Source organism: Streptomyces sp. NPDC058751 (genome assembly GCF_042746485.1).
Classification (GTDB): Bacteria; Actinomycetota; Actinomycetes; order Streptomycetales; family Streptomycetaceae; genus Streptomyces.
The window spans coordinates 229,279-286,949 of the sequence record NZ_JBHYPZ010000001.1 but is presented as its reverse complement, the minus strand read 5'-3'; the positions used below and the strand labels follow the sequence as shown (position 1 = coordinate 286,949).

Below are 57,671 nucleotides of genomic sequence, written 5' to 3'. Positions count from 1 at the left end.
CGAAGCTGGTCGCCTCGATCGTGGTCAGCCCCGCGTCCGCGAGGCGCCGGATGAACTCCGCTTTCACCCCGGTCGGCACGGCCGCCTTCTCGTTCTGCAGACCGTCGCGCGCGCCGACCTCGTGGATCCGCACCCGGGCGGGCATGTTTTGGACCGGTACAGCCTGGACCGGTACGGCCATCGGCAGGCCGAGTTCGGAGGTGTTCACGGCGTCTCCTCCTCCGCGGGGGTGATGACCGCCAGGACCTGGTCCATGGCGACCGTCGTGCCGGGCGCGACGTCCAGCTCGCTGACCGTCCCGGCGTGCGGCGCGGAGATGACGTGCTCCATCTTCATCGCCTCGACCACGAGCAGGCTCTGACCAGCCGCCACCTCGTCCCCGACGGCGACCTTCACCACGGTCACCGTGCCGGGCATCGGCGCGGTCAGCGAGTCGGCACCGGCGTGCGCGGCGCCGGTGAGCGACGCGGCCACCGGGTCGTGGTCGCGCACGTGCCAGGCGTCGCCGTCGCGGCCGAGCCAGTCGGCGGCGCGGTGGAAGGTGTGCCGCACCCCGTCGAGCGTCACCGCGACCCGGTCGGCGGTGACCGTGTGGGTGCCGCGCGGGGTGTACTCCACCGGGTCCAGGACCCGCAGGGAGAAGCCCACCGGCTTCGGGGTGCCGCCGAGCCGCCAGCCGCTCGGCACCGAGAACGGGTCCTGCCAGCCCTCGCCCGCCGGGGCCAGCTCGGCGAGCCGGACGGCCGCCGCCGCCTCGTACACCTCCTCGGGCACCCCGTCCGGGACCAGGCCGTCCGCCTCCCGCTCGACCAGACCGGTGTCCAGGTCGCCCGCGACCACGTCCGGGTGGGCCAGCAGCCGGCGCAGGAAGCCCGCGTTCGTCTGGACCCCGAGCGTGACCGTCTCGGCGAGGGCGGCCCTGAGCCTGCGCAGCGCCGTCGGCCGGTCGGGGCCGTACGCGATGACCTTGGAGAGCATCGGGTCGTAGAGGCTGCCGACCTCGGTGCCCTCCGTCAGGCCCGAGTCGGTGCGCACCCCGTCGCCCTGGGGCTCGTGCAGCGCGAGCACGGTGCCCCCGGAGGGGAGGAAGCCGCGCGACGGGTCCTCGGCGCAGATCCGGGCCTCCACCGCGTGCCCGGTGAGGGCGATGTCCTCCTGCGCGTACGGCAGGCGCTCGCCGGCGGCGACGCGAAGCTGCCACTCGACGAGGTCGAGGCCGGTCACCAGCTCGGTGACCGGGTGCTCCACCTGGAGACGGGTGTTCATCTCCATGAAGTAGTAAGAGGACGGGTCGCCGCCCGGGACGATGAACTCCACCGTGCCCGCGCCCCGGTAGCCGCAGGAGCGGGCCGCCTGGACGGCCGCCTCTCCCATCGCGGCGCGCGTGGCCTCGTCGAGGAGCACGCTGGGCGCCTCCTCGATGATCTTCTGGTGGCGGCGCTGGAGCGAGCACTCGCGCTCGCCCAGGTGCACGACGTTGCCGTGCCCGTCCGCCAGGACCTGGATCTCGATGTGCCGGGGCCGGTCGATCCAGCGCTCGACGAGCAGCGTGTCGTCGCCGAAGGAGGCCCGCGCCTCGCGCCGGGCGGCGGCGATCTCGTCGGCCAGGACGCCGGTGTCGCGCACCAGGCGCATGCCCTTGCCCCCGCCGCCCGCGCTCGGCTTCAGCAGCACCGGGACGCCGATCTCGCGGGCGGCCGCGATCAGCTCCGTGTCCGTCAGACCGCTGCCCGAGGAGCCGGGGACGACCGGGACACCGGCCGCCTTCACCGTCTCCTTGGCGCGGATCTTGTCGCCCATCAGGGAGATCGCCTCGGCGGGCGGGCCGATGAAGACGAGTCCGGCCTCCGCGCAGGCCCGCGCGAAGGCGGCGTTCTCGGCGAGGAAGCCGTACCCCGGGTGCACCGCCCGGGCGCCGGTGCGGGCCGCCGCCTCCAGCAGCGCCTCCACCGACAGATAGCTCTCGGAGGCGGGCGCCGGTCCGATCCGTACCGCCGTGTCGGCCTCCCGGACGTGCCGGGCGTCGGCGTCGGCGTCCGAGAAGACGGCCACCGAGCGCACGCCGAGCGCGCGCAGGGTGCGGATGACGCGTACGGCGATCTCGCCCCGGTTGGCCACGAGCACTGTGTCGAACATGGGTCCCCTCACATCCGGAAGACGCCGAACTGGGGGTCACCCAGGGGCGCGTTGGCGCAGGCGGTCAAGGCGAGTCCGAGGACCTGCCGGGTCTCCAGCGGGTCGATCACGCCGTCGTCCCAGAGCCGGGCGCTCGCGTAGTAGGCGTTGCCCTGCTGCTCGTACTGCCGGCGGATCGGGTCCTTGAAGTCCTCTTCCTCCGCCGCCGGCCAGGACTCGCCGCGCGCCTCGATCTGGTCGCGCTTGACGGTCGCGAGGACGGACGCGGCCTGCTCGCCGCCCATCACGGAGATCTTGGCGCCCGGCCACATCCACAGGAAGCGCGGCGAATAGGCCCGGCCGCACATCGAGTAGTTGCCCGCGCCGTACGAACCGCCGATCACGACGGTCAGCTTCGGCACGCGGGTGCAGGCGACGGCCGTCACCATCTTCGCGCCGTGCTTGGCGATGCCGCCCGCCTCGTACTGGCGGCCCACCATGAACCCGGAGATGTTCTGCAGGAACACCAGCGGGATGCCGCGCTGGTCGCACAGCTCGATGAAGTGGGCGCCCTTCTGGGCCGACTCGGAGAACAGGATGCCGTTGTTGGCGACGATCCCGACCGGGTGTCCGTGGATCCGCGCGAAGCCGGTGACCAGGGTCTGCCCGAACTCCGCCTTGAACTCGGCGAAGCGCGAGCCGTCGACCACGCGCGCGATGACCTCGCGCACGTCGTAGGGGGTGCGGGAGTCGACCGGCACCGCGCCGTACAGCCCGTACGGGTCGACCTTGGGCTCGGCGGCCGCGGTGACCTCCCAGGGCAGCTTCCCGCGCGCGGGGAGGGTGGAGACGATGGTGCGCACGATCCGCAGCGCGTGCGCGTCGTCCTCCGCGAGGTGGTCGGTCACGCCGGAGACCCGGGAGTGGACCTCGCCGCCGCCCAGTTCCTCGGCGGTCACCACCTCACCGGTGGCGGCCTTCACCAGAGGGGGCCCGCCCAGGAAGATCGTCCCCTGGTTGCGGACGATCACGGCCTCGTCGCTCATCGCCGGCACGTACGCGCCGCCGGCCGTGCAGGAGCCGAGGACGGCCGCGATCTGCGGGATGCCGGCGCCCGACATCCGCGCCTGGTTGTAGAAGATCCGCCCGAAGTGCTCGCGGTCGGGGAACACCTCGTCCTGCATGGGCAGGAAGGCGCCTCCGGAGTCGACGAGGTACACGCAGGGCAGACGGTTCTCCAGCGCGACCTCCTGGGCGCGCAGGTGCTTCTTCACCGTCATCGGGTAGTACGTGCCGCCCTTGACGGTGGCGTCGTTGGCGACGATCACGCACTCGCGCCCGCTCACCCGGCCGATCCCGGCGATGACACCGGCGGCCGGGGCCGCTCCGCCGTACATCCCGTCGGCGGCGAGCGGCGCCAGCTCCAGGAACGGGGAGCCGGGGTCGAGCAGGGCGTCCACGCGGTCGCGGGGCAGCAGCTTGCCGCGCGCGGTGTGCCGCTCGCGTGCCTTCTCGCCTCCGCCGAGCCGTGCCTCGGCCAGCTTGCGGCGCAGCTCCTCGCCCAGCGCGCGGTGTGCCGCCTCGTTGGCCCTCCAGGCCTCCGACGCGGGATCCGCCGCGCTCGTCAGCTCCGGTGCCTCTTGCATCCTGCGGTCCCCTCACCAGGTGATCGACCAAGTTAATGAGCGTTAACGCATTTCCCTCAGGTTAACGAGCGCTAACCGCGATGTCTAGAATTGTTTTCATGGCCACCAGAACCGACGCCCCCACCCGGCGCGAGCAGATCCTCAGGGAGGCCGCGCGGCTCTTCGCCGAGCGCGGTTTCCACGGCGTGGGAGTGGACGAGATAGGAGCGGCGGTCGGCATCAGCGGCCCCGGTCTCTACCGGCACTTCGCCGGCAAGGACGCGATGCTCGCCGAGCTGCTGGTGGGGATCAGCGGGCAGCTGCTCACGGGCGGCCGGCGCCGGGTGGCGGAGGTCAGGGCGGGCTCCGGGGGAGGTGTCGAGGGGGGCGCCGAGGGGCTCCTCGACTCGCTCATCGAGGGGCACATCGACTTCGCCCTCGACGACCGCCCTCTGATCACCCTGCACGACCGCGAGCTGGACCGCCTGCGGGACAGTGACCGCAAGCTCGTGCGCCAGCTCCAGCGCCAGTACGTCGAGCTGTGGGTGGAGGTGGTCCGCGAGGTGTACCCGGACCTGGCCGAGCCCTCCGCCCGCTCCGCCGTGCACTCGGTCTTCGGCCTGCTGAACTCGACCCCGCACCTGGGGCGGCCGGGCGCGCTGCCCGGGCGCGCGGGGACGGCGGAGCTGCTGCACCGGATGGCGCGGGGTGCGTTCGGAGCGGCGGCCGTGACTCCCGGGGCGTGACGAGCGTCTCGGGGGGTGACCCCTGGACGGCACTCGTGACCGGCGGGTAACCTGATAAATGAGCAAGCGCTTAGACATGACTCAGGTATCCAGGCGGAGGTGGCGGCGGTGCGCCGTACTGTGTTCAACGAGGACCACGAGGCGTTCCGGGAGACCCTGCGCGCCTTCATCGAGACCGAGGTCGTCCCGGTCTACGACGAGTGGCTCGCCGCCGGCCAGGCGCCGCGCGACTTCTACCACAAGCTCGGCGAGCTGGGTGTCTTCGGCATCCGCGTCGACGAGGAGTACGACGGCGCCGGCATCGACTCGTACAAGTTCGAGGCCGTCGTGTACGAGGAGACCGCCCGCGCGGGCATCACCTTCGGCGGCTCCGGCGTGCACGTGCTGCTCGGCCTGCCCTACATCAAGATGCTCGCCAGCGACGAGCAGAAGAAGCGCTTCCTGCCGAAGTTCGTCTCCGGCGAGGAGATGTGGGCCCTCGCGATGACCGAGCCGGGCACCGGTTCCGACCTCGCGGGCATGAAGACCACCGCCAAGCTCTCCGAGGACGGCACGCACTACGTCCTCAACGGCGCCAAGACCTTCATCACCGGCGGCGTCCACGCCGACCGCGTGATCGTCTGCGCCCGCACCTCCGCGCCCACCGCCGAGGACCGCCGCCACGGCATCTCGCTGTTCGCCGTGGACACCAAGTCCGAGGGCTACTCCATCGGCCGCAAGCTCGACAAGCTCGGCCTGAAGACCTCCGACACCGCCGAGCTGGCGTTCGTCGACGTGAAGGTGCCCGTCGAGGACCTGCTCGGCGAGGAGAACAAGGGCTTCTACTACCTCGGCCACAACCTCGCCTCCGAGCGCTGGGGCATCGCCTTCGGCGCCTACGCGCAGGCCAAGGCCGCCGTCCGGTTCGCCAAGGAGTACGTCCAGGACCGCACCGTCTTCGGCAAGCCGGTCGCCCACTTCCAGAACACCAAGTTCGAGCTGGCCGCCTGCCAGGCCGAGGTGGACGCGGCCGAGGCCGTCGCCGACCGCGCCCTGGAGGCCCTCGACGCCGGTGAGCTGACCCCGGCCGAGGCCGCCAGCGCCAAGCTGTTCTGCACCGAGGTCGCGCACCGCGTCATCGACCGCTGCCTCCAGCTCCACGGCGGCTACGGCTTCATGAACGAGTACCCGATCGCCCGCCTGTACGCGGACAACCGGGTCAACCGCATCTACGGCGGCACCAGCGAGATCATGAAGACGATCATCGCCAAGGACATGGGCCTGTAAGGTCCGAGAAAAGACTGCGCGGTACAACTGCCTTATGAGCGAGGCACTCAGGTCTCTCCTCGATCTGCTCGATCTCGAGCGGATCGAGGAGAACATCTTCCGCGGCCGTTCCCGGTCCGCCGTCGTCCCCCGGGTCTTCGGCGGGCAGGTGGCCGCGCAGGCCCTCGTGGCCGCCGGGCGCACGGTCCCGGAGGACCGCCTCGCCCATTCCCTGCACGCCTACTTCCTGCGGATCGGCGACCCCGGAGCACCCATCGTGTACTCCGTGGACCGCATCCGCGACGGCCGCTCCTTCACCACCCGCAGGGTGGTCGCGGTCCAGCACGGACAGCCGATCTTCCACCTCTCCGCGTCCTTCCAGACGTACGAGGAGGGCATGGAGCACCAGGCCCCGATGCCGCCCGCGCCCGATCCGGAGTCGCTGCCCACGACCGCCGAGCAGCTGCCGCTGTACGCCGACGTCTTCACCGACGCCGAGGTCGTGGAACGCATCCTGGAGGCACGCGAGTCCGTCGACCTGCGCTACGTCGACGCGCCGCCGTACGCCACCGTCGGCGAGGCCCGCGAACCGCGCTCCCAGGTGTGGTTCCGCACCAACGGCAAGCTCGCGGACGACCCCCTGCTGCACGTCGTCCTCGCGACGTACGTCTCGGACATGACGCTCCTCGACTCCATCCTGCTCGCCCACGGGCGCGGCGGCTGGGTGACCGGCGACGTCGTCGGCGCCTCGCTGGACCACGCGATGTGGTTCCACCGCCCGTTCCGCGCCGACGAGTGGCTGCTGTACGACCAGGAGTCGCCGTCCGCGTCCGGCGGCCGGGGCCTTGGCCAGGCCCGCATCTACACCCAGGACGGCAGGCTGGCCATCTCGGTGATCCAGGAGGGCGTGGTCCGCGTCCCCCGGTGAGACCGGCGTACCGCCGGCGCCGGGGGCCGCTGTCCGAGAAGCCGGAACTCAGGCCAGGCCGGCTTCTCCCAGCAGGTACGCCGTCATCGGGTCGTAGTGGCGCGGGCTGAGGACGTGGTCGTCGAGCGGGACCACGACCTGGAGCGTGCCCTCCGACTCGGCGAGGAAGAGCGCCGGGTCGTTGCAGTCGGCGTAGCCCACGGAGTCCACGCCGTGCTGCCCCGCGTAGCCGGCCCAGCCGTGGTCGGCCACGACCAGGTCGGGCAGCGGGCGGCCCTCCCGCTCCAGCGCGGTGAGGATCGCGCGCATCGGCTCGCCCGAGTGCGTGTGCCACAGCGTGGCGCCGTGCTCCAGGACCGCCACGTCCGCGAACTGCATGACGTACCCCTCGTTCGTCTGCAGACCGTCCGGGATCACCACGATCTCGCAGCCCGCCGCGCGCAGGGCGGCGGCCGTGGCCCGGTGCACGTCCAGCAGCCCGCCGGGGTGACCGGTCGCGAACAGGACCCGCTGTCTGTCCTCGGCCGCCTTGCGCAGCCGGCCCGCGAGACGGTCCAGGGCGTCCACGGTCAGCTCGGGGTCGATGGTGTCCTGGCCGTAGCGGTGCTCCGGGTCGTCGTTGACGCCGACCCGCTCCGCCATCACCGCGAGCACGTCCTGCTCGTCGCTCCAGCGGTCGCCGAGTTCCAGGCCGAGCCACCAGTTGCGCTCGCCGTTCGCCAGTTTGCGGTAGTGGGACAGGTTGTTCTCGCGGGGGGTGGCGACATCGCCCGCGATACGGGTCTTCACGAGATGGTCGACGAGTTCGGCGCGGCTGGGCGTCCCGGGTATCGGCATAGCACCATTGTGCCGGTGCGCCGTCGCCCGGAGCGCGACCGCCCGGCCGCTGGGACGCGCGTCACTCGGCCGCCGGGGCCGCGGGGCCCTTCCCGGCGCCGCGCGCCCCCTCGTCCCTGAGCGCGAACCACAACTCCATCCGTACGTCCGGGTCGTCCAGGTCCGTGTCCAGCAACGCGGCGCAGCGGGCGATGCGTTGGCGGACGGTGTTGCGGTGGACCGAGAGCGCCACCGCGGTGCGGTCCCAACTGCCGTGCAGGGAGAGCCAGGTGCGCAGCGTCTCGGTCAGGGCGGGGGTCTTGGCGACGGGGGCGAGGAGCGACCTGGCGTGGGCCTCGGCGTGCGCCGGGGGGACGAGGTCGGCGAGCGCGGGACGCTCGCCGTGCCGGACCAGGACCGCCCGGGTGGCGCGGGCGCGGGCCAGCGCGCGGGCCGCCTGGGTGTCGGCGGCCGTCCACCCGTGCGGGCCCGTGGGCTCGCTGACCCCGCAGGTCCAGCCCGGCTGCGCGGCGGGCACGCGGTCGGCGGGGACGAGGACGCGGACGACGTCGTCGCCGGCGTCCACCAGCGCGGAGCCCAGCGCGGCCGCCAGCGCGGACGCGGAGACGGCGTCCGGCGCGGGGCCGTCCCCGGCGGGGCGCGCGTGCACGACCACCCACTCGTCACCGCCGAGAAGGGGTGCCACCGTCTCGGGCGCCGCGCCGAGCAGCAGCCGTACCAGGGCCGTCGACCGCGCGGCCCCGCTCGCGCTCTGGTGTTCCCCGGTGAGGAGGGAGAGCAGCACGGACGCGACCGAGGCGATCGTGTGGTCGCCGGGGTCGCGGCGCGGCGCGGCGACGCCCAGGACGAAACCCTGACCGCTGCCGAGGGCGTAGGCCGTGAGGTGGACACCGCCCACGGTGTCGGTGGCCGAGGCCGGGGCGGGGCCCCGGTCCTGACGGGGCCGCACGACACCGGCGAGCTCCCCGAGCACCGCCTCGGGAGCCGGCACCCCCACCGGGCGTCCGGAAGCCGCTGGGGCGCCGGGAGTTGCCGGGGCCTTCGGGGCCGGGTGGGGTGCGGGTGCCGGGTGGGGCCCGCCCGCGGGGGGCGTCGCCTCCGGTGGGACGGTCCCCGCGTGGGTCAGCGCCGTGCCCTCCGGGCCGTACAGCACCGCCCAGCCGTTCAGCCGCCGGGCGAGCTGCCGCAGCACGGCCGGCACCGGATCGGGACGGGCGGCGGCGACCGCCAGGCTCTGCTGGGCCTCCGTCACCCGGCGCAGCTCGGCCAGCCGGGCCCGGGCCATGAGCTGCCACACCGCGCGGGCGATCCCGGAGAACGTCGTCCGGGGCGGGACCTCCAGCAGGGGCAGCCCGTAGGTGTCGCAGGCGGCGACGAGGGCGGGCGGAACCGTGTCGTGGACCGGCGCCAGACCGAACCCCAGGGCCGCGCCGCCCGCCGCGACGATCCGGGAGACGTAGCCGTCGAAGTACTCCTCCGGCCCGGGCCCGCCGTCGCCGGAACCGGCCGTGGCGGGCACGTGGACCCCCGCCGTCAGCAGCAGCTCGCCGCCCAGCAGGTACGGATAGGGGTCGGCCATCTCCGAGGTGTGCGCCCAGTGGATCACCGTGCCGGGCTCCGCGGGCCCGGCGATCAGGCGCAGACCCAGGTCCTCGCGGGCCAGGAGTGCCGACAGCGGCACGGGAGGGGTCGGCGGCACGGCAGGGGCGGACGCGGCCGGGACGGACACCGGGGGGACGGACGCGGGCGGGACGGCCGGGACGGCCGACGGTGGTGAGTCCGGCGGTGGTGAGTCCGGCGCGGTGGACGGTTCCTCCATCCCGTTTCCTCCGTTCCTCCGTCCCGTCCGGACCGGGGTGGACGATTCATCCATTCCGGTCGGATCGAATGGATGAAACGTACACTTCGCAGCCGCCGTCCGGCCACTTAAGGTCGGTCCCGACCGGCAGTCGCGGGTACGTTCGTGTATGACCAGGCGCAGGAAAGTAGGCATTACCAGATGAGCAGCAACGAGACGCCCCGCGGCCCCGTCGACTCCTCCCGCGTCCCGCGGTACGCCGGTCCCGCGACCTTCGCCCGGCTGCCGCGCCTCGACGAGGTCGACACCACCGACGTCGCCGTCGTCGGCGTGCCGTTCGACTCCGGTGTCTCGTACCGGCCCGGCGCCCGCTTCGGCGGCAACGCGATCCGCGAGGCGTCCCGGCTGCTGCGCCCCTACAACCCGGCGCAGGACGCCTCCCCGTTCGCCCTCGCCCAGGTCGCGGACGCCGGCGACATCGCGGCGAACCCGTTCAACATCAACGAGGCCGTGGAGACGGTGGAGGCCGCCGCCGACGAGCTGCTCGGCACCGGCGCCCGTCTGATGACCCTCGGCGGCGACCACACCATCGCGCTGCCCCTGCTGCGCTCCGTCGCCAAGAAGCACGGCCCCGTCGCGCTGCTCCACTTCGACGCGCACCTCGACACCTGGGACACCTACTTCGGCGCCGAGTACACCCACGGCACCCCGTTCCGCCGCGCAGTCGAGGAGGGCATCCTCGACACCGAGGCGCTCTCCCACGTCGGCATCCGCGGCCCGCTCTACGGCAAGCAGGACCTCACCGACGACGAGAAGATGGGCTTCGGCATCGTCACCTCCGCCGACGTCTACCGCCGCGGCGCCGACGAGGTCGCCGACCAGCTCCGCCAGCGCATCGGGAACCGCCCGCTCTACATCTCCATCGACATCGACTGCCTCGACCCGGCGCACGCGCCCGGCACCGGCACCCCGGAGGCGGGCGGCATGACCTCCCGCGAGCTCCTTGAGATCCTGCGCGGACTGTCGTCCTGCAACCTGGTCTCCGCCGACGTGGTCGAGGTCGCCCCGGCGTACGATCACGCCGAGATCACCGCGGTGGCCGCGTCGCACACCGCGTACGAGCTGACCACCATCATGTCGCGCCAGATCGCGGAGGCCCGAGGCAAGTGACCCACGACCACGACCTGGTTCTCCGCCCCACGGCGGCGCAGACGGAGGCGGCACTCAACCCTCCCCCCGGCCGCACCGGCGGAGACCTGGTCGTGGAGACCCTCGCAGGGCTGGGTGCGACGACCGTCTTCGGGCTGCCTGGCCAGCACGCGCTCGGCGTGTTCGACGCGCTGCGCCGCTCCTCGCTGAGGTACGTCGGCCTGCGCGTCGAGAACAACGCGGGCTTCGCGGCGGACGCCTACGGCCGGATCACCGGCGAGGCCGCGCCGCTGCTGCTGTCCACCGGCCCGGGGGCGCTGACCTCGCTGGCCGCGCTCCAGGAGGCGCGCGCCGCCTCGGCTCCCGTCCTCGCCGTCAGCAGCCAGGTCCCGACCGCGGGACTCGGCGGCGGACGCCATGGCTACCTCCACGAACTCCCCGACCAGCAGGCGTCGTTCAGGGGCGTGGTCAAGTCCGTCCACACGGTCCGGGCGCAGTCGCAGATCCCCTCCGCGATCGCGGAGGCATGGGAGTCGGCGCTGACCGCCCCGCACGGCCCGGTCTGGGTGGAGATCCCGCAGGACGTCCTGCTCGCCGAGACCCTGCTGCCCCGGGTCACGGCGGTGGACGCGACCCCGCGGGACCTGGTGCCGCGCCCCGAACTGACCGCGCTGGCGGCCCACCTGCTGTCCTCGGCGGACCGCCCCGCGATCATCGCGGGCGGCGGTGTCGTCCGGGCGGACGCGTCCGGAAAGCTGAAGTCCCTGGCCCAGAGGCTGAACGCGCCGGTCGTCACCACCTACGGCGGCAAGGGCGCCTTCCCCTGGACCCATCCGCTCTCGCTCCAGTCCTGGCTGGAGGACCGGCACACCACGGACTTCCTGGAGGACGCGGACGTCCTGCTGGTCGTCGGCTCCGGTCTCGGTGAACTGTCCTCGAACTACCACACGTTCGAGCCCCGCGGCCGGGTGATCCAGATCGAGGCCGACCTCGGCAAACTGGAGTCCAACCACCCGGCGATCGGCATCCACGCGGACGCGCGCCTCGCGCTGTCGGCGCTCCTGGAGACGGTGGAGGAACGCCCCGACCCCGCCGCGGCGGACCGGGTGAGGGCGGTTCTCGCCCGGGTGGCCGAGCGCATCGCCGCACAGGAACTCACCCTGGAACAGGACGTGCTGGCGTCCGTGCGCCGTGCCCTGCCGGCCGGTTCGCCGTCCTTCTGGGACATGACGATCCTGGCGTACTGGGCGTGGGCGGCCTTCGACCCGCGCGGGACGAACACCATGCACTCCGCCCAGGGCTCGGGCGGTCTCGGCTACGGCTTCCCGGCGGCGCTGGGCGCGGCGGCGGCCGACCCCACCCACCCCGTCCTCGCGGTCTCCGGCGACGGCGGAGCGCTGTACTCGATCGCCGAACTCGCCACGGCCCGGCAGCACGACATGGACGTCACCTGGCTCATCGTCGACGACGGCGGCTACGGCATCCTGCGCGAGTACATGACCGAGGGCTTCGGCGAGACCACGGGCACGGAGCTGGCCCGCCCCGACTACGTGGCCCTGGCCGAGTCCTTCGGCGTCCCGGGAGTCCGTACGACCCCCGGGACGCTGGAGGCGGACCTGGCGAAGGCGCTGGCCGAGCCCGGACCCTCGGTGGTCGTCCTGCCGACGCGCCTGCGCATGTTCGCGCCGACCCACCTGGGCTGAGCCACGCCCTCGCCGGGCCGCCCGTCTACCAGATCGCCTCGACCCACTCCGGGTGGTCGATGAACGGGTTGCGGTTGTGCTGGTAGGTGTCGTAGATGACCTGGTTGCGCCGCTCCTCGAAGGCGCTCGGCGGGTCCGCCTCGTTCCACGCCTTGAGGACGGAGAGCTTGCCCATGTACGGGTTGCTCCCGTTGTTCACCTTCTCGTTGGGCTCCAGGTTGGCGAAGCCGTCGTCACCCTCGTAGCGCACGGCCATGTAGAGGATCATGCGGGCCACGTCGCCCCGGTCGGCGGCGCGCGGCGCGAAGGAGTCGGAGTCGACGGTGCTGCCGCCCCCGTTGGTGACCGCGCTGCCGCCGTTGTCGAAGTCCAGGTTGCCGCGGATGCTGTTGACCTGGACGTCGCAGGCGCGCAGGTGGTGCAGGTCGGTGCCGGGGCCGATCGCCTCGCCGAAGTCGCCGTGCGACTTGGCCCAGGTGTGCTCGCGGTTCCAGTCGCCGACGTCGCCGCCGTTGAGGGACTTGGCGCGCGAGACGCCGCTGTACAGCAGGATCACGTTGCTGGTGTTGTTCGGGTCCTGGTCGGCGGCCATCAGCGCGTTCCAGACCGCGGAGTACGAGATCTTGGTCTGGCTGCTGATGATCGTGTGGAGGGAGGACTTCAGGCTCGTGCCGGACTTGCCGACCGCGTTCTTGTAGTACGTGCTGTCGTACGCGGTGGTGGTGGCGCTCGCGGGGGTCGCGGTCATCGTCGGGAGGGTGATCCCGACGAGGACTGCGGAGGTGGCCACCGCCAGGGTCTTCCAGCGGCGTATTTGCGTGGCGGGCATCGTGGGGTGTCCGTTCTACGCGGGTTGAATGGAGCGGTTAACCGGGAGAGTGACATGCACATGCGGTTCTGTGGGTTAAGGGGACGTGTTGGTTCTGTGTCGGGATTCAACAATTCGCCCACCGCGTGCGAGACATGACGTAAAGGACGGGGCCCGGCCGGGACCGCGGGCCGGACGCCCGAACCCGGAACATCCGTACCTGGAACGCCAGTACAACTATCGGGTCCCCCTGGGAGTCATTGGAGGCGGCGCGCCCTCGGCGCGCTCGTATCGCTTCAAGGGGATGGGAAGCCTCCATGACTCACCGGATATCCCGGGGTGCCCGTGTGCTCGCAGCGAGCCTCGGTGCCGCGGTGATCGTGCCGATCGCGGTCGGCGCGACCCCGGCCTCCGCCGCGCCGGCGGTCACCTGTACGTCGAGCAAGGCCGGCCTGGCCGCCAAGCTCCAGACGGACATCACCGCGGCGCTCGCGAACCGCCGGGGCACCGTCGCGGTCGGCCTGTACGACCGTTCGACCAACACCACCTGCACGCTCCGCGCCACCACCTCGTTCGACTCGGCCAGCACGGTGAAGGTCACCGTCCTCGCCGCGCTGCTGTGGGACGCGAAGAAGCACAACCGCTACCTGACGAGCACCGAGACGTCGCTCGCCACCAAGATGATCACCCAGTCGGACAACGCCTCGACCACCAAGCTGTGGAACCAGCTCGGCATGACGAAGATCAAGGGCTTCCTGACCGCCGCCGGGATGACGAAGACCGTGCCGGGCACCGGAGGCTACTGGGGCCTGACCCAGATCAACGTCACCGACGAGCAGAAGCTGCTCAAGCTCGTCACCGCCAAGAACACGGTGCTGAGCGACAACGCCCGCGCCTACATCCTGAAGCTCATGGGCCAGGTCGTCTCCTCGCAGCGCTGGGGGACACCGGCCGGAGCGCCCTCGACCGTCGCCGTGCACGTCAAGAACGGCTGGCTCTCGCGCTCCACGGGCGCGTGGCGCGTGCACAGCCTCGGCACCTTCAACGGCGGCGGCCGCGACTACATGATGTCGGTGCTCACCGTCGGCAACAGCACCATGGACTACGGCGTCGCCACCATCCAGGCCGTCGCCAAGGTCATCCACAAGGACCTCGTGCCGACCACCGTCGCACCCCAGCGGTACACGCCGACCTCGCAGCCGACGGAGGCCTTCCCGGCCGTCCCGGCGAGCTGACCGGGGCGTATCCCCGCACCGTCACGCCCGGAGCCCCGCGTCCGCGCTCCGTCGCCCTAGGGCCTGTCGTCAAATTCCCGCCTGCCTCGCGACGCCTGGCACGCACTCTCGCCGCACCGGGCGAAAGCCCCAGTACGTCCAGTACGAGGACTTCCGCCCGGCACGCCGAGAGCACGCACCAGACGCCGCAAGGCCGCCCTTCGGGCGACGACGAGAATTTGACGACAGGCCCTAGGTCCTGTCGTCCGCCCGCCCGGTCCCGTACCGGGCGGGCGGACGCGCGTCCGGGGGCGGGCGGACGGATTGTTGCGGAGGGATGAAATCCGCTTCGTTCGGTGTTGGTGCCTTCCGGCGGAGTGAGATCTACGGAAGGTGCCGGAGTGGCGACGGAACGGGGATGGGCCCGGCGGCTCGCCGGGTACGCCTGGCGGTACCCGAAGGACGTGGTGCTCGCGCTCGGCTCCTCGCTGGGCGGCATGGCCCTGATGGCGGTGGTCCCGCTGATCACCAAGGTGATCATCGACGACGTCATCGGCGACCGCAGCCGGGGCATGGCCCCCTGGGCGGGCGCGCTGCTCGGCGCCGCCGTCCTCGTCTACGCCCTCACCTTCGTCCGCCGCTACTACGGCGGCCGGCTCGCCCTCGACGTCCAGCACGACCTGCGGACCGACATGTACGGGACGATCACCCGGCTGGACGGGCGGCGCCAGGACGAGCTGTCCACCGGGCAGGTCGTGGGCCGCGCGACCAGCGACCTCCAGCTCATCCAGGGCCTGCTGTTCATGCTCCCGATGACCATCGGGAACGTCCTGCTCTTCCTGATCTCCCTCGCGATCATGGCCGCGCTGTCCCTGCCGCTCACCCTGGTCGCGCTGGCCGTCGCCCCGGCCCTGTGGTTCGTCGCCAAACGCAGCCGCTCCCGGCTGCACCCCGCCACCTGGTACGCGCAGGCGCAGGCCGCCGCCGTGGCCGGTGTCGTCGACGGGGCCGTCAGCGGCGTCCGCGTGGTGAAGGGCTTCGGCCAGGAGGAGCAGGAGACCGGCAAACTGCGCGAGGTCGGGCGGCGGCTCTTCGCGGGCCGGCTGCGGACCATCCGCCTCAACGCCAGGTACACCCCGGCCCTCCAGGCCGTGCCCGCCCTCGGCCAGGTCGCGATGCTCGCCCTCGGCGGCTGGCTCGCCGTGCGCGGCCAGATCACGCTGGGCACCTTCGTGGCCTTCTCCACCTACCTCGCGCAGCTCGTCGGACCGGTGCGGATGCTGGCCGTCGTGCTCACCGTCGGACAGCAGGCCCGCGCGGGCGCCGAGCGCGTGCTGGAGCTCATCGACACCCGGCCGTCGATCAAGGACGGCACCAAGACCCTGCCGGCCGACGCGCCCGCCACCGTCGAGTTCGACGACGTGTCCTTCGGGTACGAGGAGGGCCGGCCCGTCCTGAACGGGCTGAGCTTCGAGATCCGGCCCGGCGAGACCCTCGCCGTCGTCGGCTCCTCCGGCTCCGGCAAGTCGACGGTCTCGCTGCTGCTGCCCCGCTTCTACGACGTGACGCACGGCGCCGTCCTCATCGGCGGGCACGACGTCCGCGAGCTGACCGCCGAGTCCCTGCGCGCCGCGATCGGCCTCGTCCCCGAGGACTCCTTCCTCTTCTCCGACACCGTCCGCGCCAACATCGCCTACGGACGTCCCGAGGCCACCCAGGAGGAGATAGAGACCGCCGCCCGCGCCGCCCAGGCGCACCGGTTCATCGCCGAACTGCCCGGCGGCTACGACACCAAGGTCGGCGAGCACGGCCTCACCCTCTCCGGAGGCCAGCGCCAGCGCGTCGCGCTCGCCCGCGCCATCCTCACCGACCCGCGCCTCCTCGTCCTCGACGACGCCACCTCCGCCGTGGACGCCCGGGTCGAGCACGAGATCCACGAGGCGCTCGGGCAGGTCATGGAGGGCCGCACGACCCTGCTGATCGCGCACCGCCGCTCCACCCTCAACCTCGCCGACCGCATCGCCGTCCTCGACGGCGGCAGGCTCGCCGACATCGGCACCCACGACGAGCTCCAGGCCCGCTCGGCGCTCTACCGGCGGCTGCTCACCGACCCCGACGAACTGGGCGGCGTCTCCCCGGGACACGCCCTTCCGGCCGCGCCGCACGAGGACACCTCCGTACGCGAGGAGCTGGACGCCGAGTTCGACGCCGAGCGCGGGGTGACACCGCACCTGTGGACCGGCGACCGCGAGCCCCGGGACACCGCGCTCGACGGGATGCCCGCCACCCCCGGACTGCTCGCCCAGGTCGAGGCACTGCCCCCGGCCACCGACGCGCCCGACGTCGACGAGGTCCGCGCCGTCACGCCCGAGGACTCCTACGGACTGCGCCGGCTGCTGGGCGGCTTCGGCGCCCCGCTGCTCGTCAGCCTCGCCCTGGTCGCCGTCGACGCGGTGATGACGCTGCTGCTGCCGGTCCTGATCCGGCACGGCATCGACCAGGGCGTCACCCGGCTCGCCCTCGGCGCGGTCTGGGCGGCGGCCGCCCTCGCGCTGATCACCGTGCTCGTGCAGTGGGCCGCGCAGATCGGCGAGACCCGGATGACAGGCCGCACCGGCGAGCGGGTCCTGTACGCGCTGCGTCTGAAGATCTTCGCGCAGCTCCAGCGCCTGGGACTCGACTACTACGAGCGCGAGCTCACCGGCCGGATCATGACCCGGATGACGACCGACGTCGACGCCCTGTCCACGTTCCTGCAGACCGGGCTCGTCACCGCGTTCGTCTCCGTCGTCACCTTCTTCGGCATCATGGCCGCCCTGCTCGTGATCGACGTACAGCTGGCGCTGGTCGTCTTCACGACGCTGCCGCCGCTGGTCGTCGGCACGTTCTTCTTCCGCCGGGCGAGCGTGAAGGCGTACGAGCTGGCCCGCGAGCGGGTGTCGGTGGTCAACGCCGACCTCCAGGAGTCGGTGTCCGGGCTGCGGATCCTCCAGGCGTTCCGGCGCGAGGAGGCGAGCGCGCGGAGGTTCGCGGAGGGCAGCGACAGCTACCGCAGGGCGCGCATACGCGGCCAGTGGCTGATCTCCGTCTACTTCCCGTTCGTCCAGCTCCTGGCCTCCGGGGCCGCGGCGGCCGTGCTGGTCGTGGGCTCCCACCGGATCGGCTCCGGCACGCTCACCACCGGCGCGCTGGTCGCCTACCTCCTCTACATCGACCTGTTCTTCGCGCCCGTGCAGCAGCTGTCGCAGGTGTTCGACGGCTACCAGCAGGCCACCGTCTCGCTGGGCCGCATCCAGGAACTGCTCCGGGAGCCGACCTCGACGAAGTCCGCCGACGCGCCGCGGGAGGTGCCCTCGCTGCGGGGCGAGATCGCCTTCGAGGACGTCGGCTTCGCCTACGGCCGCGCGGACGACGCCGAGGAGGCGCTCAGCGAGGTGTCGCTGAGCATCCCCGCCGGACAGACCGTCGCCTTCGTCGGCGAGACCGGCGCGGGCAAGTCGACGCTCGTGAAACTGGTCGCCCGGTTCTACGACCCGACCACCGGACGGGTGACGGTCGACGGCACGGACCTGCGCGACCTGGACATCACCTCCTACCGGCACCGGCTCGGCGTCGTCCCCCAGGAGGCCTACCTCTTCCAGGGGACCGTCCGCGACGCCATCGCCTACGGCCGCCCGGGCGCCGGCGACGCCGAGGTGGAGGCCGCCGCCCGCGCGGTCGGCGCGCACGACATGATCGCCACCCTGGACGGCGGCTACCTCCACGAGGTCGCCGAGCGCGGCCGCAACCTCTCCGCCGGCCAGCGCCAGCTCATCGCGCTGGCCCGCGCCGAACTGGTCGACCCGGACGTGCTGCTGCTCGACGAGGCGACGGCCGCGCTCGACCTGGCGACCGAGGCCCTGGTCAACCAGGCCACCGACCGGCTGGCGGGCCGCCGCACGACGCTGGTGGTCGCCCACCGGCTGACGACGGCCGCCCGCGCGGACCGGGTCGTGGTGATGGACCACGGCCGGGTCGCCGAGGACGGCACCCACGAGGAACTGCTCCGCCTGGACGGCCGTTACGCGGCGCTGTGGCGGACCTTCGTGGGTTCCCCGGAGCCCGAGGAGCCCGTCAGCTCCTCGGCCTGATGCCGGAGATCCTCTTCGTCGCCAGGTCCGACTGCACCGTCAGATAGGTGTACGTCGGGTGCTGCGGGGAGCCCCAGGTCAGCCGGACCGTCGACCAGGTGTGCCCGGCCCCGCTGTCGCCCGCCGTCACCTTCCAGGCGCTCGGCACGTTCTGGGCGCGCAGCACCCCGTCCGCGTGCTGCCGGTTCTCCCAGGCGGCGAGCTGGGCGCGCAGCGCCGGCGTCAGGTAGAAGGCGCGCAGCCGTGTGCTCAGACGGCCCGGATCCCCGTCGGTCACGGCGTCGATGTAGGCGCCGTAGAAGTCGGCCACCCGGTCGTAGGCGGGGCCGTTGCTCCCGCTGCGGGCGGGTGGCGCCGCGGTGGAGCTCGCGACGGCCGGCGCCGAGGCGCCGGCGGCGATCAGCAGGGCCGCGGCGACGACCGCGCGGCGGGTGGTGAGGGGGGAGTCGGTGCCGGACATGGTGAACCGCCTTCGTTTCCCGATGGGTTGGACCCATGGACTGGACCCGTGGGTTGGACCCGGGAGGAACGGGCGCGGTTGTCACCGAAGAAGGCAAAGACCTCGCAAGGGCGAGACGCGCCGACGCCGAGGCACAGCGGCACGCAACCATCCGCCGTACGTCCTGCGTCCGTACACCAGTACGCTGAATGCCGCGGGAGGGACGACAGTGGACAGTGGTGCGATACGCCGGCGGTTGGCGCTCGGCCTGGCCGTGCTGACCGCGGGCGGACTGCTCGCCTTCATGAGCCCGGCCAGCGCCCAGGCCGCCTCCTCTTCCTGCTCGGGCCGCAAGGTCCGCACCCTGCCCTTCACGACCGGTTCCGTGCAGGTGTACAAGCGCAGCGGCTACGTCTGCGCCGTGACCTTCCCCCAGTCGCGGGGATCACGCAAACGGATGTCCGTCAGCGTGCAGGCGCGCGGCGGCAGGCCGGTGGTGAACTCCGGGAACTTCGCGCATCACGCGGGTCCGGTGACCCTGTACGCGGGCCATCGCTGCGTCCGGGTCAAGGGCTCGGTCGGCTCGGGGTCGATCAGTTCCGGCTGGATCCTGTGCTGATCCACATATGACCCAAGACCCCCTGGCGTCACGGGAGTTGCTCCGCTAGGTTCCGGCGGACATCTGCGTATTCCCAGGGGAGGGTGCATGCGCAAGGCGCTCAGAGGGCTGCTCGTGCTCACGGTGCTCATCGGCACGCTGGGCACGGCCGGGACGGCCACCGCCGGCCCGCCGCAGGCCCACGGCACCAACGGCACCACAGGAGCAACCGGCACGGCCGACGAGGACAAGGACATCCTGGACCGGCTTCTCGCGGTCCCGGGCATGAGCCTCGTCCAGGAGAAGCCGTACACCGGCTACCGGTACTTCGTCCTGAACTACACCCAGCCGGTCGACCACCGGCACCCGTCCAAGGGCACGTTCCAGCAGCGGATCACCGTGCTGCACAAGGACACCGCGCGCCCGACGGTCTTCTACACGGGCGGCTACAACGTCTCGACCACGCCCAGCCGGCGCGAGCCGACCCAGATCGTGGACGGCAACCAGGTCTCCATGGAGTACCGCTACTTCACGCCGTCCCGGCCCGAACCGGCCGACTGGTCCAAGCTCGACATCTGGCAGGCCGCGAGCGACCAGCACCGCATCTTCGAAGCCCTCAAGCCGGTCTACGACAAGAAGTGGATCTCCACGGGCGGCTCGAAGGGCGGCATGACCGCCACGTACTACGAGCGCTTCTACCCCCGCGACATGGACGGCGTCGTCGCCTACGTCGCGCCCAACGACGTCGTGAACGACGAGGACTCGGCGTACGACCGCTTCTTCCGGCAGGTCGGCACCGAGGAGTGCCGCGACCGGCTGAACGCCGTGCAGCGCGAGGCGCTGGTGCGCCGCGAGCCGCTGGAGAAGAAGTACGCCCAGTACGCGGCCGACAACGGCTACACCTTCACCACGGTCGGCAGCCTGGACAAGGCGTACGAGGCGGTCGTGCTCGACTACGTGTGGGGCTTCTGGCAGTACAGCCTGCTGAAGGACTGCGAGTCGATCCCCGCGGACGCCGCGCACGCGAGCGACGACGACATCTGGAACTCCGTCGACGCGATCTCCGGCTTCTCGTTCTACACCGACCAGGGCCTGGAGCCGTACACCCCGTACTACTACCAGGCGGGCACCCAACTGGGCGCGCCCACCATCCACTTCCCGTACATCGAGAAGAAGTACGTCCGCTACGGCTACCAGGCCCCGCGCAATTTCGTGCCGCGCTCCATCCCGATGAGGTTCCAGCCCTCGGCGATGCGTGACGTGGACGGCTGGGTCCGCAGCCACGCGCACCACATGCTGTTCGTCTACGGCCAGAACGACCCCTGGGGAGCCGAGCGGTTCCGCCTCGGGTCCAAGACCCGCGACTCCTACGTCTTCACGGCTCCGGGCCTGAACCACGGCGCCAACGTCGCCGGGCTCGCCGCCGAGGAGAAGGCGCTCGCCACCGCCCGCATCCTCGACTGGGCGGGTGTCGCCCCCGCGACAGTGCAGGCGGACCCCTCGGCGGCCCGGCCGCTCGCGCGGTTCGACGCGAAGCTGGACGTCCGCGACACCGAACGGGACATGACCCTGCGCCCGTGAACGGAACAGGGCCGGCCCGCCCGCGTCACACGGGCGGGCCGGCCCTGCCGTCAGTAGCCCAGCCCGTACCCGATCGGGTAGAGCACCTGTGCCGGGTCGTCCGCCCGTTGCACGGGCACCGGCAGCCTGCCGCGCGGGTCCGCCCGGCCGGCGATCACCCGGGCGGCGGCGCGCACTTCGACGTCGGTCCAGGAGTACGAGGCCAGGAAGGCGCCGACGCCGGGGATCCGGGCGATGTCGTACGGGTTGCGGACGGCGACGGCGGTCACCGGGACCCCCGTGGCGACCAGACGTTCGACCAGGGTCTTCTGGGACCCGGTCGCCGTCAGGTTGTACGTCAGCGCGACCACCACGTCCGCGTCGGCCGCCGCCGTGACGGCCCCGGCGATCGTGGCCGCCGACGGCGCCGTGCCCGTGGACAGGGCCGTCGCCGTGAAGCCCAGTCCGGTCAGCGCGGCGGCCATGACGGCGGTGGGCGGCCCGTCGGACAGCGACGGCGAGGCGGGGTCGGCGCCCACCACCAGCACCCTCGGGGTGCGCAGCCGGGACAGCGGGAGCAGTTTCTCCTCGTTGACCAGCAGCGTGGTGGTGCGCTCGGCGATCCGGTCGGCGGCCCTGAGGTGCGCCGGGACGCCGACCACCCGGTCGACGTCCGCGTCACGGACGTACGGGTCGCCCAGCAGCCCGTGCTTCGCCTTGAGCCGCAGGACGCGCAGGACCGACTCGTCGAGCCGGGCCTCGGTCAGCTCGCCGCCGCGCACGGCGTTCAGCACCGCGTTCCACGCGACGCGCAGGTCGGGCGGGTTGAGGAGCTGGTCGACACCGGCCTTGAGCGCGAGGACGGGGACGCGGTCGTCGCCGTACTTCGTGCGCACGCCCTCCATGCCCAGGGAGTCCGTCACCACGACCCCGTCGTAGCCGAGTTCGCCGCGCAGGATGCCGGTGAGGATCGGGTGGGAGAGGGTGGCGGGGTCACCGGACGGGTCGAGCGCCGGGACCATGATGTGCGCGGTCATGATCGAGTCGATGCCGACGCGGATCGCCGCCCGGAAGGGCACCGCGTCGAGCTCCGACCACAGTTCGCGGCTGTGGGTGATGACGGGGAAGCCGAAGTGGCTGTCCACGGCGGTGTCGCCGTGGCCGGGGAAGTGCTTGGCCGTGGCCGCGACACCCGAGCCCTGGTACCCCTTCACCTCGGCCGCCACCAGGCCCGCCACCGCGTCCGGATCGGCCCCGAAGGAGCGCACGCCGATCACCGGGTTGGCCGGGTTGACGTTCACGTCGGCGACGGGGGAGTAGTCCTGCCGGATGCCGATCGCGCGCAGCTCGGCGCCGCCGATGCGGCCCACCGTCCGGGCGTCGGTCCGCGAACCGCCCGCGCCCAGCGCCATGGCGCCCGGGAACAGCGTCGCGGGCTTGCCCACCCGGGTCACTATCCCGTGCTCCTGGTCGGTGGAGATGAGCACCGGCAGCCCGCGCGGCAGCTCCAGCGAGGCCCGCTGGATGCCGTTCGACAGCGCGGCGATCTGGTGCGGATCGCGGGTGTTGTGCGCCCAGGCGAAGTAGATGATGCCGCCGACGCGGTACTCGGCGATCAGCTCGGCGGCCGTGCGGACGCCGATCTCCCTGAGGTTGGCGTCGACGTCGGCCTGGTCGGGCGCGGTGGCCGAATGGCCGTACACCCGCATGACGAAGAGCTGGCCGACCTTCTCCTCCAGGGCCATACGGGAGATCAGGGCGCGCAGGGCCTTGTCGGTGCCCGGGCGGGCGCCGGCCGCGTGGGCGCGGGGGCCGGCGGCGAGGGCGGCGGTGATGCCCGCCGAGGCGGCGAGGACCGTACGCCGGGAGGGCCTTGACGGTCTGTCCGGTTCGGCCGGGCCGGCCGGTCTTGCGGTGCTTCCCGTGCTGGAGTCGCGCACGAGCGCTCCTTCCCTCGTGAAGGAAACTTCCGAGGAGCCACGAATATCCGGGAAGTTTCTTCCAGTCAAGGGTGTGCACAGGGCGCGCCGGGCCGTGCCGGTCCGGTGGGTGGGTCGGGGCCGTGCCGGTACATCCGCCCGTCGCCGTCGGACGAGAGGTGGCCGTCGGTGGCGACGGGCATCTGATGTACCGGCACGGCCCCTTCCGCCGGATCCCGGCCGCGGGGGTGCGGTGGCTTGGGCCCAGTCCCTCACCGGCGTGGCTTTCAGCCCCTCCGGCGTTTGAGGAGCGGGGTCCGGGGCGGAGCCCTGGGTACGGGAAGGGTAGGGGCGGAGGGGGCGATGGAACCGTCCGGACCTGTGGAGCCGTGGGGTAGGCGGCGCGGACCCCTGCGGTGGGCTCCGGTTGTGGGTGTCAGGGGCGTTTCGACACGGTGGGCCAGTGGGATTGGAGGGTTCGGACCGTCTCGGCGATGGCCGGGCGCCGGGCCGCGCCCGCGCGCCACAGCGCGTACAGTCGGCGGGTCGGCAGCGGGTCGAGCGGTACCTCCACCACCCCGTCGGGAAGGGGGCCGCGGCCGAGGCGCGGGATGAGGGCGACGCCGAGACCGGCGGCCACGAGGGCGATGAGGGTCGGGTTCTCCTCGGCCTGGTGGACGATGTCCGGCTCGCTGCCCGCCGCACGCAGGGTGCGCACCAGCCAGTCGTGGCAGACCCGGCCGGGCGGCTGGCAGATCCACCGCTGGCCGCCCAGGTCCTCGCGCCGTACCGAGGCCCGCCCGGCGAAGGGGTGCCCGGCCGGGACGAGCAGATCGCACAGGTCGTCCCCGATCACCGCCTGCTCCACGCCCGGCGGGGCGGGCAGCGGGGAGATGTCCCAGTCGTGCGCGACGGCCAGGTCGACCGCGCCCCTGACCACCAGGTCGACGGACAGGTGCGGGTCGACCTCCGTCAGCCGGGTGTCCAGGGCGGGGTGCCGGACGGCCAGATCGGCCAGGACGGCGGGCAGCAGACCGCGGGCCGCCGAGGCGAACGCGGCCACCGTCAGCCGTCCCGCGGGCATCCCCCGGCGCTCCTCGAGTTCGGTCTCCGCCCGCTCCACGATCGCCAGCAACTCCTGTGCGGTGGAGGCGAGCTGTTCGGCCTGCTCGGTGAGCCGGACACCGCGTCCGCGCCGCTCCAGCAACACCGTCCTGGTCTCCCGCTCCAGTTTCGCGATCTGCTGGGACACGGCCGAGGGGGTGTAGCCGAGCGCGGCCGCGGCGGCGCCGACCGTGCCGTGCACCGAGACGGCGTGCAGGGCGCGCAGGCGCTGGAGATCGAGCATGGACGCCTCCCGGTCCGTGACGTGTCGGCCCGGGCCCGGCCGACGACGCGGCGGGCCCGGCCGCTCCCCAGCTTACGTAAGCATCGCTTCATCCATCCATGCAGACATTCGCGCTGGTGCTACATGGTGGTGGCATCCGATGCTCGGCGCATGCGACCCGCACACATCAGCCTCGCCGTCCTCGTCGCCGCCGTCTGGGGCGTGAACTTCATCGTCATCCAGGTCGGACTGGGCCACTTCCCGCCCCTGCTCTTCTCGGCCCTGCGCTTCCTCGTGGCGGCCCTGCCCGCCGTGTTCTTCGTCGGCCGTCCCAAGGTGGCGTGGAAGTGGATCGTGGCGGTGGGACTCGTCCTCGGAGTCGCGAAGTTCGGGCTGCTGTTCATCGGCATGGACGTGGGGATGCCCGCCGGACTGTCCTCCCTCGTGCTCCAGGTCCAGGCGGTCTTCACCGCGGTCGCCGCCTTCGTCTTCCTCGGTGAACGCCCCGGGCGCGTCAAGCTCTGCGGCATGGCGGTGGCCCTCGCCGGTGTGGGCCTGGCCGCCGTCGACGAGGGCACCTCAGGCCCCCTCGGCGCCTTCGCCCTGGTGATCGCGGCGGCGGCCTGCTGGGGACTGTCCAACGTCCTCACCCGCAAGGCGTCCCCGCCCGACCCGCTGAACTTCATGGTGTGGGTGAGCACCGTCCCCGTCCTGCCGCTGCTCGGCCTGTCCCTGCTCGTGGAAGGCCCCTCCCGCGACCTCGACGCGCTCGCCGGCCTGGACGCGCAGGGCGCCGGAGTCCTCGTCTACGTCGCCTGGATCACGACCGTCTTCGGCTTCGGCGCCTGGGGCTGGCTGCTGCACCGGTACCCCGCGTCCACCGTCGCGCCGTTCTCGCTGCTCGTCCCGGTCTTCGGGATGTCGTCGGCCGCGCTGTTCCTGCACGAGTCCGTCGGCCCGCTGCGGTGGGCGGCGGCGGCCCTGCTGGTGGGCGGGGTGACGCTCACCTCACGGACGCCGCGAAAGGTCCAGTCGGCGGACGTTCCAGCGCCGGAGCGGGCCGGCGCGCCAGCATGACCCCATGGCCGTCGTCGACATCCCCGGTTCCAAGTCCATCACCGCCCGCGCGCTCTTCCTGGCCGCGGCGGCCGACGGGGTCACCCGCCTCGTCCGTCCGCTCCGCTCGGACGACACCGAGGGGTTCGCGGAGGGCCTGACCCGGCTCGGATACCGCGTCGGCCGGACCCCGGAGAGCTGGCACGTCGACGGCCGCCCCCAGGGCCCGGCGGTGGAGCGGGCCGACGTGTACTGCCGGGACGGCGCGACCACGGCCCGCTTCCTGCCGGCCCTCGCCGCCGCCGGACACGGCACCTACCGCTTCGACGCCTCCGCCCAGATGCGCCGGCGGCCGCTCGGACCCCTGTCGCGGGCGCTGCGCGACCTGGGCGTGGACCTCAGGCACGAGGAGGCGGAGGGCCACCACCCGCTGAGCATCGAGGCGGCCGGGGTGGAGGGCGGCACGGTCGTCCTCGACGCCGGCCAGTCCTCCCAGTACCTCACCGCCCTGCTCCTGCTCGGCCCGCTGACCCGCACGGGCCTGCGCATCGAGGTCACCGGCCTGGTCTCCGCCCCGTACGTCGGCATCACCCTCGCGATGATGCGCGCGTTCGGGGCGGAGGTGACGGTGGACGGCGACGTCTTCGAGGTGGCGCCCGGCGGCTACCGGGCCACCACCTACCCCGTCGAGCCCGACGCCTCCACCGCGAGCTACTTCTTCGCCGCCGCGGCCCTGACCGGCCGCGAGGTCACCGTGCACGGCCTCGGCACGGGCGCGCTCCAGGGCGACCTCGCCTTCGTGGACGTCCTTCGCAGGATGGGCGCGCACGTGGAGACCGGGCCCGACCGCACGACCGTGCGCGGCACCGGCGAACTGCGCGGCCTCACCGTCAACATGCGGGACATCTCCGACACCATGCCGACCCTCGCCGCGATCGCGCCCTTCGCCACCGGCCCGGTCCGCATCGAGGACGTCGCCAACACCAGGGTCAAGGAGTGCGACCGCCTGGAAGCCTGCGCGGAGAACCTCCGGGGGCTCGGCGTCCGGGTGGAGACCGGCCCCGACTGGATCGAGATCCACCCGGGCGTCCCCACCGCCACCGAGATCAGGACGTACGGCGACCACCGCATGGTCATGTCCTTCGCCGTGACGTCGCTGCGCGTGCCGGGCATCGGCTTCGACGACCCCGGATGCGTCCGCAAGACGTTCCCGGACTTCCACGAGGTGTTCGGGGCGTGGGCCGCGGCCGGAGAGGACCGCTGAGCGGGCGCGGAGAGCCCCGCGGCCGTCTTGCCGCGGGGGTCCGGGACGGATAGCTTCCCGACGGACGGCGCCGACCGCGCCTGCGATCCGACCGGAAAGCGGTGAGCAGATGTCCTCCGTCCCCTCCGTCGTCACACTCGCCGTCGTCGGTGCCGGGGACCGCGGGACCGGTCACGCGCGCTGGGCCCTCGCCCACCCGCAACGGGCCCGGGTGGTGGCCGTCGCCGAACCCCGGCGGATCCGGCGGGAGCGGTTCGCGGCCGCCCACGCCCTGGAGCCGGACGCGGCGGTGGACGACTGGCGGGTGCTGGCCGCCCGCGGCCGCGTCGCGGACGCCGTGCTGATCTGCACTCTCGACCGCGAACACCTGGAACCCGTGCTGGAGTTCGCGGCCCTCGGCCACCACGTCATGCTGGAGAAGCCGATGGCCCTGACCGAGGACGAGTGCCGGCGGATCGTCGAGGCGGTGGAGAAGGCCGGCGTGATCCTCTCGGTCGGTCACGTCCTGCGGTACACCCGGTACACCCGCGCCGTGAAGGAGGTCGTGGACTCCGGCCGGATCGGCGACGTCGTCAGCGTCCAGCACCTGGAACCCGTCGGCTTCTGGCACCAGGCGCACTCCTTCGTCCGTGGCAACTGGGGCCGTACGGACCGGGCCACGTCCATGCTGATGGCCAAGTCCTGCCACGACATCGACTGGTTGCAGTACGTCCTCGGCCAACCCCCCGTCCGCGTCTCCAGTTTCGGACGCCTCTCGCACTTCCGGCCCGAGAACAGGCCCGCGGGCGCCGCCGACCGCTGCCTCGACTGCGCCGTGGAGCACACCTGCCCCTACTCCGCCCGGAGCGAGTACGGCGGACGGCTCGTCCGCGGCGAACACCGATGGCCGCTGAGCGTGGTCGTCGACGACTTCACCCCCGAGGCGCTGGAGACCGCCCTGCGCGAGGGCCCGTACGGGCGGTGCGTGTACGCCTGCGACAACGACGTGGTCGACCACCAGGTGGTGTCGATGGAGTTCGCCTCCGGGGCCACCGCCACCTTCACCATGACCGCCTTCACCGAACAGGCCGACCGCCGGACCCGGATCTTCGGGACCCGCGGCGAACTGCGCGGCGACGGCGGGAGTCTGAGCGTCTACGACTTCCTGACCCGCACCGAGGAGGCCGTCGACCTCGCCGCTCCGGGCGCCATGGACGCGGCGGGCGGCCACGGCGGGGGCGACGCCGCCCTGATGGACGCGTTCGTCACCGCCGTCGCCACCGGGAACCCCGGCCTCGTGAAGTCCGGCCCCCGGGAGTCCCTCACCAGCCACCTCACCGTGCTGGCCGCCGAACGCGCCCGGCTGGCGGGCACCGTCGAGACCGTATAACCGCTGGACACCGGCCGCCCCGGCCGCGTAGGAATCGCAGCGGACACGACCGGACCGGCGAAGGGACGCGGGGCGTTGGGTTTCCAGTTGGAGGGGCCGGTCCTCGAAGGCACGCTGGTACGGCTGGAGCCGCTCGGCCACCGGCACGCGGCCGACCTCGCCGAGGCCGCGGAGGAACACCGGGACTCGTACGCGTTCACCTGGGTGCCCCGGGCCGACGAGGTCGGGGACTACGTCGACGCGCAGCTCGCCCGCGCCGCGACGGGCAGGCTCGCGCCCTACGCGCAGATCTCCCTCGCCTCCGGACGGGCGGTCGGCGCCACCTCGTACTGGGAGCCGCGGTGCTGGCGGTCGGACGACCGGCTCGACGCCGTCGAGGTCGGCTTCACCTGGCTCGCCGCCTCGGCCCAGGGCACCGGCCTGAACGCCGAGTCCAAGCTCCTCCTCTTCCGGCACGCCTTCGAGGAGTGGGGCGTGGCCCGGGTGGACCTGAAGACCGACGCCCGCAACGCCCGCTCCCGCGCGGCGATCGCGGCCACCGGCGCCCGCCTGGAAGGCGTCCTGCGCAACTGGTCCCGTTCCTGGGCACCCGGCGAGGAAGGCATGCTGCGCGACTCCGCGGTCTTCTCGGTCACGGCGCCGGAGTGGCCCGGGTGCCGGGACCGGCTGACGGCACGGGTGGCCAGGGCGTCGTCCCGGGCGATCGGAGCGACGGCCCGCTGAGGGCAGGCCCGGCGCGGGCCGCGCGGGTGGCTCGACGGCTTCCGTCCTCACGGACGCCGGGTACGGGCCCTGGCCCGCGGTGCCGGAACGGTGCCTGGACGGGACGGCGCCGCTCACCGTCCGCGCGGGCCGGTGCCGGGGCGGACGCCGCCCGTCGTGGCACCGGTGCCGTGGTCCGCCGTGGTCCTGGCGTGCCGGCCCGGCTGCTGCTCCCGGGGGCCGAAGAGGGAGGCGGCGGGCGGGGCGTGGGCCGGACGCTCGGGCGCGACGGCCGTGCCCCGGTGCCGACGGGGGGAGGACCGGCTCCACTCCCCGTCGCCGAGGACGAGCTGCGGGTCGAACATCACCACCACTCCGGCCAGGATCAGGAAGACGACCGGCCCGATGAGCATCGGGAGCAGGATCGAGGCCGGTGAGCCGTCGCCGTACAGCCCGGTCGTGTACGACGCGTCCGTCGCGCCGCGCAGTTGCACCCCGACGGCGGCCATGCCCGTGTAATGCGCTCCGGTCATGGCGACCCCCATGAGGAGGCACGCGCCGAGGGTGGCCGGGAACCCCCGGCGGGAGGCGGCCGTCCGCAGGGCGGCGGTCGCGGCGGCGACGGCGAGCAGTACGGAGGCCGACACCGTCAGCGAGTCGTGCTCCAGGGACCCGTTCAGTTCGATCGCCGCCATGCCGGTGTAGTGCGTGCCCACCACGGCGAGTCCGGTGAGGATCCCGGCCGCGGTCAGGGTGGCGGGTGTGGCCCCGCGGTACCCCACGGTGAAGACGCCGAGGCCGACGGCCACGATCGCCACGACGAGGCTGAGCGAGACCAGGCCGGGGTCGTAGTCGATCGGGATGCCCTGGATCCTGAAGCCGACCATCGCGGTGAAGTGCATGGTCCAGATGCCGCAGCCGATGGTCGCCGCCCCGAGGGCCAGCCAGCCGGGCTTCCACGACTGCCGGTTGTTCAGGGAACGGACGATGCAGCGCAGCCCCAGGGCACTGCCCACACAGGCGACGAGAAAGGAGGCCGCCGGAGTCACCGCCCCGAACTCGAAGTCCTCCACGGTGCCTTGCATATATGCCAACTCCCCCAGAGATCGGGTTACTTGGGGGAGTACGGTCCCGCACCCAGGTTGCGTGAGTGGGTTCCTGCGGTAGGTGTTTGAGTTAACTCTGCGATGCGGGTTCGTTCAACCGGCGGACGGCGGTGTCCGCACTCCGGACGGTGCGGGTCACTCCGGGCCGGCGCGCAGGTCCAGCCGCCAGTCCTGGCCCGTCAGGTCCGCGCCGAAGGACCGGTGCGGTTTCTCGGCGACCAGGACGAAGCCGTGGCGCCGGTAGATCCGCCGGGCGGCGGTCAGGACGTCGTTGGTCCACAGGACGAGCTCGTGGTAGCCGACCTCGCGCGCGAAGCCGACGACGGCGCCGACGAGACGGTCGCCGATGCCGAGTCCCCGCGTCTCCGGCTCGACCAGCAGCAGCCGGAGCCGGGCGGTGCCGGGCGCGTCGTCCCGTACGCACATCACGCACCCGACGGGCCGGCCGTCGAGCTCGGCGATCCACACCCGCTCCAGGTGGGGGTCGTGGTCCTCGGCGAAGTCGGCCACGATCCTCGCGACCAGGCCCTCGTAGTCGGCGTTCCAGCCGTACTCGGCCGCGTACAGCGCCGCGTTGCGCTGCACGATCCAGCCGAGGTCGCCGGGGCCCGGTTCGCGCAGGAGGACGTCCTCGGGGCGCGGGGCGGCGCGCTCGTCCCCCAGGAGGGTCCGCACCGTGCGCATCGCCTCCGTGAGCCGCGGCCGGTCGGCGGCCGGTACGGTCGCCAGCAGCGTGCCGACGGTCCGGCGCGCCCGCTCGTCGAGGAGCGCGGCGGCTTCCCGGCCGCGTGCGGTGAGCGTGATCCGGCGGCGTCGTGTGTCCTTCTCGGAGGCTGCGCGCTCGACCAGGCCGTCCTGTTCGAACTTGTTCAGGATGCGGCTGAGGTAACCCGAGTCCAGCGCGAGTTCCGTCCGCAGGTCGGCGGCGTCCGCCTGGGGCGTGTGCGCCAGTTCGTAGAGGACGCGGGACTCGGTGAGCGTGTACGGCGCGTACAGGTGGCGGCCGTAGTCGAGTGCGCCGATGACGTTCGTGTAGAAGCGGTTGAAGGAGCGGATGTCCTGGACGGTCATGATCGGCCCCTGAGGTCGGCTGTGCGCGGTGGCCTGCGGCCCGCTCCGCCTGGATGTCTGACTCAGTCAGATATGTCGCCACGTCGAGAATAGCCCCGCGACGCCTTCGCGCCTACCTCCTCGCGCTCCGCGGGTCCGGTCCGGTGGGTGGGGCGGGGCCGTGCCGGTGCATCAGCCCGTCGCCGTCGGGTGAGGTGTGGCCGTCGGTGGCGACGGGCATCGATGTACCGGCACGGCCCCTCCCGAGCGTCGCCGGCTGCGGATGCGTCGTGGTTCCGCTCGTCCGCCGCGGGTGCGGATGCGTCGTGGGTCCGCTCGTTCGCCGCGGGTGCGGATGCGTCGTGGGGCCGCTCGTCCGCCGTGGGTGCGTGACGGCTTGGGCGCAGCCCCTTGCGGGCGCGATTTTTCGGCCACGGCTGGGGAAGGCCTCCGCCCCGGCCGGAGGAAGTTTCAGTCCCGGCCGGGAAAATCCAGCCCCGGTCGGGGAAATCCAGCCCCTCCGGCGTTTGAGGAGCGGGGTCTGGGGCGGAGCCCCAGGGGTGGGAAGGGCAGGGGCGGAGGGGGCGAAAGAAGCCTGGTCCCGGGGACTTCGAGAGCCCTGGCCGCCGGGAACCCCGGGAACCCCGGGAACCCCGGGAACCCCGGGAACCCCGGGAACCCCGGGAACCCCGGGAACCCCGGGAACCCCGGGAACCCCGGGAACCCCGGCCCCGGGAACCCCGGCCCCGGGAACCCCGGCCCCGGGAACCCCGGCCCCGGGAACCCCGGGAACCCTGGCCCCGGGGACCCCTCTGGGGAGCCCCGAGGTCAGCCGCGGGGACCCCCGGTCGACCCCCGCACCATCAGCTCGCCGCGCACCGTGGCGATCCCACCCGGCGGCGGCTCCTCACGCCCCATGGCGATCCGCCCGGCCCGGGCCCCCGCCTCGGAGAGAGGCAACCGCACGGTCGTCAGAGCGGGCACCGCGTCGATACTGAACGGCAGATCGTCGAAGCCCGCGACGGACACGTCGTCCGGGATGCGCAGCCCGGAGTCGCGCAGCGCCGCGCACGCGCCCAGCGCCACGGTGTCGTTCGCGGCGACGACGGCCGTCAGCGACGGGTCGCGGCGCAGGAGTTCGAGCGTCGCCTCGTACCCGGACCGGCGGTCGTAGCGGCCGTGCACGGTGCGCCGCGGGTCGTCCTCGACGCCGTGGGCGTCGAGCGCCGCCCGGTGGCCCTCCAGGCGGTGGCGGGTCGTCGTGCGCTCCTCGGGGCCCGCGATGTAGCCGAGCCGCCGGTGCCCGAGGCCGATCAGGTGCTCGGTCAGCTGCCTGCCGCCACCGCGGTTGTCGAAGGTGAGCGCGATCGCCTCGGGCGCCTCCGGCGCGGGCGGCCGGCCGCACAGCACGACCCGGGTTCCCGCCTCCGTCAGCTTGCGCAGCTTGGCCGCGACGGCGCCCGCGTGCGCGGTGTCCTCTATCGCGCCGCCGGTGAGCACGACGGCGGCGGCGCGCTGGCGCTGGAGGAGCGTGAGGTAGGTGAGCTCGCGCTCCGGGGAGCCGCCGGTGTTGCAGACGACCCCGAGCCGCTCCCCGCCCGCACGCCCCCCGGGCCCGCCGATCTCCGACTGGATGGCCGCCGCCATGATCCCGAAGAAGGGGTCGGCGATGTCGTTGACGAGGATGCCGACGAGGTCGGAGGTCGCGGCGGCCAGTGAACTCGCGGGCCCGTTCAGCACGTAGTCCAGCTCGTCCACGGCCCGCAGCACCCGCTCGCGCGTGGAGGAGGCCACCGGGTAGTTCCCGTTCAGCACGCGCGACACCGTCGCGGGAGAGACCTGCGCGCGGGCCGCCACGTCCGCCAGGGTCACCGTCATCTCGTCGTCCTCCGGTCGCGCGTCATGTCGTACCACTTCGTACGTCTCGTACGTCGTCGTGCCCGGCCGTGTCTCGTCGTACGGCGTCGAACACGGAGTCGAAGGCCGGGCGCGCCGTTTCCCGTGGGCAGGGTCCGTGCAGACCATACGGCCATCGGCCCCCGTTGTTCGCCCCCTCGAACAACTCGGCTTCGCGGTGGTCTTGTCCATACCGCTGCGCAGAGGCTAGCTTCTCAGGGATAGAAAGCGCTTGCTGTCACGCTCGCCTGCCAGCGTGCGCGGCGCCCGAGGCGTACGGAGGGAACGACGTGACACGCAAGACGGTGCGGATCGCCATGAACGGCGTGACGGGACGCATGGGCCACCGCCAGCACCTCGTCCGCTCGATACTCGCCCTGCGCGAGCAGGGCGGCCTCGACCTCGGCGACGGCACCGTGCTGTGGCCCGAGCCCGTCCTCGTCGGCCGCCGCGAGGACGCGCTGAGGGCGCTCGCCGAGCGGCACGGCCTCGCCCACTGGTCGACGGACCTGGACGCGGTGCTCGCCGATCCGTCCGTCGACCTCTACTTCGACGCCCAGGTGACGTCCGCCCGGGAGGAGGCCCTCAGGAAGGCGATTGCGGCGGGCAAGCACGTCTACACGGAGAAGCCGACCGCCACCGGGTTCGGCGCGGCCCTCGAACTGGCCCGCCTCGCGCATGCCGCCGGAGTCAGGAACGGCGTCGTCCAGGACAAGCTGTTCCTGCCCGGCCTGCTCAAGCTGAAGCGGCTGGTCGACGGCGGCTTCTTCGGCCGGATCCTGTCCGTCCGCGGCGAGTTCGGCTACTGGGTCTTCGAGGGCGACTGGCAGGGCGCCCAGCGGCCCTCCTGGAACTACCGCGCCGAGGACGGCGGCGGCATCGTCGTCGACATGTTCCCGCACTGGGAGTACGTCCTGCACGAGCTGTTCGGCCGCGTCACCTCGGTGCAGGCGCTGACCGCCACCCACCTCCCGCAGCGCTGGGACGAGCGCGGCAAGCCCTACGACGCCACGGCCGACGACGCCGCCTACGGCATCTTCCAGCTGGAGGGCGGCGCGGTCGCCCAGATCAACTCCTCCTGGACCGTGCGGGTCAACCGCGACGAGCTCGTGGAGTTCCAGGTCGACGGCACGGAGGGATCGGCCGTCGCCGGACTGCGCGACTGCCGCGTCCAGCACCGCGGTTCGACCCCCAGGCCGGTCTGGGACCCGGACGTCCCGGCCGCCCACTCCTTCCGCGACCAGTGGCAGGAGGTCCCCGACAACGCCGAGTTCGACAACGGCTTCAAGGCCCAGTGGGAGCTGTTCCTGCGGCACGTCCACACCGGCGCCCCCTACCGCTGGGACCTCCTCGCCGGCGCCCGCGGCGTCCAGCTCGCCGAACTGGGGCTGAAGTCCTCGGCCGAGGGCCGCCGCCTCGACGTCCCGGAGATCACGCTGTGAGCATCCGACTCCCGGACGCCGAGGGCCGGCTGCGGACCCACGAGCCGCGCACCGACCCCCTCCCCGTCCTCCCCGCGGGCGGCCCCCTCGCCTCCCGTACGGTCTTCGCCGCCGCGCACGTCGTCGCCGACCCCCGCGCGGACGTCTCGCCCGGCGAGCCCGCCGCCGTCGACTGGGACGCCACCCTCGCCTTCCGGCGTCATCTGTGGTCGTACGGCCTCGGTGTCGCCGAGGCGATGGACACCTCCCAGCGGGGCATGGGCCTCGACTGGGCCGGGGCGGCCGAACTGATCCGGAGGTCCGCCGCCGAGGCCGGGGCCGTCGGCGGCAGGATCGCCTGCGGCGTCGGCACGGACCAGCTCACCGGCCCGGCCACGCTCCCCGAGGTCCGGGCCGCCTACGAGGAACAGCTCGCCCTCGTCGAGGAGTCGGGCGCGCAGCCGGTCCTGATGGCCTCCCGCGCGCTCGCCCGGGCCGCCACCGGACCCGAGGAATACCTCGACGTCTACGGCCATCTCCTGCGCCAGGCGGCCGGCCCGGTGATCCTGCACTGGCTGGGCCCGATGTTCGACCCGGCCCTCGTCGGCTACTGGGGCTCGGACGACCTGGACGCGGCGACGGAGGTCTTCCTGGAGGTGATCGCCGCCCACCCGGACAAGGTGGACGGCGTCAAGGTCTCCCTGCTGGACGCCCGCCGCGAGACCGGACTGCGCCGCCGCCTCCCGGACGGCGTCCGCTGCTACACCGGCGACGACTTCAACTACCCCGAGCTGATCGAGGGCGACGAACGCGGCTTCAGCCACGCCCTGCTCGGCGTCTTCGACCCGCTCGCCCCCCTCGCCGCCCGGGCCGTGCGCGTCCTGGACACCGGGGACACCAAGGGTTTCCGTGAACTCCTCGACCCGACCGTCGAGTTGGCCCGGCACCTCTTCGAGCCGCCGACCCGCTACTACAAGACGGGTGTCGTCCTGCTGGCCTGGCTCGCGGGCCACCAGGAGCACTTCGCGATGGTCGGCGGCCTCCAGTCGGCGCGCTCCCTGCCCCACCTCGCCCGCGCCTACGAACTGGCCGACGGACTCGGCCTGTTCCCGGACCCGCAGCGGGCCGAGGCCCGGATGAAGACCCTGCTCGCCCTGTACGGAGTGACCTCATGACCGGCCTCGCCCGCTTCTCCGTCAACCAGATGACGGTCAGACAGCTCTCGATGCCCGAACTGGTCGCGGCCTGCCTGGAGACGGGCGTCCCCGGTGTCGGCCTGTGGCGCGAACCCGTGCGGTCCCACGGTCTCGACGCCACCGCGAAACTCGTCCGCGACGCGGGTCTGGCCGTCACCACCCTGTGCCGGGGCGGCTTCCTCACGGCGATCGACCCGGGGGAGCGGCGGCGCGCGCTGGACGACAACCGGGCCGCCGTCGACGAGGCCGCGGTCCTCGGCACCGACACCCTCGTCCTGGTCTCCGGCGGCCTGCCGCCCGGCTCGAAGGACCTCGGCGGCGCGCGCGAGCGCATCGCCGACGCGCTCGGCGAACTGGGCCCGTACGCCGCCTCGCGCGGGGTGCGGCTGGCCGTCGAACCGCTCCACCCCATGTACGCGGCCGACCGCTGCGTGGTGTCCACCCTCGCCCAGGCCCTGGACCTCGCGGAACGCTTCCCCGCCGAGCAGGTGGGCGTCACCGTCGACACGTACCACCTCTGGTGGGACGACACGGCGCCCGCCCAGATCGCCCGCGCGGGGGCCGGGGGCCGCATCCACGGTTTCCAGCTCGCCGACTGGACCACCCCGCTGCCCGCGGGCGTCCTCGACGGCCGCGGGCAGCTCGGCGACGGCTCGGTCGACTTCCGCGTGTGGCGCGCCCTGGTCGAGGCGGCGGGCTACACCGGACCCATCGAGGTCGAGCTCTTCAACGAGGCGCTGTGGGCCAGGGACGGGCGCGAGGTGCTGGCGGAGACGGCGGCCCGGTTCACGGAGCACGCCGGCTGACCGGTCTCCCGAAAAAATCTTCAGAAGTCCGTGCAACCCTTCCGCCACCTCGCGGGTCGTACGTGGCATCAGGACCTTTGGAGGGGGATCCGGGGGGATCGCGGGGGTTCTGATACGGAGGGGAAAGCCGAGGGGCCCGGTCGACGGACCGGGCCCCTCGAAATTTTCCGCCCCGGACCTCCGGGGGTCCGAGCGGGCACCCCGGGCCTTCGGGACCGAGCGTCTTCCGCGTCCTCGACCGGGTGAGTCCTCCACGGCACCGGAGCACTGTCGGTGGCGGGCGGTACCGTCGGATCATGAGCGATCAGGCGGGGGCCGCCCAGAAGGGCGAGCGGCGACTGGCCACGCTGGAAGGCGTGCTCGAACGCATCACGTACGCCAACGAGGAGAACGGGTACACGGTCGCCCGGGTCGACACCGGCCGGGGCGCGGGCGATCTGCTCACCGTCGTCGGCTCCCTCCTCGGTGCCCAGGTCGGCGAGTCCCTGCGCATGGAGGGCCGCTGGGGCTCCCACCCGCAGTACGGCAAGCAGTTCACCGTGGAGAACTACACGACGGTGCTCCCGGCGACCGTCCAGGGCATCCGCCGTTATCTCGGATCCGGCCTGGTCAAGGGCATCGGACCGGTCTTCGCCGACCGCATCACCGAGCACTTCGGACTGGACACCCTGCGGATCATCGAGGAGGAGCCGAAACGGCTCATCGAGGTCCCGGGACTCGGCCCCAAGCGCACGGGGAGGATCGCCGAGGCATGGGAGGAGCAGAAGGCGATCAAGGAGGTCATGCTCTTCCTCCAGACCGTGGAGGTGTCCACCTCCATCGCGGTCCGCATCTACAAGAAGTACGCCGACGCGTCGATCTCGGTCGTGAAGAACCAGCCCTACCGCCTGGCGTCCGACGTCTGGGGCATCGGCTTCCTCACCGCCGACAAGATCGCCCGGTCCGTCGGCATCCCGCACGACAGTCCCGAGCGCGTCAAGGCGGGCCTCCAGTACGCCCTGTCGCAGTCCACCGACCAGGGCCACTGCTACCTCCCCGAGGAGCGGCTGATCGCGGACGCGGTGAAGCTGCTCCAGGTCGACACCGGCCTGGTCATCGAGTGCCTGGCCGAACTGGCGGCCCCTCCGGACGAGGGCGAGGACCCCGGCGTCGTACGGGAGAAGGTCCCGGGCCCGGACGGCGGCGACCCGGTGACGGCCGTCTACCTCGTCCCCTTCCACCGCGCCGAACTCTCGCTCTCCGCACAGGTGCTGCGCCTGCTGCGCACGGACCGGGACCGGATGCCCGGCTTCCACGACGTGGACTGGGGCAAGGCGCTGGCCTGGCTGAAGCGGCGTACGGGCGCGGAGCTGGCCCCCGAGCAGGAGGCGGCGGTCCGGCTCGCCCTCACCGAGAAGGCCGCCGTGCTGACCGGGGGCCCGGGCTGCGGCAAGTCGTTCACGGTCCGCTCGATCGTGGAGCTGGCCCGCGCCAAGGGGGCCAAGGTCGTCCTCGCGGCGCCCACCGGCCGCGCCGCCAAGCGTCTGGCGGAGCTGACCGGGGCCGAGGCGTCCACCGTGCACCGGCTCCTGGAGCTCAAGCCGGGCGGCGACGCGGCCTACGACAAGGACCGCCCGCTGGACGCGGACCTGGTCGTCGTGGACGAGGCGTCCATGCTCGACCTCCTGCTCGCCAACAAGCTGGTCAAGGCGGTGGCCCCGGGCGCCCACCTGCTCTTCGTCGGTGACGTGGACCAGCTTCCCAGCGTCGGCGCCGGCGAGGTGCTGCGCGACCTGCTCGCCGACCGGAGCCCGGTCCCCGCGGTGCGCCTGACCAAGGTCTTCCGCCAGGCGCAGCAGTCCGGGGTGGTGACCAACGCGCACCGGATCAACTCCGGGCACCACCCGGTCACCGACGGCATGAAGGACTTCTTCCTCTTCGTGGAGGACGACACCGAGGAGGCCGGGCGGCTCACCGTGGACGTGGCGGCCCGGCGGATTCCGGCCAAGTTCGGGCTCGACCCCCGCCGGGACATCCAGGTCCTCGCCCCCATGCACCGGGGCCCGGCCGGCGCGGGGCACCTGAACGGACTGCTCCAGCAGGCCATCACGCCCGGCCGCCCGGACCTCGCGGAGAAGCGGATAGGAGGCCGTGTCTTCCGCGTCGGCGACAAGGTCACCCAGGTCCGCAACAATTACGACAAAGGGGAGAATGGGGTCTTCAACGGCACCGTCGGTGTCGTCGTCTCCCTCGATCCGGTCGAGCAGAGGCTGACGGTGCGCACGGACGAGGACGAGGAGGTGCCGTACGAATTCGACGAACTCGACGAACTGGCCCACGCCTACGCGGTGACCATCCATCGTTCCCAGGGCAGCGAGTACCCGGCGGTGGTGATCCCCGTGACCACGGGTGCCTGGATGATGCTCCAGCGCAATCTGCTCTACACGGCGGTCACCCGGGCCAAGAAACTGGTCGTCCTCGTCGGCTCGCGCAAGGCGATAGGCCAGGCGGTGCGCACGGTGTCCGCGGGGCGCCGGTGCACGGCCCTGGACTTCCGGCTCTCCGGTTCGTGAACCACCGTCCCGCAGAAGGCGGAACGGGCCGGTCCGGGTGTCGAACGGGGCCTTTCGGGCATCGGCCGGGGTTCATCGAAAAAAATGATCGATCAAATGAGTCATGAAGGTCACAGAGCCCTTCCGGTTGAGGGGCGGACGCGGCAGGATGAGCAGATTGGCGGCACTCAGTGCCGTCGACGGGCCCAATGGCCGACCCCGAGTGCACTCTCCAGGGCCAAGTGGGGGATGGTAGAGGCAGTCAGGGCACCTCGAAGAAGAGGCACAACGTCGGTGAGGGATGACGTGAGCGACAACTCTGTAGTACTGCGGTTCGGCGATGGCGAGTACACCTACCCGGTGATCGACAGCACCGTCGGCGACAAGGGCTTCGACATCGGCAAGCTCCGCGCCCAGACCGGTCTGGTGACGCTGGACAGCGGGTACGGCAACACCGCCGCGTATAAATCCGCGGTCACCTATCTCGACGGTGAGCAGGGCATCCTCCGCTACCGCGGCTACCCGATCGAGCAGCTCGCCGAGCGTTCCACCTTCCTCGAGGTGGCCTACCTGCTGATCAACGGTGAGCTCCCGAACGTCGACGAGCTCTCCACCTTCAAGAACGAGATCACGCAGCACACCCTGCTGCACGAGGACGTCAAGAACTTCTACCGCGGCTTCCCGCGCGACGCCCACCCGATGGCGATGCTGTCGTCGGTCGTCTCGGCGCTGTCGACCTTCTACCAGGACAGCCACAACCCGTTCGACGAGAAGCAGCGCAACCTCTCCACGATCCGGCTGCTCGCCAAGCTTCCGACGATCGCGGCCTACGCGTACAAGAAGTCGGTCGGTCACCCCTTCGTGTACCCGCGCAACGACCTCGGCTACGTCGAGAACTTCCTGCGCATGACCTTCTCGGTCCCCGCGCAGGACTACGAGCTCGACCCGGTCGTCGTCTCCGCGCTGGACAAGCTGCTGATCCTGCACGCCGACCACGAGCAGAACTGTTCGACCTCCACCGTGCGTCTGGTCGGCTCCTCGCAGGCGAACATGTTCGCCTCGATCTCCGCCGGCATCTCCGCGCTGTGGGGCCCGCTGCACGGCGGCGCCAACCAGTCCGTCCTGGAGATGCTGGAGGGCATCCAGGCCAACGGCGGCGACGTCGACTCCTTCATCCGCAAGGTGAAGAACAAGGAGGACGGCGTCCGCCTGATGGGCTTCGGCCACCGGGTGTACAAGTCCTTCGACCCGCGCGCGAAGATCATCAAGGCCGCGGCCCACGACGTCCTGTCCGCTCTCGGCAAGTCCGACGAGCTGCTGGACATCGCCCTGAAGCTGGAGGAGCACGCGCTCTCCGACGAGTACTTCGTCGCGCGCAACCTCTACCCGAACGTCGACTTCTACACCGGCCTCATCTACCGCGCCATGGGCTTCCCGACCGAGATGTTCACGGTCCTGTTCGCCCTCGGCCGGCTGCCGGGCTGGATCGCCCAGTGGCACGAGATGATCAAGGAGCCCGGCTCCCGCATCGGCCGCCCGCGCCAGATCTACACGGGCGTCGTCGAGCGCGACTTCGTGCCGGTCGAGGCCCGCTGAGGTCCACCCGTGACGCCGGGCTCCGCACGCGGGGCCCGGTGAACCCGTAGAACGAGAAAAACGGAAAGCGCCCTGCCGCCGGTCCCCCCACGGGCCGACGGTCAGGGCGCTTTCCTTGTCCCGGTGCGGATTCCCCCCACGGGATCCGGCCGGGCGCTTACGGGCAGCGCCTGAATCGCTGCGTGCCGGCACGGGGCCGGCGGTGAGCCGGGCGAGCTGGGCCCGCCCTGCTGCGGTGGTGCGGTGCGATCTGCCGGGACGCGTACGGATCGGGAGGGCCGCTCAAAGCTCCCCGCTGTACGTGCCCCGGCGACGCAATTTCCGGGAACGTCCCCCAAGACATCCCCAGATGCCAGTCGCGCCCCCCAAGACGCTTCTGACATCGCCAACTTAGACTGACGAACCCCTTCGGTGGTTACGTTCACATCACTGTGATCTGGATCTCTTGCATATGTCCTGAAGAAACGCAAGAGGTCCGAAATGGGAATCGCGGACCAATCGTAAGGAAGATGCGCGAGCCTTGTGAAGAGCTTATGTGAGCCTCTCGCTGGACTCTAGGGGGACTCGGCCCCTGTCGTCACGCGAATGCTCTCAGTCGAAGGCTGTTCGTGACCACGAAAACGGACGAGAAGGCCATCGCGGCTCCGGCGATCATGGGATTCAGGAGGCCGGCGGCGGCCAGTGGAAGGGCCGCCACGTTGTAGCCGAAGGCCCAGACCAGGTTTCCCTTGATCGTCGAGAGCGTGGCGCGCGCCAGCCGGATCGCGTCCGCGGCCACCCGGAGGTCCCCGCGCACGAGCGTCAGGTCGCTCGCCTCGATCGCCGCGTCCGTCCCGGTGCCCATCGCGAGGCCCAGATCGGCGCCGGCGAGCGCCGCCGCGTCGTTCACCCCGTCGCCGACCATCGCGACGGTCCGCCCCTCGTCCCGCAGCCGCCGGACCACGGCGACCTTGTCCTCGGGCAGCACCTCGGCGATCACGTCGGCCGGGGCGATGCCGACCTCCCGCGCCACGGCCTCCGCGACCGCCCGGTTGTCCCCGGTCAGCAGCATCGGCGTGAGCCCGAGGTCCCGCAGTTCGCGTACGGCCTCGGCGCTGGTCTCCTTGACCGTGTCGGCGACGGCCAGCACGCCCGCCGCCGTGCCGTCCAGCGAGACCACGACGGCCGTACGGCCCGCCGCCTCGGCCGTGCTCTTCGCGTCCGCAAGCGTTGCCGGCAGCGTGTCCGTGAACCGGCCCACGGTGACCTCGTGGCCGTCCACCCGCCCGCGCACGCCCCGCCCCGGCACGTTCTCGAAGTGCTCCGGCGCCGGAAGGGCGCCGACGCGCTTCTGAGCGCCTTCCGCGATCGCTCGGGCAACCGGGTGCTCGGAGGCGTGCTCCAGGGCTCCCGCGAGCCGCAGGACGTCTTCCTCGGCCCGTCCCGCGGCGACGTACACCTCGTGCAGGCTCATGCGGCCCGTCGTCACCGTGCCGGTCTTGTCCAGGAGGACGGTGTCGACGCGGCGGGTGGACTCCAGGACCTCGGGTCCCTTGATCAGGATGCCGAGCTGGGCGCCGCGGCCGGTGCCGACCATCAGGGCGGTCGGGGTGGCCAGGCCGAGCGCGCACGGGCAGGCGATGATCAGCACCGCGACGGCGGCGGTGAAGGCCGCGACCGTGTCCCCGGTGGCCGCGATCCAGACGCCGAAGGTGCCGAGCGCGATCAGCAGGACGACGGGCACGAAGACCCCGGAGATCCGGTCGGCCAGGCGCTGCACCTCGGCCTTGCCGTTCTGCGCGTCCTCGACGAGCCGGGCCATCCGCGCGAGCTGGGTGTCCGCGCCGATCCGGGTGGCCTCGACGACGAGCCGGCCCCCGGCGTTCACGGTCGCACCGGTCACGGCGTCCCCGACACCCACGTCCACCGGCACCGACTCGCCGGTCAGCATGGACGCGTCCACGGCCGACGTGCCCTCGACGACGGTCCCGTCGGTGGCGATCTTCTCGCCGGGCCGTACGACGAAGCGGTCGCCGACCGCCAGCCGCGCCACCGGGACGCGGACCTCACGGCCGTCCCGCAGGACGCTGACGTCCTTGGCGCCGAGCTCCAGCAGCGCCCGCAGCGCCGCTCCCGCACGCCGCTTGGAGCGGGCCTCCAGGAAGCGGCCGAGCAGGATGAACGTGACGACGCCCGCGGCGACCTCCAGGTAGAGCGTGGAGGCGCCGTCCGTGCGGGAGACGGTGAACTCGAAGCCGTGCCGCATGCCCGGCATCCCGGCGTCGCCGAAGAACAGCGCCCACAGGGACCAGCCGAAGGCGGCGAGCGTGCCGACCGAGACCAGGGTGTCCATGGTGGCCGCGCCGTGCCGCGCGTTCGTCGCGGCGGCCCGGTGGAAGGGCAGCCCGCCCCAGACCACGACGGGCGCGGCGAGCGTCAGGGAGAGCCACTGCCAGTTGTCGAACTGGAGGGCCGGGACCATCGACATGAGGACGACGGGCACGGCGAGCAGCGCGGAGACGGTCAGCCGCTCGCGCAGGGAGGCCGTCTCGGGATCGTCGGTGCCGGTGCCGGTGCCGGTGCCGGTGCCGGTGCCCGTGTCGGGCGCCTCCTGCTCGGGGGGCGCGGGCGGCGGGGGCTCCTCGGCGGTGTAGCCCGTCTTCACCACGGTGGCGATCAGATCGGCGACCCGTACCCCCTCGGGGTAGGAGACCTTGGCCTTCTCCGTCGCGAAATTGACCGTGGCGGTGACGCCGTCCATGCGGTTGAGCTTCTTCTCGACGCGGGCCGCGCAGGAGGCGCAGGTCATCCCGCCGATGGAGAGTTCGATCTCCGAGGTCGCGCCTATCGGCGTCTCGGGTGCTGCGGTGGTCATGGTGCGGCTCCAGGGAGGTGCCGGGCCGCGCGGAGCCGGTATCAGCCGGTCGGCGCGGCCCGGTGCGGAGAACGAGAGCTGCGGGCTCGCTCAGGCCAGGCCGACGAGCTCGAAGCCCGCCTCGTCGACGGCGGCGCGGACGGCGCCCTCGTCGAGCGCGGCCGCGGAGACGACGGTGACCTCGCCGGTCGAGGCGACGGCCTTCACCGAGCTCACGCCGGGGATCGCGGAGATCTCGCCGCTGACGGAGCCTTCGCAGTGTCCGCAGCTCATACCGCTCACCCGGTAGACGGTGGTGACGGAACCAGGGGTGCCTGTCTGGGCGGTCATGGCGTTACTCCTCGTCGAGACGTTCTGAGGTGTGCGTGTGAGGGAGGGATCCCCGGGAACCCAGGGTTCCCTCGACGCTCACCACGTTATACCCCTAGGGGGTATTTCTCCAAGCGGTGTCGCGGTGTGCCGGAGGGGGTCGTCGTGACCTGGGGTGCGGGCGTGGGGCCGGGGCGCGGGGCGGGGCGATGTCGTGGATCGCCGATCGATTTGCCCGAACCTTATGGCAGATGTCCCCGATGTCGCGGGCCGGAGCGCTGGCGCAGCCCCGTCCGGCGCGGCTCGGTGTCGGGCGGGGCGGGGTGGTGCCGGACGGGCGGGACGGTGTCAGGCGGGCGACGCGCTGTCGAGCAGTGGCTCCAGGTAGCGGTGCATGACCGTCTTCAGCTCCGCGATGTAGGCGTCCCGTTCGGCGCCCTCGTGGGACATGACCAGGGTGAGACCGGCCTTGAACAGGTGGACCGCCATGTTCGCCGTACGGGTGCGCCCGTCGGCCGGCAGGCCCGGCAGCCGGGTCGCGATCATCTCCTCGACGCGGGTGAGGAGGGCGCCGTGCAGGGTGCCGATCTCCTCGACGATCACCCCGGGGGTGTCGGCGCCGTGCATCAGGACGGCGAAGGCCGGGTTCTCGACGTTGAACGCGATCAGCGGGTCGAGGACCGCGTCGAGCATCCGGTCCAGCGGGAGGCCGGCGTTCTCCCGGGCGAGCGCCTGGCCGTGCGAGCGGGCCCAGTGGTCGAGGAGCTGGTCGCTGAGGCCGACCGCGATGGCCTCCTTGTTGGGGAAGAACTGGTAGAGCGTGCCGGGCGAGACGCCGGCCTCGCGGGCGATGGCGTTGGTGCTCGCCGCGGTGTAGCCGGCCCGGCAGAACACCGAGGCCGCCGCCTCCAGGAGCTGGGCGACGCGGCGCTCGCCGCGGGCCTGGCGGCGGCGCGGCTTCTCCTCGGCCCGCTGCCGGCGCTCCGACGGCTCCTCGGTCTGCTGCTTCTCGGGCACGGTCATCCCCAGCTTCTCGGGACACGATTGACAAATGCGAGCGGTCACTCGCATTCTTGAAAAACGCGAGCGACGACTCGTGTTTGCCAGTCTATTGGCAATGGGCGATCCATGATGCCTGCGCGGACGCAGGTCATCGGGTCACGGTGAAGGGGACACCGCAACATGTCCGAAGTCGACGGCGCGGACGACGGCCCCGCGGCGGGGCGCGGCGAGCGCCCGGGCGGGGGCGGGGACACGGGCGCGGGCCCGGCCTCGGACGGGGGTACGGACCGGGGTGCGGGCACGGCCTCGGACGGCGGTACGGAAGGGGGCGCGCGCCTCGGCGGCTGGACCCGGTTCGTGACCGCGCGTCCACGGCTCTCCCTGCTCGTCGCCCTCCTGCTGACCGCGCTCGCCGTGGTCGCCGGCAGCGGGGTCGCGGACCGGCTGGGCAGCGGCGGCTGGGAGGACCCGGCCGCGCAGTCCACGTACGCGACCGAGGCGCTGGAGCGGGAGTTCCCCGCCTCGCAGCCCAATCTGCTGCTCCTCCTCGACGCGGGCGAGGCGTCGGTCGACGACCCCGCGGTCGCCGCGGAGGCCGGACGGATCGCGGCACGACTGGCCGCCGAGGACGGCGTCACCGGCGTCGGCTCGTACTGGCGGTCCGGTTCCCCCGCGCTCAAGGCGCACGACGGCCACGAAGCCCTGATCGCCGCCCGGCTCACCGGCGACGAGACGGCCGCGGCCGACACCCTGGACCGCCTGGCACCTTCCTTCCGGGGCAGGAGCGGGCCCGTCGAGGTCGCGGTCGGCGGACCGGTCGCCGTACGGCACGAGATGCAGACGACCATCAAGGAGGACCTCACCCGGGCCGAGATGATCGCCCTCCCGGTGACCCTCCTGCTGCTGGTCATGGTCTTCGGCAGCGCCGTCGCGGCCCTGCTGCCGCTCGGGGTCGGGATCATCGCGATCCTCGGCACCAACGCCGTGCTGCGCGGACTCACCGAGGTCACGGACGTCTCGGTCTTCGCGATGAACCTGACGACGGCCCTCGGCCTCGGCCTCGCCATCGACTACGCCCTCTTCATCGTCCGCAGGTTCCGCGAGGAGCTGGCCGGCGGCGCCGTGCCGCGCGCCGCGATCGGTGTCACCCTGCGCACCGCGGGCCGGACCGTGCTCTTCTCCTCCCTCACGGTCGCCGTGTCGCTGGCCGCGATGCTGGTCTTCCCGCAGTACTTCCTGCGCTCCTTCGCCTACGCGGGCATCGCCGTCGTGCTGCTCGCCGCGGCCGCCGCCCTGATCCTGCTCCCCGCCGCGCTCATGCTCCTCGGCGACCGGGTGAACTCCCTCGACCTGCGGCGTCTGTTCCGGCGCGGGAAGCCGGACCCGGCCGAGGGCGGGGCCGTCTGGGGCCGCACGGCCCTGCTCGTCATGCGCAGGGCACCGCTCTTCGCGGTGGCCACCACCGCCGGCCTCGTCGTCCTCGGACTGCCCTTCCTGGGCGTGAAGTTCGGCACGGCCGACGACCGGCAGCTCCCCTCGGGCGCGGAGTCGCACATCGTCCAGCAGCACATCCGGGACGGCTTCCCCGGCAGCCCCGGCGGCACTCTGGAAGTCCTGGCGGAAGGGGGCGCCACGGCCACGGAGTACGCCCGGTACCGCGAGCGGATCGCCGCGCTGCCCGAGGTGCTGCGCGTGGACGGTCCGCTGGTCAAGGGGGACGCCGCCTACTTCTCGGTGCTGCCGAAGGGTGAGGCCGTGGACGAGGGGGCGCAGCGGCTGGTGGGCGAACTCCGGGCGGCGAAGGCTCCGTTCGACACCTCCGTGACCGGCACGGCGGCCGTCCTGGTCGACTCCAAGCACGCGATAGCCGACCGGCTCCCGTGGGCGGTCGCCTTCATCGCGGTCGTCACGCTGTTCCTGGTGTTCCTGCTGACGGGCAGTGTGCTGATCCCGGTCCAGGCGGTCCTGCTCAACGCGCTCAGTCTGACCGCGATGTTCGGCGCGGTGGTCTGGGTCTTCCAGGACGGCCACCTCTCCGGCCTCCTCGACTTCACCAGCTCCGGTTCGATCGAGACGACCCTCCCGGTCCTGATGTTCTGCGTCGCCTTCGGCCTCTCCATGGACTACGGCGTCTTCCTCCTCTCCCGGATCAAGGAGGAGTACGACAGCACCGGCGACCACCGGGAGGCGGTCCGCTTCGGACTCCAGCGCACCGGAGGACTGATCACCGCGGCCGCGGTCATCCTCGCGGTGGTGATGGTCGCCATAGGCACCTCGCGGGTGGCCAACACCAAGATGCTCGGCCTGGGCGTCGCGCTGGCCGTCCTGATGGACGCGATGGTCGTCCGCAGCCTGCTGGTCCCGGCGGTCATGCGCCTGACGGGCACGGCCACGTGGTGGGCGCCCGGACCCCTGCGGCGCTTCCACGACCGGTTCGGCCTCAGCGAGGCGGAACCACCGGCCCCGGCCCCGGCTCCGGACACGCTGTCCGAGGCGGAGCGGGTCCCGGCCGCGGAGCCGGAACCCGACACGGAGCCAGCCCGGGACACCGCTGAAGCGCGCCGCTAGCGTTCTCGCGGAAGCTGATCTCCGAGCGGAGGGCGGGAGCCGATGCGGGCGGTGGTGTTCGAGCGGTACGGGGAGCCGGCCGAGGTCCGGGAAGTGGCGGACCCGGTGCCCGCCGAGCACGGGGTGGTGGTGCGGGTCGAGGCCACGGGGCTGTGCCGCAGCGACTGGCACGGCTGGATGGGCCACGACCCGGACGTCACCCTGCCGCACGTGCCGGGCCATGAACTGGCCGGGGTGATCGAGGTGGTGGGCTCCGGGGTGCGCGGCCACCGCCCCGGCGACCGGGTCACCGTCCCGTTCGTCTGCGCCTGCGGAAGCTGTCCCGCCTGTGCGGCCGGCGACCAGCAGGTGTGCGAGCGGCAGACCCAGCCGGGGTTCACGCACTGGGGCTCCTTCGCCCAGTACGTGGCGCTCGACCACGCCGAGGTGAACCTGGTCCCGCTGCCGCCCGAGCTGTCCTTCGCGACGGCGGCCTCGCTGGGCTGCCGGTTCGCCACGGCGTTCCGCGCGGTGGTCGCGCAGGGGAGGACTGCGCCGGGGGAGTGGGTCGCGGTGCACGGCTGCGGCGGAGTGGGCCTCTCGGCGGTGATGATCGCGGCGGCCTGCGGCGCACGGGTCGTGGCCGTCGACGTGTCCGCCGCGGCGCTCGATCTGGCGCGGAGGTTCGGGGCGGCGGAGTGCGTGGACGCCTCCGTCGTGGCGGACCCGGCGCAGGCGGTCCGTGAACTGACCGGCGGGGGCGCGCACGTGTCGCTGGACGCCCTCGGGTCGCCCGGCACCTGCGCGGCCTCGGTCGACGGACTGCGCCGCCGCGGCCGGCACGTCCAGGTCGGCCTGCTGCCCTCCCCGGCCGGTGTCACCCCGGTCCCGATGGCCCGGGTGATCGCCCTCGAACTCGAACTCCTCGGCAGCCACGGGATGGCCGCCCACGCCTACCCGCCGCTGCTGGAACTGGTCCGCGCCGGGGTGCTGCGCCCCGACCTCCTCGTGACCTCCGCCGTCACGCTGGACGCCGCGCCGTCCGCGCTGGCCGCCATGGGGTCCGACCGGGGTCCGGGCGTGACGGTCATCGAGCCGTGGTCGTGAGTGCGCCGGGCCGGTCCCGGGTGACGGGGCCGGTCCGGCGCGAGGGCGACCGGGCCGGGCGGTTGCGTCGCTCCGGGTGACGTACCGCCCGGCCCGACGCGTCAGACGTCCTTGCGGCCCCGGTTTCCCGGACGGGCGGCGGCCCAGGCGCGGACGGTGTCGGCGTACCAGTAGGGCTTCTTGGCCTCGACGTGGTCGGGCGGCGGCAGCAGCCCGTGCTTGCGGTAGGACCGGACGGTGTCCGTCTGCACCCTGATGTGCGCGGCGATCTCCTTGTACGACCAGAGCCGACGGTCGGTCATGAACGGCACCTTCCCGCGCGCGCCGCGGCGGCGGCCCGGAACGGCCGTCGGGGGAGCCCGGCACTGCGCTGGTGATCACCAAGCGTGTGCCCGGTGGACGACGCAGTGTGATCTCCGGGCCGCGACCGTCGACCGGCTGTGACGGAAAACCCGCGTATACGCGACATGCGTGACACGGGAGTGTTTTTTGTGACACGGGTGATGCATGGGAGGTAGCGGGGCGCACGGAAGCCCGTCGGGCCCGGGCGCCCGGCGGGCCGGGGACCCGGGTGCCCCGGGCGGCGGGAGTCAGGCTCCGCAGGACCTCAGGTACGCCCGGGTGCGCCGGGCGATCGGCAGCGGCTTGTCCGGCGGGCACGGGTACATGTCCTGCTCGACGATCGCGAACAGCTCGACGCCGAGGTCCTGCGCGGCGGCGAGGACGGGTTCCAGCGCCGGCACCCCGGAGGGCGGTTCGCACATCACGCCGCGCGCGACCGCGGGCCCGAACGGCAGCTCCTCGTCGCGCACCCCGGCCAGCACCTCGGGATCCACCTGCTTGAGGTGGAGGTAGCCGATGCGTTCGCCGTACGTCTCGATGAGCTTGACGCTGTCGCCGCCGCAGTAGGCGTAGTGGCCCGTGTCCAGGCAGAGCGACACCAGTGAGGAGTCGGTCGCGTCGAGGAAGCGGGTGACGTTCTCCTCGCTGTCGATGTGCGTGTCGGCGTGCGGGTGGACGACGACCCTCAGCCCGTAGCGCTCGCGCACCTCGTGGGCGAGCCGCTCGGTCTGGGTGGCCAGATCGCGCCACTGGGCCGGCGTCAGCTCGCTGTCCTCCAGCACCGCGCCGGTCTTGTCGTCCCGCCAGAAGGCCGGGATGACCACGAGGTGCCCGGCGCCCACCGCCTGGGCGAGCGCCGCGATGTCCGAGACGTGCGCCCAGGTGGACTCCCACACGTCGGGCCCCCGGTGCAGTCCGGTGAAGATCGTGCCCGCCGAGACGCCGAGCCCGCGCCGGGCGGTCTCCTCCCGCAGGACGTCCGGGTCGGTGGGCAGATAGCCGTACGGGCCGAGCTCGATCCACTCGTAGCCGGATCCGGAGACCTCGTCGAGGAAGCGCCGCCAGGGGACCTGCAGGGGGTCGTCGGGGAACCAGACGCCCCAGGAGTCCGGAGCCGAACCGATCCGGATGCGCGACAGTGGGGACGGAGACGACGACTTCGGCGAAGGTCCGGGGGATGACCGGTGCGATGACTGCGGCGGCAACGACGTCATGGGCGCCAGCTTCCGGCGGCTCCCGAAAGCTGTCAAGCCATGGTCCGAATGTCTGGACAAAACGTTGACAGGGTCCCCTCGCGGGACTAGACCTGGGGGCAGCCGCAGGGACCGCGCGGAAGGGAACTCGATGGCGTACGAGCTGATCACCATGGGGCGGATCGGTGTGGACCTCTACCCGCTGCAGACGGGGGTCCCGCTGTCCCGGGTGACCTCCTTCGGCAAGTTCCTCGGCGGCTCGGCGGCCAACGTCGCGGTGGCGGCCGCGCGGCTCGGACGGCGTACGGCCGTCGTCACCCGGACGGGTGAGGATCCCTTCGGGACCTATCTGCACGAGGCGCTGCGCGGCTTCGGCGTCGACGACCGCTGGGTCACCGCGGTCCCGGGACTGCCGACCCCGGTCACCTTCTGCGAGATCTTCCCGCCGGACGACTTCCCGCTGTACTTCTACCGGGAGCCCAAAGCCCCCGACCTGGAGATCGGCGCCCATGAACTCGACCTCGACGCCGTGCGCGACGCCCGCGTCTTCTGGGTGACGGGCACCGGACTGAGCGCCGAGCCCAGCCGCACGGCCACCCTCACCGCCCTGGCCCACCGCGCCCGCTCCGGTACGACGGTCTTCGACCTCGACTGGCGCCCCACGTTCTGGAAAAACGCAGCCTGGAAAAACGCAGCCCGGAAAGGCGCGGCCCAAAAAGACGCTGCCCAGGAGGGCCCCGCCTTCGCGCGCCCCTTCTACGCGGAGGCCCTGCGCCACGCCACCGTCGCCGTCGGCAACCTCGACGAGGTCGAGGTCGCCACGGGAGAACGCGAGCCGCACGCCGCGGCCGCCGCCCTCCTCGACGCCGGCGTCGAGCTCGCCGTGGTGAAACAGGGCCCCAAGGGCGTCCTCGCCGTCCACCGCGACGGCACCACGGCCGAGGTCCCGCCCCTGCCGGTCGAGGTCCTCAACGGCCTCGGCGCCGGCGACGCGTTCGGCGGCGCCCTCTGCCACGGACTGCTCGCCGGCTGGGACCTGGAGAAGACCGTGCGTCACGCGAACGCGGCGGGCGCCATCGTCGCCTCCCGGCTGGAGTGCTCCTCCGCGATGCCCACCCCGCACGAGATCGAGCGGACCCTCGCCGCCGGAGCCGTGCGGTGAGGGCGGGCCATGTCCGGGGGGTCCGCCCCGAACAGGGCGGCGACGGGCCCGCGTCCGCGCGCGTCGACGTCTCCGCGCTCGTCCGCACCCGCGCCCGCCGGCCGGAGGCGATCGCGGAGGCCGCCGCCCGGCGGGTGCGGCGGCCCCTGGTCGACGGCTCGGGGCGGTTGATGATCGTGGCCGCGGACCATCCGGCACGCGGCGTGCTGGCCGTCGGCGACCGGAAACTGGCCATGGCGGGGCGCGCCGATCTGCTGGAGCGCCTGTGCGTCGCGCTCTCCCGCCCCGGCGTCGACGGCGTGCTCGCCACCGCCGACGTCCTGGACGACCTGCTGCTGCTCGGCGTCCTCGACGGCAAGGTGGTCATCGGGTCGATGAACCGGGGCGGCCTCGCGGGCTCCGCCTTCGAGCTGGACGACCGGTTCACCGGCCACCGTCCGAGGGACATCGAACGGCTCGGCTTCGACGCGGGCAAACTGCTGCTGCGCATCGACTACGACGACCCCGGTTCGCTGCGCACCCTGGAGTCCGCCGCCCGCGTGATCGACGACATGGCCGAACGGCGACTCCCGGTCTTCGTCGAACCGTTCCTCTGCCGTCGCCGGGAGGACGGCACCCTGCGCAACGATCTGAGCGCCGAGGCCGTCACCAGGTCCCTCGCCATCGCCGGCGGCCTGGGCGGCAGTTCGGCGTACACCTGGCTGAAGGTCCCCGTCACCGAGAACCCCGACGACATGGCCCGCGTCATGGAGACCTCCACGCTGCCCGCCGTCCTGCTCGGCGGCGATGTCGGCGAGGACCAGGAGGGCGCGTACGAGAAATGGCGCGGGGCGCTCCGACTCCCCACCGTGCAGGGCCTGGTGGTGGGCCGTTCGCTGCTGTACCCCGCGGACGGCGACGTCGCCGCGGCCGTGGACACCGCCGTAGGACTTCTGTGAGGGCCGCATGAGTCGTCCGAGCCATGAGCTGCACGTGCCCGCGGGTACCACCGCGGACGCCTACTACGCCCTCGACATCGACCCCGAACGGGCCGGCTGGACCCACAGCAGCCTGCGGATCGTGGAGCTGGCGCCCGGTGGCACCCACACGTTCACCACCGGGGACAGCGAGTGGATCGTGCTCCCGCTCGGCGGCGGCTGCACGGTGCGCACCAAAGACGGCACTGAAGAGGAGGAGTTCCAACTCCTGGGCAGGCGGAGCGTGTTCGACGGAGTCTCCGACTTCGCGTACGTTCCCCGTGAGGCCCGGGCCCAGATCGCCTCCGGCGCGGGAGGCCGCTTCGCCCTGGCAGGAGCGAAGTGCGAGCGCCGACTCCCCGCCCGCTACGGCCCCGCGCCGGAGGTTCCCGTCGAAGACCGCGGCAGCGGCACCTGCGCCCGCCAGGTGCGCAACTTCGCCGCCGCGGACGTCTTCGACTGCGACAGGCTCATCGCCGTGGAGGTGGTCACCCCCGGCGGCAACTGGTCCTCGTACCCGCCGCACAAGCACGACGAACACCTCCCCGGCGTCGAGTCCCTGCTGGAGGAGATCTACTACTTCGAGATCGAGGGGCCGGACGGTTTCGGCTACCAGCGGGTGTCCCCTTCCCGCGAGGGAGGTTCGGACGTCCTCGCCGAGGTCCGCACCGGCGACGCCGTCCTCGTGCCCGACGGATGGCACGGCCCGTCCGTCGCCCAGCCGGGACACGCCATGTACTACCTGAACGTCATGGCGGGGCCGGGGCGGGAGCGGGAGTGGCGGATCCGGTTCCACCCGGAACACGCGAAGAGCACGGGGGGATACCGATGACCTCGACGACGAGGCTGACGGTCGCGCAGGCGCTGGTGCGGTTCCTGGCCGCCCAGTACACCGAACGGGACGGCGCGCGCCGCCGGCTGATCGGCGCCGTCTGGGGCATCTTCGGGCACGGGAACGTCGCCGGGATCGGCCAGGCGCTCCTGGAGCACTCCACGGTGCCCGCCGGGGGGACGCACCCCGTGATGCCGTTCCACCAGGGGCGCAACGAACAGGCCATGGTGCACGCGGCCGTCGGCTACGCCCGTCAGTGCGGCCGGCTCTCCGCGCACGCCGTGACCACCTCCATCGGGCCCGGCGCCACCAACCTCGTCACCGGCGCCGCGCTCGCCACCGTCAACCACCTTCCGGTGCTGCTGCTGCCCGGCGACGTCTTCGCGGCCCGCCCCGCCGACCCGGTGCTCCAGCAGCTGGAGGTCCCCTTCGCCGGGGACGTGTCGGTCAACGACTGTCTGCGCCCGGTGTCGAGGTACTTCGACCGGATCACCCGCCCCGAGGCGCTGATCCCGGCGGCGCTCCAGGCGATGCGCGTGCTCACCGACCCCGTCGACACCGGCGCCGTCACGCTCGCGCTGCCCCAGGACGTACAGGCGGAGGCGTACGACTGGCCCGAGGAGTTCTTCGCCGAGCGGACCTGGACCGTACGGCGCCAGGCGCCCGACGCCGGTGAGCTGGCCCGCGCCGTCGCGGCGGTCCGCGGGGCCCGGCGCCCGCTGATCGTCGCGGGCGGCGGTGTCCACCACAGCCGTGCCGAGGAGGCGCTCGCCGACCTCGCCTCGGCCACCCGCATCCCCGTCGCCTCCACCCAGGCGGGCAAGGGCTCGCTCCGCTGGGACCACCCCCAGGACGTCGGCGGCATCGGGCACACCGGCACGGCGACCGCCGACGACCTCGCCCGCACCGCCGACCTGGTGATCGGGGTCGGCACCCGCTACACCGACTTCACCACCGCCTCGGGCACGCTGTTCGCGGCCCCGGGCGTCCGTTTCGTCAACCTCAACATCGCCGCGTACGACGGTCACAAGCTCGCGGGCTCCCCGCTGATCGCCGACGCCCGCGCCGGTCTCCAGGCGCTCGCCGGGGCGCTGCTGGAACACCGCCACCGCGCGGATCCCGCGTACGTCACCGAGTACACGGAAGGGAAGGAGCGCTGGGAGTACCGCGTCGACGCGGCCTACGAGGTGCACGACACCGCTGTCCGGCCCACCCAGACACAGGTCCTCGGCGTCCTCGACGAACTGGTCACCGAGGACGACATCCTGATCAACGCGGCCGGCTCGCTCCCCGGTGACCTGCACAAACTGTGGCGGGCGCGGTCGCGGGACCAGTACCACGTCGAGTACGGCTACTCGTGCATGGGCTACGAGATCCCGGCCGCGATCGGCGTGCGGATGGCGGCCCCGGACCGGCCGGTGTGGGCGCTGGTCGGTGACGGCACGTACCTGATGATGCCGACCGAGATCGTCACCGCCGTTCAGGAGGGCGTCGCGATCAAGGTGGTCGTCCTCCAGAACCACGGGTACGCGTCCATCGGCGGGCTCTCGGAGTCCGTGGGCGGCGAGCGGTACGGCACGGCGTACCGCCGTCTGGCCGCGGACCGTACGTACACGGGGGTGCCGCTGCCGGTGGACCTCGCGGCCAACGCGGCCAGTCTGGGTATGCGGGTCCTGCGCGCGGGAACCGTGCGCGACCTGCGGGCGGCCCTGGCCGAGGCGCGCGGGGCGGACACTCCCACTTGTGTCTACGTGGAGACCGAAACGGCAGACACAGTGTCGGGCGCGCCCCCGGCCCAGGCCTGGTGGGATGTACCCGTGGCCGAGACCGCGACCCGACCGTCGGCGGTCAAGGCCCGCGAGGAGTACGACCGGCACGTCGCCGCCCGACGACGCCATCTGTGAAGGAGTGCATGGCCATGACGAAGACCGTCGACCACTGGATCGGTGGCAAGTCCGTCGAGGGGGCGTCGGGTGCGTACGGGCCGGTCACCGACCCGGCGACCGGCGCCGTGACCAGCAGGGTCGCGTTCGCGAGCGTCGAGGAGGTCGACGCCGCGGTCGCCGCCGCGAAGGACGCGTACGCCACCTGGGGGACCTCGTCGCTGGCCAGGCGGACCGCGGTCCTCTTCAAGTTCCGCGCGCTGCTCGACGCCCACCGGGACGAGATCGCCGCGCTGATCACCGCCGAGCACGGCAAGGTGCACTCGGACGCGCTCGGCGAGGTCGCGCGCGGTCTGGAGATCGTCGAGCTGGCCTGCGGGATCACCACGCAGCTCAAGGGCGAGCTGTCGACCGAGGTGGCCTCCCGGGTCGACGTGTCCTCGATCCGCCAGCCGCTGGGCGTCGTCGCGGGCATCACGCCGTTCAACTTCCCGGCGATGGTCCCGATGTGGATGTTCCCGATCGCCATCGCCTGCGGCAACACCTTCGTCCTCAAGCCCTCGGAGAAGGACCCGTCGGCCGCGATGAAGCTCGCCGAGCTGCTGGCCGAGGCGGGCCTGCCCGACGGTGTCTTCAACGTCGTGCACGGTGACAAGGTGGCCGTCGACCGGCTCCTGGAGCACCCGGACGTCGCCGCGGTGTCCTTCGTGGGTTCGACGCCGATCGCCCGCTACATCCACACCACCGCCGCCGCGAACCACAAGCGGGTCCAGGCGCTCGGCGGTGCCAAGAACCACATGCTGGTGCTGCCGGACGCCGACCTGGACGCCGCGGCCGACGCCGCCGTCTCGGCCGCGTACGGCTCGGCCGGCGAGCGCTGCATGGCGATCTCCGCGGTGGTGGCGGTCGGCTCCGTCGGCGACGAGCTGGTGGCGAAGATCCGCGAGCGCGCCGAGAAGATCAAGATCGGTCCCGGCACCGACCCGGCCTCCGAGATGGGCCCGCTCATCACGGCCGTCCACCGCGACAAGGTGGCCTCCTACGTGAAGGGCGCCGCCGACCAGGGCTGCGAGGTCGTCCTCGACGGCACGGGCTACACGGTCGAGGGCTACGAGGACGGCCACTGGATCGGCCTCTCGCTCCTGGACCGGGTGCCGGTGACGGCGGACGCGTACAAGGACGAGATCTTCGGCCCGGTGCTGTGCGTGCTGCGCGTGGACACCTACGACGAGGGCGTGGCGCTGATCAACGCCTCCCCCTTCGGCAACGGCACCGCGATCTTCACCCGGGACGGCGGCGCCGCCCGCCGCTTCCAGCTGGAGATCGAGGCGGGCATGGTCGGCGTGAACGTGCCGATCCCGGTGCCGGTCGGCTACCACTCCTTCGGCGGCTGGAAGGACTCCCTGTTCGGGGACCACCACATCTACGGCAACGACGGCACGCACTTCTACACCCGCGGCAAGGTCGTCACCACCCGCTGGCCGGACCCCTCGGAGGCGCCCGCGGGCGTCGACCTGGGCTTCCCGCGCAACCACTGAGACCCGCCCGCACGACCCCGTCGAGCCGTCCGCATAGCGGACGGCTCGACGTTTTTTTGATGCTCCCGCAACGATTCCCGTTCATGGGGATCAACCGGGTGACGCAGGTGCCTGGATTTATTGACCTTTGAAAGCAAGGTCATTACCGGCAAGATCTTGATGATTGCGACATGAAGGCTTTGTATCCTGGGAAATCAATGTGAAGTGCGTCGCTCCGGTCTTGCGGATTCCGTAGGTAAACGGCTATTGACGCCACGGTTTCCGTCAAGGTTCCATCGGCGCGGGAGCGGACGAGAACGAAGAACGACACGAGCCGCCGGAGGCGATATCGCTCCCGCTCGAACACCTGACGCACGAGTCGATCGGAACCGCTTCATGACCGACACGCTCCGCCCCGTCGAGACCGCCGTCCTGGACGCGGCCCCGACGGAGACCGGGAACCCCAAGACACTCAAGCGTTCCATCGGCGTCGTCGGCGGCACCCTGCTGACGCTGTCCTGCGTGACCCCGGCCTCGACGCTGTTCGTGGTCATACCCGACCTCTTCGGCTCGCTCGGCACCGCGACCGCCCTCACGATCGCGATCGGCTCGCTGCTCTGCGTCGCCGTGGCGTTCTGCTACTCCGAGCTGGGCACCCTCATCCCCAGCGCGGGCGGCGAGTACGCCATGGTCTCGACGATGGCCGGACGGCTCGCGGGCTGGCTGGTCTTCGTGATGTCCCTGCTGGTGGTCATGATCGTCCCGCCCGTGATCGCCATGGGCACCGCCGACTACCTCGCGCCGATCGTGCACCTCGACCCCGCGATGACCGGTGCCGGCGTGATGCTGCTCGCCACTCTCGCGGGCCTGCTCGACCTGCGCGCCAACGCCTGGATCACCGGCATCTTCCTGGTCCTCGAAGTCGTCGCCGCCGGTGTCGTGGCCCTGCTCGGCTTCACCCACGCCCACCGCGGCCTCGGCAGCCTCACCTCGATGCAGGTCGCCGGCGCCGAAGGACACACCGACCCCGTGACGGCCATGCTCGTCATCTCCGGGCTCGCCATCGCCCTCTTCGCCACCCAGGGCTTCTCGACCGCCGTCTACCTCTCCGAGGAACTGGAGAACCCGCGCCGCAACGTCGCCCGCACGGTCCTCGCGACCCTCGCCATCTCCACGGTCGTCATCCTGGTCCCGGTCGTCGCCATCACCATGGGCGCCTCCGACATCGCGGAGCTCACCGGCGGCGACATCAGCAGCATGGTCACCGCCTGGTCCAACTCGGCCGTCGGCACCTTCGTCAGCCTCTGCGTCGCCCTCGCGATCATCAACGCGGGCATCGTCATGGTCATCCAGAACTCGCGCGTCCTGTTCGCCTCGGCCCGCGACAAGGCGTGGCCCGAGCCGGTCAACAACGGCCTGTCCAGGCTCGGCCGGTTCGGCTCCCCCTGGGTCGCCACCCTCCTGGTGGGCGTCCCCGGCGCCGGCCTCTGCTTCGTCAACCTCGACACCCTCTACGGCGTCACGGGCGTCTCGGTGACGGCCATGTACCTGCTCGTCGCGGTCGCCGCCCTGCTCGCCCGGCGCGGCCACCACCGCCACACCGCCGCCTGGCGGATGCCGCTGTGGCCCGCGGTGCCGGTCCTGCTGATCGTCGTCCTCGCCTACGTCCTCACCCAGCAGGAGACCGAGTACCTGCTGTGGACCGGCGGCATCACCGCCGTCGCCACCCTGTACTGGGCCTTCTACCTGCGCCCGCGCCGCGACACCCGCTGGCTGGTGTCGATCCCGGAGGACGCGCAGGCGTAACCGCCGCGTCCGGCCCGGCGGGTTTCC

43 protein-coding genes (1 of these 43 running past the window's edge) are annotated in these 57,671 nt (G+C 72.4%); 26 read left to right on the top strand and 17 right to left on the bottom strand.

The genetic code is table 11. The annotated features are described in order from the left end of the window. The 3 genes in view from ACFW6B_RS01195 to ACFW6B_RS01185 are tightly spaced (at most 8 nt apart) and all read right to left on the bottom strand, a layout consistent with a single transcriptional unit that may run on beyond the window. A protein-coding gene (locus ACFW6B_RS01195) for a hydroxymethylglutaryl-CoA lyase (RefSeq protein WP_386591183.1) crosses the window boundary here: on the bottom strand, nt 1-208 show its 5' end (the start). 752 nt of this gene lie to the left of the window's left edge; the window shows 208 of its 960 coding nt (coding positions 1-208); it begins with the start codon at nt 206-208; the stop codon falls past the left edge of the window. After that, the gene (locus ACFW6B_RS01190; RefSeq protein WP_386591182.1) at nt 205-2,136 is read right to left on the bottom strand and encodes an acetyl/propionyl/methylcrotonyl-CoA carboxylase subunit alpha; all 1,932 of its coding nucleotides are present in this window, start codon (nt 2,134-2,136) and stop codon (nt 205-207) included. The genes ACFW6B_RS01195 and ACFW6B_RS01190 overlap by 4 nt, the downstream gene beginning before the upstream one ends. A gap of 8 nt (nt 2,137-2,144) precedes the next feature. Next, the gene (locus tag ACFW6B_RS01185; RefSeq protein ID WP_386591181.1) at nt 2,145-3,761 is read right to left on the bottom strand and encodes a carboxyl transferase domain-containing protein; all 1,617 of its coding nucleotides are present in this window, start codon (nt 3,759-3,761) and stop codon (nt 2,145-2,147) included. 98 nt (nt 3,762-3,859) lie between these two features. Here ACFW6B_RS01185 and ACFW6B_RS01180 point away from each other — a divergent pair, with 98 nt between their 5' ends. The 3 genes from ACFW6B_RS01180 to tesB all read left to right on the top strand — a co-directional run bounded on the left by ACFW6B_RS01180 (nt 3,860) and on the right by tesB (nt 6,659). Then, nucleotides 3,860-4,486, top strand: a complete 627-nt coding sequence (locus ACFW6B_RS01180) for a TetR/AcrR family transcriptional regulator (protein ID WP_386591180.1) — start codon at nt 3,860-3,862, stop codon at nt 4,484-4,486. A 108-nt stretch (nt 4,487-4,594) separates the two neighbouring features. Continuing rightward, complete coding sequence (locus ACFW6B_RS01175; RefSeq protein WP_386591179.1) at nt 4,595-5,752, top strand: acyl-CoA dehydrogenase family protein; 1,158 nt, start codon at nt 4,595-4,597, stop codon at nt 5,750-5,752. A 34-nt stretch (nt 5,753-5,786) separates the two neighbouring features. Beyond that, entirely contained in the window at nt 5,787-6,659 is an 873-nt protein-coding gene (gene tesB, locus ACFW6B_RS01170) for an acyl-CoA thioesterase II (protein WP_386591178.1), read from the top strand. A gap of 48 nt (nt 6,660-6,707) precedes the next feature. Here tesB and ACFW6B_RS01165 read toward each other — a convergent pair whose 3' ends face one another. Both ACFW6B_RS01165 and ACFW6B_RS01160 read right to left on the bottom strand, forming a co-directional pair. Continuing rightward, nucleotides 6,708-7,496 carry a phosphatase gene (locus ACFW6B_RS01165; RefSeq protein WP_386591177.1) on the bottom strand — a complete coding sequence of 263 codons (789 nt, stop codon included), beginning with the start codon at nt 7,494-7,496 and terminating at the stop codon, nt 6,708-6,710. Between the two features lie 61 nt (nt 7,497-7,557). After that, a complete protein-coding gene (locus ACFW6B_RS01160; RefSeq protein WP_386591176.1) occupies nt 7,558-9,315 on the bottom strand; it encodes a helix-turn-helix domain-containing protein in 1,758 nt (585 codons plus the stop codon). Between the two features lie 180 nt (nt 9,316-9,495). Between ACFW6B_RS01160 and speB the strand changes: the two genes are divergently transcribed. After that, nucleotides 9,496-10,464, top strand: a complete 969-nt coding sequence (gene speB / locus ACFW6B_RS01155; RefSeq protein ID WP_386591175.1) for an agmatinase — start codon at nt 9,496-9,498, stop codon at nt 10,462-10,464. Next, nucleotides 10,461-12,146 (top strand): thiamine pyrophosphate-binding protein, encoded by a 1,686-nt coding sequence (locus tag ACFW6B_RS01150; protein ID WP_386591174.1) that lies wholly within the window; start codon nt 10,461-10,463, stop codon nt 12,144-12,146. Before speB ends, ACFW6B_RS01150 begins: the two co-directional genes overlap by 4 nt. 25 nt (nt 12,147-12,171) lie before the next feature. Here ACFW6B_RS01150 and ACFW6B_RS01145 read toward each other — a convergent pair whose 3' ends face one another. Then, nucleotides 12,172-12,975, bottom strand: a complete 804-nt coding sequence (locus tag ACFW6B_RS01145; RefSeq protein WP_386591173.1) for an endonuclease I family protein — start codon at nt 12,973-12,975, stop codon at nt 12,172-12,174. Between the two features lie 296 nt (nt 12,976-13,271). Between ACFW6B_RS01145 and ACFW6B_RS01140 the strand changes: the two genes are divergently transcribed. Further along, on the top strand, nt 13,272-14,189 hold the full coding sequence (locus ACFW6B_RS01140; protein ID WP_386591171.1) for a serine hydrolase: 918 nt from the start codon (nt 13,272-13,274) through the stop codon (nt 14,187-14,189). A 380-nt stretch (nt 14,190-14,569) separates the two neighbouring features. Next, complete coding sequence (locus tag ACFW6B_RS01135; protein WP_386591170.1) at nt 14,570-18,298, top strand: ABC transporter ATP-binding protein; 3,729 nt, start codon at nt 14,570-14,572, stop codon at nt 18,296-18,298. On the opposite strand, the gene ACFW6B_RS01130 is transcribed toward ACFW6B_RS01135, so the two are convergent. Beyond that, nucleotides 18,282-18,758 carry a hypothetical protein gene (locus ACFW6B_RS01130; RefSeq protein ID WP_386591169.1) on the bottom strand — a complete coding sequence of 159 codons (477 nt, stop codon included), beginning with the start codon at nt 18,756-18,758 and terminating at the stop codon, nt 18,282-18,284. The genes ACFW6B_RS01135 and ACFW6B_RS01130 overlap by 17 nt on opposite strands. Before the next feature lie 208 nt (nt 18,759-18,966). On the opposite strand from ACFW6B_RS01130, the gene ACFW6B_RS01125 reads away from it, so the two are divergent. Next, nucleotides 18,967-19,356: a hypothetical protein gene (locus ACFW6B_RS01125; protein ID WP_386591168.1), complete on the top strand. Its 390-nt coding sequence runs from the start codon at nt 18,967-18,969 to the stop codon at nt 19,354-19,356. 87 nt (nt 19,357-19,443) lie between these two features. Then, entirely contained in the window at nt 19,444-20,916 is a 1,473-nt protein-coding gene (locus ACFW6B_RS01120) for a S28 family serine protease (protein ID WP_386591167.1), read from the top strand. A gap of 50 nt (nt 20,917-20,966) precedes the next feature. Here the strand turns inward: ACFW6B_RS01120 and ACFW6B_RS01115 are convergent, their stop codons facing one another. Beyond that, entirely contained in the window at nt 20,967-22,835 is a 1,869-nt protein-coding gene (locus ACFW6B_RS01115) for a glycoside hydrolase family 3 protein (RefSeq protein ID WP_386591166.1), read from the bottom strand. A 415-nt stretch (nt 22,836-23,250) separates the two neighbouring features. Further along, nucleotides 23,251-24,162, bottom strand: a complete 912-nt coding sequence (locus ACFW6B_RS01110) for a LysR family transcriptional regulator (protein WP_386591165.1) — start codon at nt 24,160-24,162, stop codon at nt 23,251-23,253. A gap of 150 nt (nt 24,163-24,312) precedes the next feature. Between ACFW6B_RS01110 and ACFW6B_RS01105 the strand changes: the two genes are divergently transcribed. The 4 genes from ACFW6B_RS01105 (at nt 24,313) to ACFW6B_RS01090 (ending at nt 28,553) form a co-directional block, all read left to right on the top strand. After that, nucleotides 24,313-25,218 (top strand): EamA family transporter, encoded by a 906-nt coding sequence (locus ACFW6B_RS01105; RefSeq protein WP_386591164.1) that lies wholly within the window; start codon nt 24,313-24,315, stop codon nt 25,216-25,218. A 4-nt stretch (nt 25,219-25,222) separates the two neighbouring features. Then, a complete protein-coding gene (aroA, locus tag ACFW6B_RS01100) occupies nt 25,223-26,461 on the top strand; it encodes a 3-phosphoshikimate 1-carboxyvinyltransferase (RefSeq protein WP_386591163.1) in 1,239 nt (412 codons plus the stop codon). A gap of 109 nt (nt 26,462-26,570) precedes the next feature. Further along, the gene (locus ACFW6B_RS01095; protein ID WP_386591162.1) at nt 26,571-27,830 is read left to right on the top strand and encodes a Gfo/Idh/MocA family protein; all 1,260 of its coding nucleotides are present in this window, start codon (nt 26,571-26,573) and stop codon (nt 27,828-27,830) included. Nucleotides 27,831-27,905: 75 nt separating this feature from the next. Continuing rightward, entirely contained in the window at nt 27,906-28,553 is a 648-nt protein-coding gene (locus ACFW6B_RS01090) for a GNAT family N-acetyltransferase (protein ID WP_386591161.1), read from the top strand. 113 nt (nt 28,554-28,666) lie between these two features. On the opposite strand, the gene ACFW6B_RS01085 is transcribed toward ACFW6B_RS01090, so the two are convergent. From ACFW6B_RS01085 to ACFW6B_RS01075, 3 genes are all read right to left on the bottom strand, one after another. Beyond that, entirely contained in the window at nt 28,667-29,617 is a 951-nt protein-coding gene (locus ACFW6B_RS01085; protein WP_386591160.1) for an MHYT domain-containing protein, read from the bottom strand. Nucleotides 29,618-29,773: 156 nt separating this feature from the next. Then, a complete protein-coding gene (locus ACFW6B_RS01080) occupies nt 29,774-30,709 on the bottom strand; it encodes a GNAT family N-acetyltransferase (RefSeq protein ID WP_386591159.1) in 936 nt (311 codons plus the stop codon). 807 nt (nt 30,710-31,516) lie between these two features. Continuing rightward, entirely contained in the window at nt 31,517-32,566 is a 1,050-nt protein-coding gene (locus ACFW6B_RS01075; RefSeq protein ID WP_386591158.1) for a LacI family DNA-binding transcriptional regulator, read from the bottom strand. Nucleotides 32,567-32,874: 308 nt separating this feature from the next. Here ACFW6B_RS01075 and ACFW6B_RS01070 point away from each other — a divergent pair, with 308 nt between their 5' ends. From ACFW6B_RS01070 to ACFW6B_RS01050, 5 genes are all read left to right on the top strand, one after another. Next, a complete protein-coding gene (locus ACFW6B_RS01070) occupies nt 32,875-34,026 on the top strand; it encodes a Gfo/Idh/MocA family protein (protein WP_386591157.1) in 1,152 nt (383 codons plus the stop codon). After that, nucleotides 34,023-35,180, top strand: coding sequence for a dihydrodipicolinate synthase family protein (locus ACFW6B_RS01065; protein WP_386591156.1), 1,158 nt, complete (start codon nt 34,023-34,025; stop codon nt 35,178-35,180). Before ACFW6B_RS01070 ends, ACFW6B_RS01065 begins: the two co-directional genes overlap by 4 nt. Beyond that, complete coding sequence (locus tag ACFW6B_RS01060; RefSeq protein ID WP_386591155.1) at nt 35,177-36,007, top strand: sugar phosphate isomerase/epimerase family protein; 831 nt, start codon at nt 35,177-35,179, stop codon at nt 36,005-36,007. Before ACFW6B_RS01065 ends, ACFW6B_RS01060 begins: the two co-directional genes overlap by 4 nt. Before the next feature lie 296 nt (nt 36,008-36,303). Beyond that, nucleotides 36,304-38,559, top strand: coding sequence for an ATP-dependent RecD-like DNA helicase (locus tag ACFW6B_RS01055; RefSeq protein ID WP_386591154.1), 2,256 nt, complete (start codon nt 36,304-36,306; stop codon nt 38,557-38,559). Between the two features lie 285 nt (nt 38,560-38,844). Next, nucleotides 38,845-40,134, top strand: a complete 1,290-nt coding sequence (locus ACFW6B_RS01050; RefSeq protein WP_386591152.1) for a citrate synthase — start codon at nt 38,845-38,847, stop codon at nt 40,132-40,134. 577 nt (nt 40,135-40,711) lie between these two features. Here the strand turns inward: ACFW6B_RS01050 and ACFW6B_RS01045 are convergent. From ACFW6B_RS01045 to ACFW6B_RS01035, 3 genes are all read right to left on the bottom strand, one after another. Further along, nucleotides 40,712-42,988 carry a heavy metal translocating P-type ATPase gene (locus tag ACFW6B_RS01045; protein ID WP_386591151.1) on the bottom strand — a complete coding sequence of 759 codons (2,277 nt, stop codon included), beginning with the start codon at nt 42,986-42,988 and terminating at the stop codon, nt 40,712-40,714. 90 nt (nt 42,989-43,078) lie between these two features. Next, nucleotides 43,079-43,318 (bottom strand): heavy-metal-associated domain-containing protein, encoded by a 240-nt coding sequence (locus ACFW6B_RS01040; protein WP_386591150.1) that lies wholly within the window; start codon nt 43,316-43,318, stop codon nt 43,079-43,081. Between the two features lie 327 nt (nt 43,319-43,645). Then, nucleotides 43,646-44,320 carry a TetR family transcriptional regulator gene (locus tag ACFW6B_RS01035; RefSeq protein ID WP_386591149.1) on the bottom strand — a complete coding sequence of 225 codons (675 nt, stop codon included), beginning with the start codon at nt 44,318-44,320 and terminating at the stop codon, nt 43,646-43,648. A gap of 159 nt (nt 44,321-44,479) precedes the next feature. Between ACFW6B_RS01035 and ACFW6B_RS01030 the strand changes: the two genes are divergently transcribed. Both ACFW6B_RS01030 and ACFW6B_RS01025 read left to right on the top strand, forming a co-directional pair. Continuing rightward, entirely contained in the window at nt 44,480-46,867 is a 2,388-nt protein-coding gene (locus ACFW6B_RS01030) for an MMPL family transporter (protein ID WP_386591148.1), read from the top strand. A gap of 42 nt (nt 46,868-46,909) precedes the next feature. Next, nucleotides 46,910-47,953: a zinc-dependent alcohol dehydrogenase family protein gene (locus ACFW6B_RS01025; protein WP_386591147.1), complete on the top strand. Its 1,044-nt coding sequence runs from the start codon at nt 46,910-46,912 to the stop codon at nt 47,951-47,953. 101 nt (nt 47,954-48,054) lie between these two features. On the opposite strand, the gene ACFW6B_RS01020 is transcribed toward ACFW6B_RS01025, so the two are convergent. Both ACFW6B_RS01020 and ACFW6B_RS01015 read right to left on the bottom strand, forming a co-directional pair. Beyond that, entirely contained in the window at nt 48,055-48,255 is a 201-nt protein-coding gene (locus ACFW6B_RS01020; protein ID WP_386591146.1) for a helix-turn-helix transcriptional regulator, read from the bottom strand. Nucleotides 48,256-48,543: 288 nt separating this feature from the next. Beyond that, the gene (locus tag ACFW6B_RS01015; protein WP_386591145.1) at nt 48,544-49,509 is read right to left on the bottom strand and encodes a sugar phosphate isomerase/epimerase family protein; all 966 of its coding nucleotides are present in this window, start codon (nt 49,507-49,509) and stop codon (nt 48,544-48,546) included. Nucleotides 49,510-49,639: 130 nt separating this feature from the next. Here ACFW6B_RS01015 and iolC point away from each other — a divergent pair, with 130 nt between their 5' ends. The 6 genes from iolC to ACFW6B_RS00985 all read left to right on the top strand — a co-directional run bounded on the left by iolC (nt 49,640) and on the right by ACFW6B_RS00985 (nt 57,644). Continuing rightward, nucleotides 49,640-50,650: a 5-dehydro-2-deoxygluconokinase gene (gene iolC, locus ACFW6B_RS01010; RefSeq protein WP_386591144.1), complete on the top strand. Its 1,011-nt coding sequence runs from the start codon at nt 49,640-49,642 to the stop codon at nt 50,648-50,650. Continuing rightward, nucleotides 50,647-51,588, top strand: coding sequence for a deoxyribose-phosphate aldolase (locus tag ACFW6B_RS01005; protein ID WP_386591143.1), 942 nt, complete (start codon nt 50,647-50,649; stop codon nt 51,586-51,588). The genes iolC and ACFW6B_RS01005 overlap by 4 nt, the downstream gene beginning before the upstream one ends. 7 nt (nt 51,589-51,595) lie before the next feature. Beyond that, complete coding sequence (gene iolB / locus ACFW6B_RS01000) at nt 51,596-52,438, top strand: 5-deoxy-glucuronate isomerase (RefSeq protein ID WP_386591142.1); 843 nt, start codon at nt 51,596-51,598, stop codon at nt 52,436-52,438. Further along, the gene (gene iolD, locus ACFW6B_RS00995) at nt 52,435-54,342 is read left to right on the top strand and encodes a 3D-(3,5/4)-trihydroxycyclohexane-1,2-dione acylhydrolase (decyclizing) (RefSeq protein WP_386591141.1); all 1,908 of its coding nucleotides are present in this window, start codon (nt 52,435-52,437) and stop codon (nt 54,340-54,342) included. Before iolB ends, iolD begins: the two co-directional genes overlap by 4 nt. 14 nt (nt 54,343-54,356) lie before the next feature. Next, complete coding sequence (mmsA, locus tag ACFW6B_RS00990) at nt 54,357-55,859, top strand: CoA-acylating methylmalonate-semialdehyde dehydrogenase (RefSeq protein WP_386591140.1); 1,503 nt, start codon at nt 54,357-54,359, stop codon at nt 55,857-55,859. Nucleotides 55,860-56,234: 375 nt separating this feature from the next. Beyond that, nucleotides 56,235-57,644, top strand: a complete 1,410-nt coding sequence (locus ACFW6B_RS00985) for an APC family permease (protein WP_386591139.1) — start codon at nt 56,235-56,237, stop codon at nt 57,642-57,644. Nucleotides 57,645-57,671: the final 27 nt, after the last annotated feature.

Bases quoted from the DNA above. Each gene is read 5' to 3' on its own strand.
- speB (WP_386591175.1), top strand. From the start codon at position 9,496: ATGAGCAGCAACGAGACGCCCCGCGGCCCCGTCGACTCCTCCCGCGTC.
- iolB (WP_386591142.1), top strand. From the start codon at position 51,596: ATGAGTCGTCCGAGCCATGAGCTGCACGTGCCCGCGGGTACCACCGCG.
- iolD (WP_386591141.1), top strand. From the start codon at position 52,435: ATGACCTCGACGACGAGGCTGACGGTCGCGCAGGCGCTGGTGCGGTTC.
- tesB (WP_386591178.1), top strand. From the start codon at position 5,787: ATGAGCGAGGCACTCAGGTCTCTCCTCGATCTGCTCGATCTCGAGCGG.
- iolC (WP_386591144.1), top strand. From the start codon at position 49,640: ATGGCGTACGAGCTGATCACCATGGGGCGGATCGGTGTGGACCTCTAC.
- ACFW6B_RS01180 (WP_386591180.1), top strand. From the start codon at position 3,860: ATGGCCACCAGAACCGACGCCCCCACCCGGCGCGAGCAGATCCTCAGG.
- ACFW6B_RS01060 (WP_386591155.1), top strand. From the start codon at position 35,177: ATGACCGGCCTCGCCCGCTTCTCCGTCAACCAGATGACGGTCAGACAG.
- mmsA (WP_386591140.1), top strand. From the start codon at position 54,357: ATGACGAAGACCGTCGACCACTGGATCGGTGGCAAGTCCGTCGAGGGG.
- ACFW6B_RS01025 (WP_386591147.1), top strand. From the start codon at position 46,910: ATGCGGGCGGTGGTGTTCGAGCGGTACGGGGAGCCGGCCGAGGTCCGG.
- aroA (WP_386591163.1), top strand. From the start codon at position 25,223: ATGGCCGTCGTCGACATCCCCGGTTCCAAGTCCATCACCGCCCGCGCG.
- ACFW6B_RS01030 (WP_386591148.1), top strand. From the start codon at position 44,480: ATGTCCGAAGTCGACGGCGCGGACGACGGCCCCGCGGCGGGGCGCGGC.
- ACFW6B_RS01085 (WP_386591160.1), bottom strand. From the start codon at position 29,617: ATGCAAGGCACCGTGGAGGACTTCGAGTTCGGGGCGGTGACTCCGGCG.
- ACFW6B_RS01130 (WP_386591169.1), bottom strand. From the start codon at position 18,758: ATGTCCGGCACCGACTCCCCCCTCACCACCCGCCGCGCGGTCGTCGCC.
- ACFW6B_RS01140 (WP_386591171.1), top strand. From the start codon at position 13,272: ATGACTCACCGGATATCCCGGGGTGCCCGTGTGCTCGCAGCGAGCCTC.
- ACFW6B_RS01105 (WP_386591164.1), top strand. From the start codon at position 24,313: ATGCGACCCGCACACATCAGCCTCGCCGTCCTCGTCGCCGCCGTCTGG.
- ACFW6B_RS00985 (WP_386591139.1), top strand. From the start codon at position 56,235: ATGACCGACACGCTCCGCCCCGTCGAGACCGCCGTCCTGGACGCGGCC.
- ACFW6B_RS01165 (WP_386591177.1), bottom strand. From the start codon at position 7,496: ATGCCGATACCCGGGACGCCCAGCCGCGCCGAACTCGTCGACCATCTC.
- ACFW6B_RS01035 (WP_386591149.1), bottom strand. From the start codon at position 44,320: ATGACCGTGCCCGAGAAGCAGCAGACCGAGGAGCCGTCGGAGCGCCGG.
- ACFW6B_RS01080 (WP_386591159.1), bottom strand. From the start codon at position 30,709: ATGACCGTCCAGGACATCCGCTCCTTCAACCGCTTCTACACGAACGTC.
- ACFW6B_RS01095 (WP_386591162.1), top strand. From the start codon at position 26,571: ATGTCCTCCGTCCCCTCCGTCGTCACACTCGCCGTCGTCGGTGCCGGG.
- ACFW6B_RS01045 (WP_386591151.1), bottom strand. From the start codon at position 42,988: ATGACCACCGCAGCACCCGAGACGCCGATAGGCGCGACCTCGGAGATC.
- ACFW6B_RS01190 (WP_386591182.1), bottom strand. From the start codon at position 2,136: ATGTTCGACACAGTGCTCGTGGCCAACCGGGGCGAGATCGCCGTACGC.
- ACFW6B_RS01015 (WP_386591145.1), bottom strand. From the start codon at position 49,509: ATGACGTCGTTGCCGCCGCAGTCATCGCACCGGTCATCCCCCGGACCT.
- ACFW6B_RS01020 (WP_386591146.1), bottom strand. From the start codon at position 48,255: ATGACCGACCGTCGGCTCTGGTCGTACAAGGAGATCGCCGCGCACATC.
- ACFW6B_RS01145 (WP_386591173.1), bottom strand. From the start codon at position 12,975: ATGCCCGCCACGCAAATACGCCGCTGGAAGACCCTGGCGGTGGCCACC.
- ACFW6B_RS01185 (WP_386591181.1), bottom strand. From the start codon at position 3,761: ATGCAAGAGGCACCGGAGCTGACGAGCGCGGCGGATCCCGCGTCGGAG.
- ACFW6B_RS01160 (WP_386591176.1), bottom strand. From the start codon at position 9,315: ATGGAGGAACCGTCCACCGCGCCGGACTCACCACCGCCGGACTCACCA.
- ACFW6B_RS01075 (WP_386591158.1), bottom strand. From the start codon at position 32,566: ATGACGGTGACCCTGGCGGACGTGGCGGCCCGCGCGCAGGTCTCTCCC.
- ACFW6B_RS01040 (WP_386591150.1), bottom strand. From the start codon at position 43,318: ATGACCGCCCAGACAGGCACCCCTGGTTCCGTCACCACCGTCTACCGG.
- ACFW6B_RS01110 (WP_386591165.1), bottom strand. From the start codon at position 24,162: ATGCTCGATCTCCAGCGCCTGCGCGCCCTGCACGCCGTCTCGGTGCAC.
- ACFW6B_RS01120 (WP_386591167.1), top strand. From the start codon at position 19,444: ATGCGCAAGGCGCTCAGAGGGCTGCTCGTGCTCACGGTGCTCATCGGC.
- ACFW6B_RS01055 (WP_386591154.1), top strand. From the start codon at position 36,304: ATGAGCGATCAGGCGGGGGCCGCCCAGAAGGGCGAGCGGCGACTGGCC.